This window comes from Mesorhizobium dulcispinae, from assembly GCF_033977345.1.
Lineage (GTDB): Bacteria > Pseudomonadota > Alphaproteobacteria > Rhizobiales > Rhizobiaceae > Mesorhizobium > Mesorhizobium dulcispinae.
Window position 1 is genome coordinate 1 of sequence record NZ_JAVIIY010000006.1, and the last position, 55,940, is coordinate 55,940.

A 55,940-nucleotide genomic window follows, 5' to 3' on the forward strand; every position below is an offset into this window, starting at 1 on the left:
CCGCCGGGACTGCTGGCTGTGATGGGCCTGCAGTCCCGGCCGCCAAACTACCCGATCCTTCTCAAACAATCCTGGGGCGGAGCAAGGAGCGAAGCGACGCGCGCAGACCCCAGGATCCATGCCGCGACTTCGAAGCTTCGCAGCGGTGCAGAATTCTGACCCCGTTGCATCCTCGGCTAAGGTCACGGCATGGATCCTTGGGTCTTCGCTCCGCTTCGCGTCGCTGCGCCCAAGGATGACGAAGCTCGGGAGCTACAGCCAATCTCGAACGTTGGCGATGTCCGTTCGGGCGAATGGTCAATCCGCCGGCAGGAGCTGGCATTTCCAGAGAATCACGCGTGCATACGGGCGCCCTTGGTGATCTTGTCGACCAGCTTCTTTTCGGCGCGCAGCGCGACGCCGACCACCTTGGCATCGTCCGGCGCGAATTCGGCGAAGACGGCGCGGTTTGCCACGTCATGGCCGGTCGCGAACATTTCCTCGACATAGGCGGATGTCGTGACGCCGCGCTCCAGGGCCCGGCGATGGATCGCGGCAAGCGTCGGGCCGTCCGCCGACAGCACGATGACGGGCTGGATCGACAGCGGATTGAAGAGATTGCCGGCGCGATCGCGATAAGGCTCGCCGATGATCTGAGGGAATTGCGCGACGATGCCGCTGGTCAGGAATGCGGTGACGTTGAGCTTCTGCCAGACCGCGAGCTCTTCCTTCAGCACGATTGCAAATTTCGTGTCGAACACCAAAATGTTTCTCCGAGAGGTGGCCCCGCAACGGGCGTGGATGAGGCGATGGCGCACGGTCTAGGCAATGAGGCGCTGGAAGGTCTTGAACGTTCGTGCGCGCAGGACGACCGCATCGTTTCGGCTCCTGGCGGCGCCGGCCTCGAGCGCATCGAGGCGCGCTTCCACGGCAATGCCTTCGACCTGCACCGCCACGACACCTATGCCATCGGGGTGACGCTCGACGGCGTGCAGCGCTTCCACTATCGGGGTGCCGTGCAGCACAGCCTGCCGGGCCAGGTCATCGTGCTGCACCCCGACGAGCTGCATGACGGCGGCGCCGGCACCGCGGACGGCTTGCGCTACCGGATCCTTTATCTGGAGCCGTCGCTGTTGCTCGACTGCCTGAACGGTGCGCCGCTTCCCTTCGTGCGGGATGCCGTGGTGAGCGATCCGGCCTTGCGCGGCACGCTGCTCTCAGCCCTGGCGCCCTTAGACGAGGAGCTCGACGATTTGTTCGTCGCCGATTTCATTGCGCAGCTGGCGCGGCAATTGAAACGCCATGCCGGACAGCCGGCAAAGCCGACGGGAAAGGTCGCGTGGCGGGCTGCAGCGCTCGCCCGTGACTATCTCGAAGAAAACGCCGAACGGCCCGTGCGCTCCGACGAGCTGGAGGCGATCACCGGGCTCGACCGCTACGCGCTGTCACGCCATTTCCGCGCGACCTATTCGACCAGCCCGCATCGCTTCCTTGTGATGCGCCGGCTGCAGCGGGCCCGGCGCATGATCGAAGCCGGAGAGCCTTTAGCCGAAACAGCCGTTGCTGCCGGCTTCAGCGACCAGAGCCATTTCAACCGGCATTTCAAGAAGGCGTTCGGCCTGACGCCCGGACGCTGGGCGACGCTGGTGCGCGGCGTAAGCGCGACGCACAGCGTCGTCACTCAACCGCGAGACGTCCGGTGATAGCGTTGAGGCGCGACGCGCAGCGTCGTCGCCCTTTCCGTTAAGCCGCCGATGCTTGGGTGGTGCGTGAAGCGACGATGCTGCGCATCGCGCTTACGGAACAATGCTGATGCGGTACGTGGAGCGACGACACTGCGCGTCGCGCTTGTGTCGCCAACGTCTCGCGGTTGAGCGACGACGCTGCGCGTCGCGCTTACGCGTCGCGCACGGGACGACGCTGCGCGTCGCCCTTTAATCATCCAGCTCGGCGTCGTCGTCTATGAGGACCAGCTCCTCGTTCGACAGGTTGGCCTCTACGCGGGCCAGCAGCTTGAAGAGGGCCTTCTGGTCCTTCTTATCGAGGCCTTTCAGCGCCTGCTTCTCGGTCTTCTTGACCGACTTCTCGATGGCGCGGATGGTCTCGCGGCCGGTGTCGGTGAGGAAGATGTGGGCCTGGCGGGCATCGGCGTTGGAGGCGCGCTTTTCGAGGAAACCCTGCGCCTGAAGCCTGTTGATGGTCTTGGTGATGGTCGGCGGGCGCACACCGAGCTTGCCGGCGAGATTGCCCGGGGTCTGGCCATCCTCACGGTCGAGCGCCAGCATGATCTGGTCCTGGCCGGCATAGAAGCCGTGCGCCAGAAGCCGCGCCGCGAGCGCTGTTCGCGCCAGCCGCGCGGCCGAATGCAGCCGGCTCATTGTCGCTGTCTTGTCCGCCTTGGCCATGGTCATTCCCTCTTCGGCCGAACCGGCGCGGGCAGCATAGAGGCTGTCCGACGGCTGGCAAATGACGATTTCAAGAGACCGGCTTGCAAAACGCTTTGCCGGCAAGCATTGCGGTGCCCGCGCAGGTGATGCCAGATGTTTATTTCAGTTAGATGACAAACGACTTTTGGCCCGGCGAGATTCACAGCGGAATGGCCGCAAGGCTGAGGCGACGCCCATGCGGCTGCCCCATTTGGCCAAGTTGATCACCGCCATTCCATCCACGGCGCCGGATCCGATCGGGTGACCGGCTGGCCCATTGGTTTGGCGCGTGCAAAAGCGCGACTCACCCCCTATATGAGGCCGACAAAATCCTTTAGGGCACAGATTTTCGAGGCAAGCCATGAGCGATGCACAGACGCAGATCCCCGTAACCGTCCTTACCGGCTATCTCGGCGCGGGCAAGACGACGCTGCTCAACCGCATCCTGTCGGAGAACCACGGCCGGCGTTACGCCGTTATCGTCAACGAGTTCGGCGAGATCGGCATCGATAACGACCTGATCGTGGAATCCGACGAGGAAATCTACGAGATGAACAATGGCTGCGTGTGTTGCACGGTGCGCGGCGATCTTATCCGCGTCGTCGAGGGCCTGATGCGGCGGCCCGGCCGCTTCGACGCCATCGTGGTGGAAACCACAGGCCTCGCCGACCCGGTGCCGGTGGCGCAGACCTTCTTCATGGACGACGACGTGCGCGCCAAGACCAAGCTGGACGCTGTGGTGGCGCTGGTCGACGCCAAGCACCTGCCGCTCCGCCTGAAGGATTCCAAGGAGGCCGAGGACCAGATCGCATTCGCCGACGTGGTGGTGCTGAACAAGACCGATCTCGTCACGTCCGAAGAGCTCGAAAAAGTCGAGGCGACGATCCGCGCCATCAACCCGGCGGCCAGGATCCATCGCACGGAGCGCGCCGGCGTGGCGCTGGGCGAGGTGCTCGACCGCGGCGCCTTCGACCTCTCCCGCGCGCTGGAGAACGACCCCCATTTCCTCGAGGCGCACGACCACGATCACGATCATGATCATGACCACCATGATCATGACCATGACGGGCACGATCACCATCATCACGACCATGCTTCCGATATCCACGACGTGACGGTGAAGTCGGTATCGCTGCGTGGCGGCGAGATGGACCCGAAGAAGTTCTTCCCGTGGATCGAGAAAGTGACCCAGATGGAAGGACCGAACATCCTGCGGCTGAAAGGCATCATCGCGCTGAAGGGCGACGACGACCGCTATGTGCTGCAGGGCGTGCACATGATCCTCGAAGGCGACCACCAGCGCGCCTGGAAGGACGGCGAGAAGCGCGAGAGCCGGCTGGTCTTCATCGGCCGCGAGCTTGACGAAGAGCGGCTCAGGAAGAGCTTCGAAGCCTGCCAGGCGGCTTGATTTCCGGACTTTCAGGCGCTAGCGCTGCCCCTTCTTTCCTTCTCCCCTTGTGGGAGAAGGTGGCCGAGCGAAGCTCGGTCGGATGAGGGGTGTTCCAGCTTGGCGATGACGGCACTCCGGCCAACACCCCTCATCCGTCTTGGCGCTGCGCGCCAATCCACCTTCTCCCCCAAGGGGAGAAGGGGGAGCCACACCTAGCCGCGCCGGCTTAGTGATATCGAATGGATAACCTGTATGCCCACAGTCGCCCCGCTTGATCTCGAAGGCCATTGCGTCGCCGCCGTCTTCCTCAACGACGTGCCGCATTTCGCTTTGGCCGATGGCGCGATCCATCGGCTGGATAATGGGCAGAAGACGGTGCAGGCCAATGACGGCCTGCTCGCCGCGTTCCACGACGCGGCCAACGACCGGCTGATCACCGGCGGCGAGGACGGCAAGGTGTTTGCGGTCAAGCCAGGCGGCGAACTGACGGAACTGGCCAGCGCCGGCAAAAAATGGATCACCAGCGTCGCCGCTGGGCCGCAGGGCGCGATCGCCTATGCCTCCGGCAAGATCGCCTTCGTTCGCTTTGCCGACGGCAGGACCAAGGAATTCGCCCATCCGCGCTCAGTCGAAGGGCTCGCCTTCTCGCCGAAGGGCATGCGCTTCGGCGTCGCCCGCTACAACGGCGCGACGCTGCATTTCCCCACCGCGGAAGGCAAACCTGTAGAGCTCGAATGGGCCGGCGCGCATACCGGCATAACCTTCTCGCCGGACGGCGCCTTCGTCATCACCACCATGCAGGAGAACGCGCTGCATGGCTGGAAGCTTGCCGACGGCAAGCACATGCGCATGAGCGGCTATCCCGGCAAGGTCAAAAGCCTGTCCTGGAGCGTCAAAGGGAAATGGCTGGCGAGTTCCGGCGCGCCGGCGGCGATCGTGTGGCCGTTCGCCAGCAAGGACGGCCCGATGGGCAAGGCGCCGCTGGAGCTCGGCACGCGCGGCAACACGATGGTGACTTGCGTTGCCTGCCATCCGAGCCAGGAGGTCACGGCGATCGGCTACGAGGACGGCATGGTGATCGCGGCGCGTTTCGCCGACGCCAAGGAAGTGCTGCTGCGCCGCCCCGGCAAGGGCGCGATCACCTCGATGATGTGGGACAAGGAAGAGCGCCGCATCGTCTTCGGAAGTGCTGCCGGCGATTGCGGCGTGATCGATATCACTGCGTAAGGCAGTAGGCAGTAGGCGTTAGGCAGTGGGGAAAAGCCCTACTGCCTACTGCCTGACCCAACACCCGCCCCCGCCCCGGCCAATTGCGGTTTTGCAAACTGGTTGGCAGAGTGCCGCGCCAACAGAGGGGTTTTCATGCAGGCATCGGATAGTACAACCAGGTCCATCGGCGGCATCGATGTCGCCCGCATCGCTGAATTGCGTGAGACCGAAGCGAGGACCTTCCGCAAGGCGCGGCCGAAATCCGAGGCGAAGGTCGGCAACGGCATGGCGGGCTTCCTCGGCGGCGTGCCCATGCACTGGATGACCGACTGGCCGACCCCGTTCCCGATCCTGGTCGACGGCGCCAAGGGCGCAACCATCACCGATATCGACGGCAACAGGCTCGACGATTTCTGCCTCGGCGACACCGGCTCGATGCTCGGCCATTCGCCGGCTCCGGTCGCCCGCGCCATCCGCCGGCAAGCGGCACGCGGCCTGACCTACATGCTGCCCAGCGAGGACGCCCTTGCCATCGGCCCGCTCCTCCAGCAGCGCTTCGGCCTGCCCTACTGGCAGATCGCCACCACCGCCACCGACGCCAACCGCTTCGCGCTGCGGGTCGCCCGCGCGGTGACGGGGCGCGAAAAAATCCTGGTCTTCAACGGCTGCTATCACGGCTCGGTCGACGAGACGATGGTGCGGCTGATCGACGGCAAGCCGGTCAACCGGCCGGGGCTGGCCGGCGAGTTCCGCGACCTGACACGGGCAACCAGGATCGTCGAATTCAACGATATCGCGGCATTGGAAGCAGCACTCGGAGAGCGCGACGTCGCCTGCGTCATCACCGAACCGGTGCTGACCAATTCCTGCATGGTGCTGCCGGAGCCCGGCTTCCACGACGCGCTGCGGCGCCTCACCCGCGCTGCCGGCACGCTGCTTTTGATCGACGAGACGCACACCATCTCTACCGGCCCCGGCGGTTATACGCGCAAGTATGGGCTGGAACCCGATCTCTTCGTGCTCGGCAAGCCGGTGGCCGGCGGCGTGCCGGCGAGCATCTGGGGCATGAGCGAGGAGGTCGCCGCCCGCTACGGCGCCTATAACCGGACGAAGGAGCCCGGCTATTCCGGCATGGGCACGACGCTGTCGGCCAATCCGCTGCAATTCGCGGCGATGCGCGCGACGCTGGAAGAAGTGATGACCGAGGAGGCCTATGCCCATATGGACCGGCTGGCGCGCCGCCTCGACGCGGGGCTCTCCGCCGTCATCGACCGATACAAGCTGCCGTGGCATGTCGCGCGGGTCGGCGCCCGCGTCGAGTTTATCTGTGCGCCCGAACCGCTCAGGAATGGCGGCGAGGCGGAAAAAGCGCATGCGCCGGAGCTGGAAGCCGCCATCCATGTCGCGCTGGTCAATCGCGGCGTGCTGATCGCGCCGTTCCACAATATGATGCTGATCTCGCCGGCGACGACCGCGGCCCAGGTGAGCCGGCTGATCACCGCTTTCAGCGCGGTTGGGGCCAGGCTAACGGCGTGAGACAAGCAGTAGGAAGATTGGCGGCCATGGACAATCCGAGCACAGTTGCGACCTCCCCTTCAGGCTCGACGCCCGCCGAGGCGAAAGCCTTTCTCGATGCGCATCCCGAGATCGAGGCGTTCGACATCGTGCTCACCGACGCCAACGGCATCGGCCGCGGCAAGATCGTGCGCCGGCACGAGCTGATGAGCATCTTCGAGGGCGGAAGGCATATGCCGATCTCGATCCTCGGCCTCGACATCACCGGCGAGGATGTCCACGACACCGGGCTGATCTGGGACACAGGCGACGGCGACCTCAGGGCATGGCCGGTCCCTGGCACGCTGGTGCCGCTATACGGCACCAAGCCGCCGCGCGGCCAGGTGCTGATGGCGATGTATCACCTCGACGGCCAGCCGATGTCGTCCGATCCTCGGCTGGTGCTGGCGAGGCAGGTGGAGCTGCTGGCGGCCAGAGGCTTGCATCCGGCGGGCGCCTTCGAGCTGGAATTTTTTCTGCTGTCCAATGAGCGCGACGCCGACGGCAAGGTGCAGGCGGCCCGCGCGGTGCTCGACGGCCGCCGTTCGGCCAAGACCGAGGTTTACTCGGTCGACCATCTGCACGGCATGGAGCCGCTGTTTTCCGACATCTACGCCGCCGCCAAGGCGCAAGGCATTCCGGCCGAGACGGTCATTTCCGAATATGCGCCCGGCCAGTACGAGCTGACGCTCAAATACCGCAAGGATGTGATGCGGGCGGCGGACGACCTGGTCATGCTGAAGCGGCTGGTCAGGGCACAGGCGCGCCGGCATGGCGTCACCGCTTGCTTCATGGCCAAGCCGATCGAAACCTATGCCGGCTCCGGCATGCATTTCCACGTTTCGCTGCAGGACGATGCCGGCCGGAACGTATTCACCGAGGCGGCCGGCGAAAAATGGTCGCCAAAGCTGCTCAACGCGCTCGGCGGCCTGATCCACACCATGGCGGAATCGATGCTGGTGTTCGCGCCGCACGCCAATTCATGGCGACGCTTCGTCTCGCAATCTTACGCCCCGGTGGCGCCGACCTGGGGCGTCAACAACCGTTCGGTGGCGTTGCGCGTGCCGGCGGGCGATGCCAGGAACCGCCGCATCGAGCATCGCCCGTCGGGCGTCGACGCCAACCCTTATCTGGTGGCGGCGACGGTGCTCGCCGGCATCGTCAAGGGCCTCGATGAGGGGCTGGACCCCGGCCCGGAAACGACCGGCAACGGCTATGAGCAGGCTACGGCAGCCTCGACCATGCCGGCCGACTGGCGCGCCGCGATCGAGGCGGCAAAAGCCTCCGCTTTCCTCAAATCGGCGCTCGGCCCCGACCTGCATCGGACTTTCGTGGCGATCAAGCAGGCGGAATATCTGCGCGTCGCGCGCACCGTCAGCGAGCTGGACTACCACCTCTACCTGCACGAGGTGTGAGGATCGGGAACCATCACCAGGCTCGCCCATTTCAAGTTTGAAAGCGGACGAGACAGAACGATGGCAACAACACCGTCAACAACGGCCTTGCGGCGTGAAGCGAGGCGTCCAGTCAGGCGCATCCCTGCACCTGAAGCAGAGCCGGCCGCAGGAGAAGATGCCACCTCCATCGGCGAGGCGCGCGAAGCGGCAAAAGGTTGCCGTCGCTGCCCGCTCTGGCATGACGCAACGCAGACAGTGTTCGGCGAAGGACCGGAAACCGCGGACGTGATCTTCGTCGGCGAACAGCCCGGCGACCAGGAGGATCTGGCCGGCAAGCCCTTTGTCGGGCCGGCGGGCAGAATATTCGACAGCATCCTCGACGATGCCGAGGTCGACCGCCGCAAGGTCTATGTGACCAATGCGGTAAAACACTTCAAATTCGAGCCGCGCGGCAAGCGGCGCATCCATTCCAAGCCGAATGCCGGCGAGATCCAGGCCTGCCGCTGGTGGCTGGACAAGGAACTCGACCTCATCAAGCCGAACCTCGTGGTGGCGCTGGGCGCGACGGCGGCGCAAGCGCTGCTCGGCAGGGCGGTGCCGGTGTTGAAGATGCGTGGCGCGGTGATCGAGCGCGATGGGCTGCGCGTATTCATCACCATCCACCCTTCGCTTATCCTGCGCATCCGGGAGCCGGCGGACAAGGAGGCGGAGAGGGAGCGGTTTTTAAAGGATATGCGGAAGGTGAAGGAGTTGATGGGGTTTGATCCGGACGGAACGCAAAGTAAGATCCGTAGCGTTCCTTCACGCCCCCCTCTGTCCTGCCGGACATCTCCCCCACTTGGGGGGAGATCGGCCGTCGCCACTGCTTTCGCCAATCTCCCATGTCGCACCAATCTCCTGCGCTGCAGGAGTAAGCGAGAGCGCGAAGCTGCCAATCTCCCCCCTTGTGGGGGAGATGTCCGGCAGGACAGAGGGGGGCGCTGTCCCGCCGGCGTCTCAAAGCTTCTCTACCGCAGCAGCGCGAAGGAACCCAAGATCTTCACGACGGAGCTTCGCTCCTGCTTCGCCCTAGGATAACGACCTGCGGGACCGCGCTACCGAACGAGGATCGCCCTCAAATCATTCACATTCGTCCCGGTGGGCCCCGGCACAAACAAATCTCCGACCGAATTGAAGGCCGTCCAGGCATTGTTGCCGGCAAGCATCGCCTTGGCGTCGACGCCCGCCGCGCGCATGCGCGCCACCGTAGAGCCGTCGGCGAATGCGCCGGCATTGTTCTCGGAGCCATCGATGCCGTCGGTATCGGCTGCTAAAGCGTGGATGCCGTTGATGCCATCGATGCCGATGGCAAAGGCGAGCAAAAATTCCGAATTGCGACCGCCTTTCCCCTTGGCCCGCAAAGTCACCGTGGTTTCGCCGCCGGACAGAATCAGCACCGGCTTGGCGAACGGCCGGTCACGGGTTGCCACCTCGCGCGCGAGCGCGGCATGGACGCCGCCGACCTCGCGCGCCTCGCCTTCGATCGAATCCGACAGGATGACGGCCTCGACGCCTTGCCGCTTCGCTTCGGCCGCGGCAGCCTCCAGCGAGACGCCGGCCGAGGCGATCAGATGCACTTCATTGCCGGCAAAGCGCGGATCGTCGGGACGCGGCGCGTCCGCGGCGGACGACTGGATATGTGCCATCACCGAAGCCGGCAGCTTCATGTTGTAGGCGGCAATCGACGCCAGCCCGTCTTCGCGGCTGCCCGTATCCGGAACGGTCGGCCCTGAAGCGACCAGCGCCGGATTGTCGCCGGGGATATCGGACACGACCAGCGACACTACCCGGGCCGGATGAGCGGCGGCGGCCAGCCGCCCGCCCTTGATTGTCGAGACATGCTTGCGGATGGTGTTCATCGCCGCGATCGGCGCGCCGGAGGCGAGCAGCGCCTCGTTGACGGCGATCTCGTCGGCCAAAGTCAGGCCGGCGGCCGGCGACGGCAGCAGCGCCGAGCCGCCGCCCGAAATCAGCGCAACCACCAGGTCGTCCGAGGTCAGGCCCCGCACCTTCTCCAGCAGCCGGCGCGAGGCCTCGAGGCCGGCGGCGTCCGGCACCGGATGCGCCGCCTCGATGATCTCGATGCGCTCGCATCTGGCGCCATAGCCGTAGCGGGTGACGACCAGCCCGTCGATCGGCCCATCCCAGACCTTCTCGAAGGCCGCGGCCATCTGCGCCGAGCCCTTGCCGGCGCCGATGACGACGGTGCGGCCCTTCGGCTTTGCCGGCAAATGATTGCGGATCGTCTTTTGCGGATCGGCGGCGGCGACGGCAGCGTTGAAGATCGCGGTGAGGAAGGTTTTTGGATCGGTCATTTCTCTTCCGGCGGCAACCTGAGCTTGCTTGCATCGATGCCGAGATGCGCACAGAGCGCATCGACCACGACGCCATGGTCCTCGCGCTCCGGCAGACCGGAGACGGCAATGACACCGATCACGCCGGCGCCTTGCACGGTGACGGGGAAGCCGCCGCCGGCGAGCACATAGTCGGCAATGTCCAGCGCCTCGCCAACCTTGAAGGCGCGATCCGGCCGCTGCTGCTCCAACACCATGCGGTAGGTGCTTTTGAGAAAGCGCTTCACGACATTGATCTTGCGCCGCGCCCAGTCGGGATTGGAGGCGTTCGAGCCCGGCATCGCGGCATAAAACAGCGGCCGGTCGAAGGTCCTGATGTCGACGATGATCGGCAGGTTTTCCTTCAGCGCGCGGTCCCTGATCGCCGAGCCGATCTCGAAGGCCACGGCCTCGTCGAAGGCCGGAAAGACCAGCGCGGCTTCCTGTTTCTTGATCAGAGCGATGTCGTCGGCGGCAGCCATATCTCTTTCTCCGAAAATCGCCACCGTCGTTTGTACGACTAAGCCTGCCCGGTCAAGCACTCGTCGCGCTCGCCCCCTCATCCGGCCGCTTCGCGGCCACCTTCTCCCCAAGGGGAGAAGAGACAGGTGCCAGCGTTGGCGCCCTCCCCTCCCTTGGGGGAGAGGTCGGATTGCCCCGAATTGCCCTTCGCAATTCGGCTGGCAATCAGGGTGAGGGGGTTCACGCCGCTATTATCGCGCTCTTCGCCGGCCGGCCCGCCACGTAGACCTCGCGCACGGCGCGATCGTCGCCCAGCGTCTGCAGCAGGAAGAGCTCTTCCGCCAACGTCTCCACCGTTTCCATCCTCAGCCGCATCGCCGGCGTGGCATGGGCGTCGAGCACGACAATGTCGGCATCGGTGCCTTCATCAAGCGTTCCGACCTTGTCGGCGACAGACAGCGCCTCGGCGTTGCCGCGCGTCAATTGCCAGAAGGACTGGAGGGGGTTCAGCTTCTCGCCGTTCAGCGCGATGACCTTGTAGCCTTCGTCCATGGTGCGCAGCATCGAATAATTGGTGCCACCGCCGACATCGGTGGCTGCCGCGATCCTGAGCGGCTTCTCGCGCCGGCGGTAGCGCTGGTAGTCGAACAGGCCGGAGCCGAGGAACAGATTGGAGGTCGGGCAGAACACCGCCACCGAGTTCGACTGCGACAGCGCATCCGCCTCGCGCTCCGACAAATGGATGCAATGGCCGAACAGGCTCTTTTTGCCGAGCAGGCCATAATGCTCATAGACATCGGTGTAGTCGCGCGACCAGGGATAGAGCTCCTGGGTGAAGGCGATCTCGGCGTGGTTTTCCGACAGATGCGTCTGCATGTGGAGGTCTGGATGCTCGCGGCAGAGCGCGCCGGCCATCTCCATCTGCTCGGGCGAGGAGGTGATCGCGAAGCGCGGCGTGATGGCATAGAGCTGGCGGCCCTTGCCGTGCCATTCGGCAATCAGCGCCTTGGTGTCGTCATAGCCGGTCTGCGGCGTGTCGAGCACGCCGTCGGGCGCATTGCGGTCCATCATCACCTTGCCGGCGATGTTGAGCATGTTGCGGTCGTGCGACTCGGCGAAGAAGGCTTCGGCGGAAGATTTGTGCACTGAGCAATAGGCGACGACGGTCGTCGTGCCTTGGCGCACCACCTCGTCCAGGAAGAGCCTGGCGATGCGGCGGCCATGCTGCGCGTCCTGGAACTTCGACTCCTCCGGGAAAGTGTATTTGTTCAGCCAGTCGAGCAGCTCGGCGCCGTAGGAGGCGATGATCTGCATCTGCGGCACATGCACATGGGCGTCGATGAAACCCGGCAGGATGAGATGCGGGCGATGATCGATCGTCTCGACGCCGGCGGCCGCGCGCTTCCGGACCTCGGCATAAGGACCGGCGGCAATGATCTTGCCATTGTCGATCAGCAGCCCGCCATCCTCCTCGTAACGCCAGGCGGAATGGTCGTCGATCGCTTCGGGCCAGCGCAGGAAAGAGAGCGTGCGGCCACGCAGGAGTTTTGATGTCATGCTTACTTTCCGGCGCCTTCGAACCAGGCCACCAAGAGGGCCCGTTCATGGTCGGTGATCTGGGTGACGTTGGCGGGCGGCATGGCATGCGCCCGGCCGGCCTGCAGATAGATCTCGCGGGCATGCTCGGCAATACGCGCGTCGGTGTCGAGCATCACGCCCTTCGGCGCGTGATAGATGCCTTCATAGACCGGCTCCTCGGCATGGCACATCGAGCAGCGGCCGAGCACGGTGTCGCGCACGGCCGGAAAATGCGCCGAGGCCATATAGACCTGGGCGGCAGAGGATGCGGCGGACGTCTTCGGCTCGCCGGTCAGCACCTTCGGCACGGTCGACAGCCAGATGATGATCATGAACAGCACGGCGGCGCCGAGCCAGGTCCAGGTCGGATTGCCCTTGCGCGCATGCACCGTGTTGAAATAGTGCCGGATCAACACGCCGATGATGAAGACCAGCGAGGCGATGACCCAGTTGAACTGCGTGCCGAAGGCCAGCGGATAGTGGTTCGACAGCATCAGGAACAGGACCGGCAAGGTCAGGTAGTTGTTGTGCAGAGAGCGCTGCTTGGCGATCTTGCCGTATTTCGGGTCCGGCTTGCGGCCGGCGATGAGGTCGGCGACGACGATCTTCTGGTTGGGGATGATGACCATGAAGACATTGGCCGACATGATCGTGGCGGTGATGGCGCCAAGATGCAGGAAGGCGGCGCGGCCGGTGAAGAGATGCGTCAATCCCCAGGCGATAAAGACCAGCACGCAGTAGAGCACCAGCATCAGGCCGGTGTCGCTTTTGCCCAGCGGCGAGCGGCAGAGCAGGTCATAGACGATCCAGCCGACGCCGATGGTCGCCAGCGACAGCAGGATGCCGACCGGCACCGAGATGTCGAGCACGTTGGGATCGATCAGGAAGAGGTCGGCGCCGGCATAATAGACCACGCAGAGCATGGCGAAACCCGACAGCCAGGTGGCGTAGGATTCCCATTTGAACCAGGTGAGGTGCTCAGGCATTTCGGCCGGCGCCACCAGATATTTCTGGATGTGGTAGAAGCCGCCGCCATGCACCTGCCACTCCTCGCCGAAGGCGCCGGCAGGCAGGCCCGGACGCTGCCGCAGCCCGAGATCGAGGGCGACGAAATAGAAGGACGAGCCGATCCAGGCGATGCCGGTGATGACATGCAGCCAGCGGACGGCGAAGCTCAGCCAGTCCCAGAAAATCGCGAAATCCATCATTGACGTCGTCCCTGCCGATTGCACGACTTTACGGCCTCGCGCCGAAACGAAAAGAGGCGAGGTGCGCGATGACTTTCAAAAAAAAATGGAAAATACTAGGCTCACTGCACACCGTCGCGTGAGAGCCCCGAAAGCCATATGGCCTATCTCGACAACATCGCCGTCTTCGTCCGCGTCGTGGAGCTCGGCAATCTGTCGGCGGCAGGCCGCGACATGCGCATCTCGCCGGCGGTGGCTTCCAATCGCATCAAGGAGTTGGAGAAGCATCTCGGCGTGCGGCTGTTCAACCGCACCACCAGACAGTTGATGCCGACCGAGCACGGCACGGTGTTCTACACCGGCGCCAAGCAGGTGCTGGACGCGATCACCGAGGCGGAAGCGGCGGTTGCCGCGCTCTCCGGCCAGCCGCGCGGCACGATCAAGGTGACGGCGCCGCTTGGGCTCGGCCGGCGGCTGATCGCCTCGGGCATTCCGGATTTTCACGACAAATACCCTGATATCGAGGTGCGGCTGAGACTCTCCGACCACAATGTCGACATCATGAAGGAAGGCATCGACGTCGCATTCCGGCTCGGCATCATCGAGGATTCGAGCCTTCGGATGCGCGGCATCATGGAATGCGAGCGCGTGCTGGTGGCGGCGCCGAAATATCTGGAAGCGCGCGGTGAGCCGGTCGAGCCGCAGGAGCTGATCGGCAAAAAGCATGACTGCCTGATGCTGCGCTATTCCGGCACGCGAGAATATGTCTGGACGCTGCAAATGCCGGGCGGGCCGCAGAAATTCGAAGTGCACGGACCTTATGACACCGACGACGGCGACGTGCTGACCGGATGGGCGCTTTCGGGACGCGGCATCATCAACAAGCCGCGCTTCGAGGTGGAACCCTTCATCCGCGACCAGCGGCTGAAGGTGATCCTGGCGAAGACGCCGCCGACACCGGTGCAGCTTGCCGCCGTCTATCCGCACAAGAAGCTGCAGGACCCGAAGGTGCGGCTGCTGCTCGACTTCATGGCCGACCGCTGCCAGCGGCTGATCAAGGACATTCTTGCCGGCAAGTAGGGGCCGGCAAGTAGGGGCCGGTAAGTAGCGGCTGGCCGGCAAGTGGCAGCCTGGTGGCCCACTCGATCCCGTTGCCTTGCGCGATGGCGAGCCTAGGTTGGTAGCGACGTCGCTGGCAGCCAATGGGCAGCACAATGCATCTTGCCGTTTCGCTTAACATTGCTTCCGCCCCCGGGCAGGCCAGCCTGGCATTTGCTGAGATCGCCAGCTTGGTGCGGAAAGCCGAGGCGGCCGGTGTCGATATGGTCGTCATCTCCGATGCAGGGGACGAGCGATCAAGCAGCCCTTTCGAGGCGACCACGCTTCTGGCGGCGTTGGCGACGGTGACCGAAAGGATCGGGCTGGTCGCCGGCGCCTCGACGCTGGCGCACCAGCCCTACAATCTGGCGCGCCGTTTCGCCTCGCTCGACATCATCAGCCACGGACGAACCGGCTGGAACGCGACGCTGGCGCAGAACCCGCGCGAGGCGGCGAATTTCAGCCGCCCCGAAGGTCTTTCGGACGATGACTTTCGCCGACGCGCACAGGAATTCATCGGCATCGTGCAGGGCCTATGGCGCGGCTGGGATGCGGACGCTCTGCTGTTCGACAAGGCCGCCGGCCGGTTCCACGATCCGGAAAAGATGCATCTGCTCGACCACAAGGGACAGTTCTTCTCCGTGCGCGGGCCGCTCAACGTCGCCCGCTCGCCGCAGGACACGCCGGTATTGGTCATGTCCGGTCTGGCCGAGGCCGACCTCGATTTCGGCGCCAAAGTCGCCGACGCCGTGCTGATCGAGGCGGAAGGCGCCAAGACCGCCTATGATGATCTCAAGCGCCGCGCGGTTGCCGCCGGACGCGAGCCGGAAACCATGAAAGTGCTGATGACGGTTGGCGTGAACGAGTTTACGGCCGCCGAGTTGGAGGGCTGGTTCGACAGCAAAAGCTGCAACGGTTTCAACTTCGCTTTGCCGGCTGATCTTTCCGTGTTCGATCACGTCGCCAATCGCGTCCTGCCGGAACTTCGCCGGAGCGGCCTGGCCCGATTGGGTTATGACGGGCCGACGCTGCGCAGACATCTCGGGCTTGGCGCTGGAGACGAAAAATGAGCGCGCGCCAGATGAAGCTCGGCCTGTTCCTGTGGGCGACCGGCCACCACATCGCCGCATGGCGCCATCCGGACGCGCATGTGACGGCCGGCATCGACATCGACCACTACATCAGGCTGGCGCGGACGGCCGAAGCAGCGAAGTTCGACATGATCTTCTGCGAGGACGCCGCCGGGCTGCGCGAGGCCAACGTCCAAATCGCCAGCCAGACCTCGCGCTCGATCGGCTTCGAGCCGATCAGCCTGCTTTCGGCGCTTGCGGCCCAGACCGAGCGCATCGGCCTCGTTTCCACCGCGTCGACCAGCTACAACGAGCCCTACGGGCTGGCGCGCATGTTTGCCTCACTCGACAATCTGAGCGGTGGCCGGGCCGGCTGGAATCTCGTCACCTCGGCCAGCCCGATCGAGGCGGCGAATTTCGGCTCGACGGGTTTGAGGCCGCATGCCGACCGCTACGAACGAGCCCGCGAATTTGCTTCCGTCATCACCGGCCTGTGGCGCCGCAGCGGCGCCGGCCATGACGGCCAGAGCTTTTCGGTGCGCGACCCGCTCGACATCCCGCGCTCACCACAGGGCGCGCCGGTGATGGTGCAGGCCGGCGCCTCCGATGACGGCAAGGACCTTGCCGCGCGGACCGCCGATGTCGTGTTCTCAGCAGCGCAGACTTTTGAGGAGGCCAAGGCCTTTTATGACGATCTCAAGGGCCGGCTCGCCGCCTATGGCCGCCAGCCGGATGATGTGAAGATCATGCCCGGCGTGGCGCCGATCGTTGCGGCAACGAAAGCCGAGGCCCAGGCAAAATACGATGCGCTGCAGGAGCTGATTCCAGACGACGTCGGCGTGGCGCTGCTTTCCAGCTATCTCAGCATCTCCGACCTCTGGCGCTATCCGATCGACGGACCGCTGCCCGAGCTGCCGGAGAGCGAAGGCATGAAAAGCCGCCAGGCGCTGGTCATCGAGCAGGCGCGCCGCGACGGTCTCTCGATCCGCGAGCTCGCCCGCTATTTTGCCGGCGCGCGCGGCCATTGGCGTGTCGTCGGCACGGCGGAGCAGATCGCCGACGCGTTGCAAGAGCGGTTCGAAGGCGGAGCTGCCGACGGCTTCAATGTGATGCCGTCCTGGTTTCCGGGCGAGCTCGACGCCTTCGCGACGCTGGTTGTGCCGGAGTTGCAGCGGCGCGGCCTGTTCCGCAAGGACTATGAAGGCCGCACGCTGCGCGATCATCTCGGCCTCAAGCGGCCGGTTTGAGGTGATTCAGTCCATCAGGCGAGCCGTCCCGGATACCCTGATCGAGCTGCCGGGCGCCGGCGGAATATCGGCACGGAGCCGCGAACGTATGCCCATGTCCTCGCCCTGGACGATGTCGATCGCGCCGCCATGCGGCCAGCCGAGATCGCGCAGATAGCCGGCAAACGCCGCGGTCGAGGCGCCCGTCGCCGGATCCTCGTAGACGCCGCCGGAAGCGAACGGATTGCGTGTGTGGAAGAGACGCGGCGTCTCGGCATGGGCGAGCAGGATCGTGACCAGCCCTTCGCGCCGCATCAAGGCCTGGCCCTCCTTGAAATCGTAAGCCATCGCGGCCAGCGCCTCGCGTGAACTCAGCGCCAGCACGAAATGGTCGGAGCCGCCATGGATCAGCGCCGGGGGAATGGCCGGATCGAGGTCACTTGCCTGATAGCCGAACAGCGCCAGCATTTCGGCGACAAGTCCCGGCGATGCCGGCTTGCTGTGCGTCGGCGGGGACTGCAGCGCGGCGACTATGTTGGAGCCGTCGCGAAATCCTTCGACAGTAATCCCGGCCTGATTGAGGGCCAGCGGGAAAATCCCGTCGCCGAATTGCCGAACCAGCCCAGCGCCGAGCGCGATCGTGGCATGACCGCAGAACGGAACTTCGGATTCAGGTGAGAAGTAGCGGACACGCCAGCCACCGCCTTCCGGCGCGGCGAAGGCGGTTTCCGAAAAGCCGACCTCGGCAGCGACACGCTGCATTTCGGCGGCATCAGGCAGGACGTCGCCAATCACCACGCCAGCCGGGTTGCCCCCGGTATTCCCATCCGAAAATGCCGCTATCCGCAATACGTCCATTTCGCTCGCCTCGGGTTTGTCAGGCGCGCAGAAAACACGGTTCAACCCGGTTTGGGAAACGAAGAAAGCGACGAGCAGCTGTGAGCGTCAGTCATATCTGCGCGCTTTGCTGTTAGCGCCAGGCCTCAGCCGGCCATCGCCTTTTCGGGCGCGGCCGATGCCCGGGCCGCATGCGACACCAGCGCCTTCATGATCTCGGCGACGGCGAGCGCGGCAATCACCGGCGGACGCTTGTCTTTCACGGCATTGCCGCCGATCGGCGAGACAAGGCGGTTGAACTCGGCCTCACTGCCTTCGGCCGACTTCAGGAACCAGTTCTTGAAAGTCGCCTTCTTGGTCTTCGAGCCGATCATGCCGACATAGGCGGTGTCGTTTCGCTTTAGCGCCTCGGCGACGATCAAGAAATCGAGCGCATGGTCGTGCGTGAGGATAGCAAAGGCCGAGCCGGCCGGCGCCTCGCGCACCGCCGCCTCGGGCATCGGCATCAGCCGTGACTCGACCGTCTTCGGCATGCCTTCCAGGGCCTCCGCCCGCGTCTCGACGACGACCGCGTGGATGGGCAGGAGTGCGAGCGACGCGGCCAGCGCCTGGCCGACATGACCACCGCCAAAGACATAGACATGGGGGAGATGCGCCTCTTCGGCCTCAGCCTTGCCGATGAGCTCGGCCGCCAGCGCGGCGTCGACAAGCCGGATCAGCACCTCGACGCGCCCACCGCAGCACTGGCCGATTTCAGGCCCGAGCGGGACGTCGAGCGTGGCGCAAACCTCCTCCACGTCAATGCGGGCCTCGCTGGCCGCAGCTCGCGATGCAGCCCTTCCGCCCAGCATCTGCCGCGCCTTGTCGATCGCCATATATTCGAGCTGGCCACCGCCGATGGTGCCGAGAGTCTCTGATGCCGAGACAAGCATGAAGGCGCCGGCCTCGCGCGGGGTCGAGCCTTTTGTGGCCGCGACCTCGACCAGCGCCACCCGGCCGGGTTGGCGGAGAAAGTCCTTCAGGCTTTGCACCTTCGAGTTCATCGTCTCGTTTCCACCCAGGAAACATAGCGTTTTGCGCCACGAATTGCACGTTTTGGCCCGTTCAGGCCGGCTTTGCGGCTTCCCGCTTCAGCCTTTCGATGGCCATCAGCACCCGTTCCGGCGTCGCCGGGGCGTCCAGGCGCGGACAGATCTTGTGGTCGGCAACACTCGCGACCGCGTCGGAGAGCGCATGCAGCACCGACATACCGTGCGGCAGCGGCGGCTCGCCCACCGCCTTGGAGCGATGGATGGTCGGCTCATAGGCCGACGACCAGTCGGTCAGCTTGACGTTGAAGATCTTTGGCCGGTCGGAGGCGAGCGGGATCTTGTAGGTCGACGGCGCATGCGTGCGCAGCCGGCCGCTATTGTCCCACCAGAGCTCTTCCGTCGTCAGCCACCCCATGCCCTGGATGAAGCCGCCCTCGACCTGGCCGAGGTCGATCGCCCGGTTCAGCGATCGACCGGCGTCATGCAGGATGTCGGTGCGCTCGACGACATATTCGCCGGTCAGCGTGTCGACCGAGACTTCCGAGCAGGCCGCGCCATAGGCGTAGTAGTAGAAAGCGTGGCCGCGGCCCTTAGCACGGTCCCAGTGGATCTTCGGCGTCTTGTAGAAGCCGGCCGCCGAGAGCTGGATGCGGTTGATATAGGCCTGCTTGACCAGATCGTTAAAAGCGACTTCCTGATTGCCGACCCGCACCCGGTTGGGCAGGAACACGACCTGGTCGTGCGGCACCTGGTATTTTTCCGCCGCGAAATCGGTCAGCCGCTTGCGGATCTGGCGGGCGGCATTCTGCGCCGCCATGCCGTTGAGGTCGGCGCCGGAGGAGGCGGCCGTCGGCGAGGTGTTCGGCACCTTGGCGGTGGTGGTCGCGGTGATCTTGACTCGGTCGAGGTCGATCTGGAACTCTTCCGCGACGACCTGTGCCACCTTGAGGTGCAGGCCCTGGCCCATCTCGGTGCCGCCATGGTTCATATGCACCGAGCCGTCAGCATAGACATGCACCAGCGCGCCGGCCTGGTTGGCCTCGGTCTTGGTGAAGGAGATGCCGAACTTGACCGGCGTCAGCGCCAGGCCGCGCTTGATGAAGCGGCTATTGTTGTTGAACGCGCTGATCTCACGGCGGCGGCGCACGTAGTTGGCGCTCTCCTCCAGTTCCGCGACGATGCGGTGGATGATGTTGTCTTCGACCTTCTGGTGATAGGGCGTGAAGCAGCGCTCGCCGATGGCGTCCATCGGGTCATAGAAATTGAGCTTGCGGATTTCGAGCGGGTCCTTGCCGACCGCGAAGGCCACTTCGTCGATGACGCGCTCGGCGCCGACCATGCCCTGCGGGCCGCCAAAGCCGCGAAAGGCGGTGTTCGAGACGGTGTTGGTGTAGAGCGGCGCCGACTTCGCATGCACCGCCGGATAGAAATAGGCGTTGTCGCAATGGAACAGCGCGCGGTCGCCGACCGGACCCGACAAGTCGGCGGAAAAACCGCAGCGGAGCGCATAGGTGAAATCGACGCCGAGGATGTTGCCCTCGTCGTCGAAGCCGACCTCGTAGTCGATGGCGAAATCGTGCCGCTTGCCGGTGGCGGTCATGTCCTCGTCGCGGTCGAGCCTGATCTTGACCGCGCACTTCAGCTTCTTGGCGGCAATCGCCGCAATTGCAGCGCTCTGGTTGGCCTGCGTTTCCTTGCCGCCGAAGCCGCCGCCCATCCGGCGCACCTCCACGGTCACGGCGTTGCTCGGCACGCCGAGCGCGTGGGCAACCAGATGCTGCGTCTCGCTCGGCCCCTGCGTCGAGCAATAGACGATCACTTCGTCGTCCTCGCCGGGAATGGCCAGCGAGACCTGGCCTTCGAGATAGAAATGGTCCTGGCCGCCGAGCCACATGCGGTTCTTGATCCGGCGCGGCGCCGCCGCAATGGCCGCGGCCGCATCGCCGCGCTTCAGGATCAGCGGCGTGGTGACCTGCTTGTCCTTGACCGGGTCGAGGTCCCAGATGTCGATCACGGCCGGAAGCTCGTCATACTCGATCCTGGCCAAGCGCGCCGCGCGGCGTGCTTCCTCGCGGGTGTTGGCGATCACGGCGAAGATCGGCTGGCCATAAAACTGCACCTTGCCTTCGGCGAACACCGGATCGTCACGCATGTTGCTCGGCGAGACATCGTTCTCGCCGGGCACGTCGGCATAGGTCAGCACATCGACGACGCCCGGCGCTGAACGCACTGCCGACAGGTCGACGCTCTTTAATGTGCCGTGCGCGACCTTGGCGAGGCCGAGGCCGACATGCAGCGTGCCGGCGGGCTCCGGCATGTCGTCGATATAGACGGCGGTGCCGCTGACGTGCTTGTGCGCGGAATCGTGCCGCTGTTCGGTGGCGACGCCGCCGACGATCTTCTCGGCTTTGAGGTTGGGAGTGGTGGCGTGCTTGTTCATCAGGCCGCCTCGTTGCGTGACACCTGGAACGGCGCCCTGGTGCCGGTGGTTTCAACATAGAAGCGCAGAAGCAGGTTCTTCGCCGCCAGCGCCCGGTATTCGGCGGTCGCCCGCATGTCGGTGATTGGCGTGAAGTCGCTGGCGTATTCGGCCATCGCGGCCTCTACGGTCTCTTCGCTCCAGGCTTTGCCGATCAGCGCCTTTTCGACCGCCGTGGCGCGCTTTGGCGTCGGCGCCATGCCGCCATAGGCGATACGGATATCGGCCACCGTGCCGTCCTTGGCCTGGGTCAGATAGAAGGCACCAAGCGTCGCGGTGATGTCCTCGTCGCGGCGCTTGGTGACCTTGTAGACGGCAAAGTTCGTGCCCTTTGCCGGCACGGGCACATGGACCGCCTCGACGAATTCGCCGGGCTGGCGGTCCTGTTTGCCATAGGCGATGAAGAAAGTTTCGAGCGGGATCGTGCGGCGGGCCTCGCCCTTGCGCAGTGTCAGATGCGCGCCGAGCGCGATCAGCGGCGGCGGCGTGTCGCCGATCGGCGAGCCGTTGGCGATGTTGCCGCCGATGGTGCCCATGTTGCGCACCTGCTCGCCGCCGATGCGATCGACCAGCGGTCCCAGCGCCGGGATGCGCCTCGACAGCGCCTCGAAGGCCTCGGTGTAGGTGACGCCTGCGCCGATGGTGATAATCCCGTCGGTTTCCGACATTGAGCGCAGGCCGTCGAGGCCGCCGATGAAGATCGCCGGCGAAATGTCGCGCATATGCTTGGTGACCCACAGGCCGACATCGGTCGAGCCGGCAACGATGGTTGCGCTAGGCTCCTTCTCGAGCACGGCGGCGAAATCGTCGACGTCAGCCGGCACGATGAGTCGCTGCTTGCCGGAGCCGACCTCGACCCTGGCGCCGTCGCGCAGTGCTTCCAGCCGCGCTGTGATGTCCTTGCGCTCCACCGCCAGCGGATCCTTAGCCGCCTTGCCGTAGCTCGAAATCGCACGCGCGGCGCGCATGATCGCCTCATAGCCGGTGCAGCGGCAGAGATTGCCCTGCAGCGCCTTTTCGATCGCCGCATCGGAAGGGTTGGGTGTCTTCATCCAGAGTGCATAGAGCGACATGATGAAGCCCGGCGTGCAGAAGCCGCATTGCGAGCCGTGGAAATCGACCATCGCCTGCTGCACCGGATGCAGCTTCTCACCGTCGCCGCCCAGGTGCTCGACGGTGACGACATGGGTCCCGTCGAGCGAGCCCATGAAGCGGATGCAGGCGTTGACGCTTTCGTAAACCAGGCCTTCGGCCGCGAGCTTGCCGACCAGCACCGTGCAGGCGCCGCAGTCGCCTTCGGCGCAGCCTTCCTTGGTGCCGCGCAGCGTGCGGTTGAGCCGCAGCCAGTCGAGCAGGGTCGCGTCGGGCGCGATGTCGGCGAGCGCGACGTCGGCGCCGTTAAGGATGAAGCGTATTTCGTTGCGGATGTCTGCCATGTCTCAGCTCCCGCGATAGGTCGAGTAGCCGTAGGGCGAAATCAAGAGCGGCACATGATAATGCCGTTCCTCCGCCATGCCGAAACGGATCGGCACGGTGTCAAGGAAAGCCGGCTGCGGCAGGCTGATACCCTGTCCGCGCAGATAGTCACCGGCGGCGAAGACAAGCTCATATTCACCGGTGCGGAAATCGGCGCCGGCAAGCAGCGGTGCGTCGCAGCGGCCGTCGTCGTTGGTGGTGACGGTCTTCAGATGCGTGCGGGCCTGGCGCTCGATGCGGAAAAGCTCGATCGAGAGGCCCTTTGCCGGCCTGCCGGTGGCAGTATCGAGCACATGGGTCGTCAGACGCCCGCCATCGGCTTTCGACGTTTCTGCCACTGCCGCCTCCCATTCCCGGTACAGTCGAACGTTTTCAGGTCAATTGTGCGCCAATTAAAGGCGATGCATAAGTCCCGGTCGAGCGGAGTGCGGCAAAAAGCACTTTCAAAAATTTTCGGGGGAATGCAACGGCACTCCTTTCGATATCTTCATCTCAACAATTGGGCAGGAGCGACCATGCGTTACGAACGGGACATGCGCGGTTACGGGGCCAACCCACCGGATCCGAAATGGCCCGGTGGCGCGCATGTCGCGGTGCAGTTCGTCGTCAACTACGAGGAAGGCGGCGAAAACTGCGTGCTGCATGGCGACAAGGCCTCCGAAGCCTTCCTGTCCGAGATCGTCGGCGCCGCCCCCTGGGTCGGCCAGCGCCACTGGAACATGGAATCGATTTACGAGTATGGCGCGCGCGCCGGCTTCTGGCGGCTCTACCGGTTGTTCACCGAAGCCGAGGTGCCGGTGACCTGCTACGGCGTCGCCACCGCGCTCGCCCGCTCGCCCGATCAGGTCGCGGCCATGCAGGAGGCGGGCTGGGAGATCGCCTCGCACGGGCTGAAATGGATCGACTATCGCGACCATGACGCGGAGGACGAGCGGCGCGACCTCGAAGAGACGATCAAGCTGCATTACGAGGTGACCGGCGCGCGGCCGACCGGCTGGTACACCGGCCGCACCTCGGTCAACACGGTGCGGCTCGTCGCCGAGGAAGGCGGCTTCGACTACGTCTCCGACACCTATGACGACGAGTTGCCCTACTGGTTCGACCGGGACGGGCTGGAAAAGCCGCAGCTCATCATCCCCTATACGCTCGACGCCAACGACATGCGTTTCGCCACCCCGCAAGGGTTCAACTCGGGCGACCAGTTCTTCGCCTACCTTAAGGACAGTTTCGACACGCTCTATGCCGAGGGCAGAGCCGGGCGGCCGCGCATGATGAATATCGGCCTGCATTGCCGGCTGGTCGGCCGTCCGGGCCGCGTGGCGGCGCTGAAGCGCTTCGTCGACTATGTGAAGTCGCACGACAAGGTGTGGCTGACGCGGCGCATCGACATCGCCAGGCACTGGCGCGAAACGCATCCTTACCGTGCGCCGGCGCTGCGCCCGTCCAGAATGGAGTTCGAGGCCTTCGTGCATGCCTTTGGCGGCGTGTTCGAGCATTCGCCCTGGATCGCCGAGCGCGCCTATGAGTTGGAGCTCGGCCCCGCGCATGACAGCGCCGGCGGCCTCCACAACGCGCTCTGCCGCATCTTCCGCGCGGCGACCGAGGCTGAGCGGCTTTCCGTGCTCAATGCCCATCCCGACCTTGCCGGCAAGCTGGCGGCGGCTAAGCGGCTGACGCCGGAATCGGCCAAGGAACAGGCTTCCGCCGGGCTCGATGCGCTGACCGACAAGGAGCGCGAGCTGTTCTCGAAGCTCAACGCCGCCTACGTCACAACCTTCGGCTTTCCCTTCATCATCGCCGTCAAGGGCAAGACGAAGGAGCAGATCCTGGCGGAGTTCGAGGCACGCATCGGCAACGGCCGCGGCGTCGAATTCGAAACCGCCTGCAAACAGGTCGAGCGCATCGCGCTGCTTCGGCTGCGAGACATGCTTCCACAATAGGCTTTAACACATGGATATGATGAAAATGGCCGAGCGAACCTATTACGCGCCCCAAGGCGGCCATCCCGGCCAGCACGAGCTGCTGACCGGCCGCGCGGTCTTCACCGAAGCCTATGCGGTGATCCCCAAGGGCGTGATGCAGGACATCGTCACCAGCCCGCTGCCGTTCTGGGACAAGACCAGGGCATGGATCATCGCAAGGCCGCTCTCCGGCTTCGCCGAGACCTTTTCGCAATACATCGTCGAGGTTCTGCCCGGCGGCGGCAGCGACCGGCCGGAACTCGACGCCGAAGCCGAGGGCGTGCTGTTCGTGGTCGAGGGCGAACTCACCGTATCGCTTGCCGGCAAGAAGCATGTGCTTCAACCGGGCGGCTTCGGCTTCCTGCCGCCGGGAAGCGGCTGGACGGTGCGCAACGAGAGCGGCGATGCCGTCCGCTTCCACTGGGTCCGCAAGGCCTATGAAGCGGTGGACGGCCTCGATGCGCCGGAAGCCTTCTTCACCAATGAGCAGCAGATCGAGCCGAGCCCGATGCCCGGCACCGAGGGACGCTGGGCCACGACGCGCTTCGTCGACCCCGCCGACATGCGCCACGACATGCATGTCACCATCGTGACGCTGAAACCCGGTGCGGTCATTCCCTTTGCCGAGACCCATGTCATGGAGCACGGGCTCTATGTGCTCGAAGGCAAGGCCGTCTACCGCCTCAACCAGGACTGGGTCGAGGTCGAGGCAGGCGATTTCATGTGGCTGCGCGCCTTTTGCCCGCAGGCCTGCTATGCCGGCGGTCCCGGCAACTTCCGCTACCTGCTCTACAAGGACGTCAACCGGCACGCCAAGCTTGGCGGCGCCCTCGGCGGTCGCTCGCGGTGACCCGCATCGTCGCCCGGCCGCTGACGCGCGAAGCCTTCGCGCCCTTCGGCGATGTCATCGATATGGGCGGCGACAACCGCTATCCGATCAATGGCGGCAAGGCGATGCGCTACCACGACCTCGCCACCGCCGAGGCCACCGGGCCGAATGCCAAGGTGCTGATCTCGATGGTGCGGGGCACGCCCTACGAGATGCCGCTGAAGCTCACCATGGTGGAGCGCCATCCGCTCGGCAGCCAGGCTTTCATTCCGCTGTCGCCGCGCCCGTTCCTGGTCGTCGTCTGTCATGACACCAAGGACGGCCCCGGCGAGCCGTACGCCTTCATCACCGCGCCCGGACAGGGCATCAACTACCGCCGCAATCTCTGGCACGGCGTGCTGACGCCGATCGGCGAGGCGCAGGATTTCCTCATCGTCGACCGCGGCGGCGACGGCTCCAATCTCGAGGAGTGCCATTTCTCGCACCCTTACGAGATCCACCTTCCCTGAGCGCTTAAGATTGCCCCCCATGACCGATGTTTCGCTGATCGACCGCCTGCTCGATGTGATCGAGCACGACATCGTGCCGAAGACCGCCGAAGGCGTCGCGCACGGCAACAAGCTCTTCGGCGCGGCGATCCTCAGGAAAGACGACCGCTCGCTGGTGCTTGCCGAGACCAACAACGAGATGGAAAACCCGCTCTGGCATGGCGAGGTGCATTGCCTGAAGCGCTTCTACGAGATGCCGAAAGCCGAGCGCGTCGACACCAAGGACGCGCTGTTCATCGCCACGCACGAGCCCTGCTCGCTCTGCCTGTCGGCGATCACCTGGACGGGCTTCGACAATTTCTACTACCTCTTCAGCCATGAGGATTCGCGCGACTCTTTCGCCATCCCGCACGACCTCAAAATCCTGAAGGAGGTCTTCACCCTCGACCCTGGCGGCTACAATGCCGAGAACGCTTACTGGAAGAGCTTTTCCATCCGCCGGCTGGTGCGGGCCTTGCCGGAGGCGGAGCGCAAGCGGCTGGAGGCGCGCATCGGCAAGATCGCCGGGCGCTATGACGAGCTGTCAGGCACCTACCAGGCGAGCAAGGCCGAGAACGACATCCCGCTGAACTGACTCGGATCGTCGCTAGCTTACTTTCGCTTTTTTTAGCACCTCGTTTATCCTGGCCTGCCAGCCTTTCCCGGTTGCCTTGAACTTGCGGATAACGTCCTGGTCGAGGCGGATGGACACAATCTGCTTGGGTTTTTCGACGGCCGGCCTGCCGCGAGCGCGCTTTATGCCTTCGAAGAGTTCAGGAAACGCTTGCGCAAACGGCTTGGCTTGCTGCAATTCTTCTTCAGTAGCCTCGGCGTCGTCCGGATCGGCAGCGATTTGCCTTTGAATTTCCGCTTCCTCCTCATCGGTAAGCGGTCGAAGACGCGATTTAGGATTGCTCATAAGCTGACCTTTCCTTTCGGCTGGCCCGGCGTATCGAGATCACCGAAATTGCTTCGGAACCGACCGGCTTGAAAATCACTGCGAGAATGGTCTGCCTGAATTCGCCGATCGCCTTGAGTCGGCCGGCTTTCGCAGGAAGAACGGTCGAAGTCGCAAAAAACACGATGTCGAGATCGGCAAAGTCGAGACCCCGGTTATCGAGGTTCGTCACGCGCTTCGGCTCATCCCAAACGATTTTCAGGCGAGATCATCCAGTACGTCCGCGTCGGGCCGGCGAATAAACGTAATACATAAATTAATGCGGCAGCGCAAGTTGAAAGTCGAATGATCGGCCGGTCCCGGCAACGGGACAGGTCGCATAATTCGCTGCGCCAGGTCGCTAATAGTGATTGAAAGTCATCTCCGGGCAGGGCGTTATGTGGCCCATGAAAACCGTCACTGAGTTCCCCCGCAAGGTCGTCGAATTTCCCGACATGGGCATCGTCATGCCGGATGGCTGCCGGCTGTCGGCGCGCATTTGGATGCCGGAGGACGCCGCCGACAATCCGGTGCCCGCGATCCTCGAGCATTTGCCCTACCGCAAGCGTGACGGCACGATCTTCCGCGATCAGCTGACTCATCCCTATTTCGCCGGCCACGGCTATGCCTCGATCCGCGTCGACATGCGCGGCAACGGCGATTCCGAAGGGCTGATGGACGACGAATATTCCGAGCAGGAATTGCAGGACGCCTGCGACGTCATCGCCTGGGCGGCTGCGCAGCCCTGGTGCAACGGCAATGTCGGCATGATGGGCATCTCCTGGGGCGGCTTCAACTGCCTGCAGGTGGCTGCAAAGCAGCCGCCGGCGCTGAAGGCGGTGATCAGCCTGTGCTCGACCGTCGACCGCTATGCCGACGACATCCACTATAAGGGCGGCTGCCTGCTCCTGGAAAATTTCGGCTGGGCCTCGACGATGCTCTCCTATTCGTCGCGGCCGCCGGATCCGCTGATCGCCGGTGGCAACCGCTGGCGCGATCTGTGGCTCAGCCGGCTGGAGAACCAGCCTTTCCTTGCGGCGCTCTGGCTCAACCACCAGCATCGCGACACCTATTGGAAGCGCGGCTCGATCTGCGAGGATTTTTCCGCGGTCAAGGCGTCGGTACTGTCGATCGGCGGCTGGCATGACGGCTACCGCAACACGATCTCCAATCTCGTCGCCGATATCCAGTCGCCGGTGAAGGGCATTGTCGGCCCGTGGATCCACAAATACCCGCATTACGCCGGTCCCAATCCAGCCATCGGCTTCCTGCAGGAGGCGCTGCGCTGGTGGGACCGCTGGCTGAAGGGCACGGCGACCGGCGTCGAGGACGATCCGGACTACCGCGCCTATGTCATGGACAGCGTGCGGCCTGCGCGCTGGCATCCGGAGCGGCCAGGCCGCTGGATTGCAGAACAGCAATGGCCCTCGTCCAACATCAAGCTTGAGACGGTCGAACTCATTCAGGGAGGCGCCAGGCCGGCGATCGTCGCTTCACCGCAAAACTGCGGGTTTGCCGGCGGCGAATATTTTCCTTTCACCTTCGGTCCCGAACTGCCGGGCGACCAGCGTCCCGACGACGCGCTTTCGGTGTGCTTCGACCAGCCCGAACTCGAGGAGGCGATCGACATCGTCGGCGCGCCGGAACTTGAGATCAGGGTTGCCTCGGACCGTCGCCAGGCCAACATCGCGGTACGTCTCTGCGACGTGCATCCCGACGGCGCCTCGGAGCTGATCTCCTATGGCGTGCTCAATCTCACGCATCGCAACTCGCATGAATTCCCGGAAGCGCTGGTGCCGAGCGAGACGGTTTCGGCGCGCGTCGTGCTCGACCAGTGCGCCTACCGGGTGCCCGCCGGCCACCGGCTGCGGATTGCCGTCTCCACTGCCTACTGGCCGATGATCTGGCCGTCGCCGGAGCCGGTGACGCTTGAGCTGTCGGCGGCGACGCTCAAGCTTCCGCGTCGCCCGCTGGCGACAGGCGATGAGGTCTCGTTTTCCCAACCGGAAGGTGCCGCCCCCTGGGCGACCGAGACGATCAGGCCCGCCAATTCCGAACGGCATATCGACCGCAACGAGAAGACCGGCGTCGTCACGCTTTCCATCACGGACGATTTCGGCGCGGTGCGGGACCTTGCGCATGGGCTCGTCCATGGCAGCATCGCCAGGGAGACCTGGGCTATCCACCCGGACGATCCGCTGTCGGCCGCCGGCAGCACGCACTGGACGCAGACCTTCTCACGAAATGAATGGTCGGTGAGGACCGAAACTTTTGCCGACATGCGCTGCGACGCGCAAAATTTCATCGTCAGTGCCAGAATCGAGGCCTATGAGGGCGAGAAACTGGTGTTCGAACGGGACTTCGAACAGGCGATACCACGCGCCCTCGTCTGAGCGCTGGCAACATTGGTCCAAATGCGACGCGCCATTTACGCCACGGCATGTCGCATTCGGTCTTGCTTACAGCTTTCCGTTGCGGTCATTATCTCCTCCAATAAGCAGAAACGACCATAAGGTCGGACCATCAGAGTGAGGAACCCACAATGACCAACGAACTCGACTATCTCAGCCGTCGCGTTGCCGCCGGCAAGCTCAGCCGCCGCGACTTCCTTGGCCGTGCCGCCGCGCTCGGCGTCACCGCGCCCTTCGCCAATTCGCTGCTTTCGAGCGCTGCCCGCGCCGCCGGCCCAGTCAAGGGCGGCACGCTGAAGGCCGGCCTGGTCGGTGGTGAATCCACCAACAGCCTCGATCCGGCGCTGATGATGACGCAGGTGCCTTTCGCCTTCGGCAAGTGCTGGGGCGAAATGATCGTCGAGCTGTCGCCCGACGGCAAGCTCGAGAACCGCATCGCCGAGGAGATCGGCGCTTCGGATGATGCGAAGACCTGGACGCTGAAGATCCGCGACGGCATCGAATTCCACAACGGCAAGACGGTGACCGCCGAGGACGTCGCCGCAACGCTCGAACGTCACTCGGACGAGAAGTCGAAGTCCGGCGCGCTCGGCTACATGAAGGGCATCGAGACCATCAAGGCCAGCGGCAAGGAAGTGGTGCTGACGCTCAAGGAGCCGAACGCCGACCTGCCCTATCTGCTCAGCGACTACCACCTGATCGTCCAGCCGAACGGCGGCAAGGACAAGCCCGATGCCGGCATCGGCGCCGGCCCCTACAAGGTCAAGGTCAACGAGCCCGGCGTGCGCCATGTCGGTGAGCGCTTCGCCAATTACTGGCAGGGCGACAAGATGGGCCATGCCGACCAGATCGAAGTCGTCGTCATCAATGACGCGACGGCGCGCACGGCGGCCCTGCAGGGCGGCCAGGTCAACATGATCAACCGCGTCGAGCCGAAGATCGTCGACCTGATCAAGCGTGTGCCGGGCGTCACCATCCGCAACCACTCCGGTCCCGGCCATTACGTGTTCATCATGCATTGCAACACGGCGCCGTTCGACAACAACGACCTTAGGATGGCGTTGAAGCTGGCGATCGACCGCGAGGAGATGCTGAACAAGGTGCTGCGCGGCTACGGCTCGCTCGGCAACGACTTCCCGATCAACGCCTCCTACCCGCTGTTCACCGAGATCGAGCAGCGCAAGTATGATCCCGACAAGGCCAAGTTCCATTACAAGAAGTCAGGCCATGACGGTTCCATCCTGCTCAGGACCTCCGATGTCGCCTTCCCCGGCGCCGTCGACGCCGCGCAGCTCTACCAGCAGAGCGCTGCAAAGGCCGGCATCAAGCTCGAGATCAAGCGCGAGCCGGGCGACGGTTACTGGAACGAGGTCTGGAACAAGCAGCCCTTCTGCGCCTCCTACTGGGGCGGACGCTCGACCCAGGACCAGATGTACTCGACCGCCTACCTGTCGTCGGCCGACTGGAACGACACGCGTTTCAAGCGCCCGGACTTCGACAAGATGGTGCTTGCCGCCCGCGCCGAGCTCGACGAGGCCAAGCGCAAGGCGATCTACCACCACATGGCTGTCATGGTGCGCGACGAGGGCGGCCTGATCCTGCCGATGTTCAATCAGTTCATCGACGCAACCGGTCCCAAGGTCGCTGGCTGGGTGGACGATCCGCATCAGGAGCTTTCGAACGGCTACGCCCTGGCGAAGTGCTGGCTGGAAGCCTGAGCTCGGCCTTGCGGAGATGTCCTCACCCATCGTGAAACTGGTGGCCCAGCGCATTGCGCTGGGCATCCTCCTTTTGCTGGCCGTTTCGGTCCTGATCTTCGCCGGCACCCAGATCCTGCCCGGCGACGTCGCGCAAGCCATACTCGGACAGTCGGCGACGCCGGAGTCGCTTGCCAATCTGCGCGAGCAGCTCGGGCTCAACCAGCCCGCCTATATCCGCTATTTCCACTGGCTGGGCGGCGTGCTGACCGGCGATCTCGGCACGGCCATGTCGAGCGGGCAGGACATCGCGACATCGATCAAGGAACGGCTGTGGAACACATTGTTCCTGGCCTTCTGGGCGGCAATCGTGGCCATTCCGCTGGCGATCATTCTCGGCCTGATCGCGGTGCGCTACCGCAACGGCTGGGTCGACAAGCTGATCTCCGGCGTGGCGCTCGCCTCGACCTCCTTTCCGGAGTTTTTCATCGGCTATCTGCTGGTCTTTTACTTCGCGGTCCAGCATCAATGGTTCCCCGCCATCTCGACGGTCTATGAGGGAATGTCTTTGGGCGAACGCCTGCAGGCTATCGCGCTGCCGGCGGCGGCGCTTACGCTGGTGGTGCTTGCCCATATGATGCGCATGACGCGCGCGGCAATCCTCAACGTCATGCAGTCGGCTTATGTCGAGACGGCGGAGCTCAAAGGCCTTTCCGCCTTCGCGGTGATCCGCAAGCACGCTTTCCCGAACGCCATCGCGCCGATCATCAACGTCGTGATGCTGAACCTTGCCTATCTCGTGGTCGGCGTCGTCGTGGTCGAGGTGATCTTCGTCTATCCGGGCATGGGGCAGTATCTCGTCGACCATGTCACCAAGCGCGACGTTCCTGTCGTGCAGGCAGTCGGACTGATCTTCGCCGCGGTCTACATCAGCCTCAACATCATCGCGGACATTGCGGCGATCGTCGCCAATCCGCGGCTCAGGCATCCGAAGTAAGGGGGGCGGCATGCTCGCTATCAGACGCATCCCCATCGCATCGCTGATCGGCCTGGTGCTGACGACTTTGTTTGTGCTGATGGCCGTGTTCGCGCCCTTGATCGCGCCGCACGGCAATGCCGAGATCGTCGGCGATGTCTGGGAGCCGATGTCGTCGGCCCATTGGCTGGGCACCGACAATCTCGGCCGGGATCTGTTGTCCCGCATGATCTACGGCGCGCGCATAACGCTGTTCATCGCGGTGCTGGCGACCGCGCTGTCCTTCTCGCTCGGCGCCATCCTGGGCTTCTCGGCGGCGGTGTTCGGCGGCTGGTACGACACGATCCTGTCGCGTCTCGTAGACCTCTTGATGTCGATTCCGACACTGATCATGGGCCTGGTCGTGCTGTCGGTGCTGCCGTCGAACCTGGTGACGCTGATCCTGGTGATGGGCATCCTCGACTCGACCCGTGTCTATCGCCTGTCGCGCGCGGTCGCCGTCGACATCAACGTCATGGACTATGTCGAGGCCGCCAAGCTGCGCGGCGAAGGCAGCGGCTGGATCATCTTCCGCGAGATCCTGCCCAATGCGCTTTCGCCGCTGGTCTCGGAGCTTGGCCTGCGTTTCATCTACGCCGTGCTTTTCCTGTCGACGCTCTCCTTCCTCGGCCTTGGCGTGCAGCCGCCGGACGCGGACTGGGGCGGCATGGTGAAGGAAAACAAGGACGGCATCGTCTTCGGCATTCCGGCGGCGCTGATCCCGGCAGCGGCGATCGCGGCACTGGCGATCTCGGTCAACCTGGTCGCCGACTGGGTGCTCAACCGCACGACCAGCCTGAAGGGAGGGCGCGGGTGATGGCTGACAGCAAAGCAAATTCCGGCCGGCTCCTCGACATCCGCAACCTGCGCATCGAGGCGACCGTCTATCCGCCCGGCGAGGCGCCGAGGACCATCACGCTTGTCCACGATGTCTCGCTGACACTCGAAAAGGGCAAAGTGCTCGGCCTGATCGGCGAATCCGGCGCCGGCAAGTCGACCATTGGCCTGTCCTCCATGGGCTATGGCCGCGGCGGCGTGCGCATCACCGGCGGCGAGGTCATCCTCAACGGCCGCGACATCCTGAAGGGCGGCAAGGATGGCTTGCGCAAGCTGCGCGGCCGCGAGGTGTGCTATGTCGCCCAGTCGGCGGCGGCGGCCTTCAATCCAGCGCATCGGCTCATGGACCAGGTGGTCGAGGCGGCTTTGCTGCACGGCACCGCGACCCGGGCCGAGGCCGAGAAACGCGCCGTCGCCCTGTTCAAGAAGCTCAGCCTGCCCAATCCCGAAACCATCGGCGAGCGTTTCCCGCACCAGGTCTCCGGCGGCCAGCTGCAGCGCGTGATGACGGCGATGGCGCTCTGCTCGGAGCCTGACCTGATCGTCTTCGACGAGCCGACCACGGCGCTCGACGTGACGACCCAGATCGACGTGCTGGCGGCGATCAAGGACGCCATCCGCGACACGCATGTCGCGGCTTTGTACATCACCCACGACCTTGCCGTTGTCGCGCAGGTGTCGGACGAGATCATGGTGCTGCGGCACGGCCGGCTGGTCGAATGGGGTGGCACGCGCCAGATCATCAAGGAGCCGCGCCAGGAATACACCAACGCGCTGGTCTCGGTGCATGAGATCGAGCATCAGGAACAGCAGCCGGGCACGGCGCCGATGCTTTCGGTGAAGAACGTGACGGCCGCCTATGGCGGCGGCGCCGTCAAGGTGCTGAAGAACGTCTCGGTCGACATCTATCCGGGCCAGACGCTTGCCGTGGTCGGGGAATCCGGCTCCGGCAAATCGACGCTGGCGCGCGCCATCACCGGCCTGTTGCCGCCCGAGCAGGGAAGCGTCGTCTTCGACGGCCGCACGCTCGGCAACAGGCTTTCCGACCGGCCGAAGGAGGACCTGCGCCAGCTGCAGATGATCTACCAGATGGCCGACGTGGCGATGAATCCGCGCCAGACGGTGGGCACGATCATCGGCAGGCCGCTGGAATTCTATTTCGGCATGAAGGGCCGCGAGCGCGACAAGCGCGTCGCCGAGCTGCTCGACGAGATCGAGATGGGCAAGGGCTTCATCGACCGCTACCCGGCCGAGCTTTCCGGCGGGCAGAAGCAGCGCGTCTGCATCGCCCGTTCGCTCGCCGCCAAGCCGAAGCTCATCATCTGCGACGAGGTGACGTCGGCGCTCGATCCATTGGTCGCGCACGGCATCCTCAAGCTCCTGCTCAACCTGCAGCAGGTCGAGAAGGTGGCTTACCTCTTCATCACCCACGACCTCGCGACGGTGAAGTCGATCGCCGATTCGATCGCGGTGATGTATCGCGGCGAGGTGGTGCGCTACGGCGCCAAGAGCAAGGTGCTGACACCGCCCTTCGACGCCTACACCGACCTTCTGTTGTCCTCCGTCCCCGAAATGGAGATCGGCTGGCTGGAGAAGGCCATCTCCGGCCGGCGCATGGAGAGCGCCGGCAACTAAAGCGCGTCGCGCCGAAATGGATTCAGTCGACGCGCTTTAGGTCTTTGTTCTATGCATGTCGTTGTCCCAAAGCCGCTGCACACTTTTGGGCGACATGCATTCAACTGGCTTCCTCTTCTCAGCGTTTCTGGGCCTTGGCCGGATCGGCCAAGCCCTCGATGCTGATCTCTCCCGCAAGACCGCATGGAATTGCCCGTGGCGCTCAAATCCAAACTGCTGCTCATCATTCTCGACGGCGTGCCTTACCGGAACTGGCGCCGGCTGATGGGCAATCTCGAAGGCTGGGCGCAGTCGGGGGAAGCGCAAGTATGGAAGATGCGCTCCGTGCTGCCGTCGACCTCCGCCTGCTGCTACGCCTCGATCCACACCGGGGTCACGCCGCAGGTGCACGGCATCCTTTCCAACGAGAACCGGTTCAGGGTCGAGCAGCCGGATATCTTCTCCGAGGTCAGCAAGGCAGGCGGCAAGACCGGCGCGGTGACCCACTCCTACTGGTCGGAATTCTTCCGCAGCTTTCCGTTCGACCTGGTCGAGGACATGGAATTTGACGAGCCCGGCGGACCGATCACGCATGGCCGCTTCCACACCATGACCGGCTACAATCTCAAGAACCAGATGACGCCAAGCGACGTCGACCTGTTTGCGACGCTGACGATGCTCGCCAGGCGCCACGGCATCGACTACGGCATCCTCCACACCTGCACGCTGGACTCGATGGGCCATCGCTTCGGCCATGACTGCCACGAGATGGACCATGCCTGCTACGCGATGGACGGCATGCTCGCCGCCTTCCTGCCCCAATGGCGCCAAGCCGGCTATGAAGTCATCGTCACCGCCGATCACGGCCAGACCAACCGCGGCCATCACGGCGGCCACGATGACGAGATGCAGGATTTCGCGCTTTACTATTTCGGGCCGTCCAAGGGTCCCGAGGCCAACACGCTGCTCGACCAGCTGCAACTCGCGCCGACGGTGCTGAGCCGGCTCGGCGTGGAAATACCGGCGACGATGAAGGCGAAGGTGTTTTTGGAGTGAAGCGCCCTCTTCTCCCCTTGTGGGAGAAGGTGGATCGGCGCGCAGCGCCGAGACGGATGAGGGGTGTTGGACGGAGTGAGAGGTTGGCGTTCCCTGGAACACCCCTCATCCGTCGCCTTCGGCGACACCTTCTTCCACAAGGGGAGAAGGAGAGGCGCTGCCTACTGGCAACATCCCCGCTCTTCGGTTAGCCTCCAAAAATCCTTGGCGGAGGTGAACCTTTTTGGCCCGACCAGCGACAGAGCCACGAGGAGCCAGGCGGCTCGACCGGCCATGAACGCGGCGACCGAAACCGATCGCGCGCTTGTAGACCGGGTCGCGAAGGGCGACCGGGCTGCCGTGCGGCTCCTGTTCATGCGTCACCACGCGCGGATCTACCGCTTCGTGGCGCGCCAGACGGGATCGGAAATGATGGCCGACGATATCACCAATGAGGTCTTTCTCGAGCTGTGGCGGCAGGCGCCGGGCTTCGAAGGCCGCTCGGAGGTCTCGACCTGGCTGCTCGGCATCGCGCGCTTCAAGGCGCTGTCCTTGCTGCGCAAGAAGAAGGAAGACTGGATCGACGACGATGACGCGGCGCAGGTGCCCGACAGCGCCGACACGCCGGAGGTCGTCACCATGAAGGAGGACAAAGCCGCCGCCTTGCGCCGCTTCGTCGATGCCTTGCCGGAAGAACACCGCACGGTAGTCGACCTTGCCTATTACCATGGCCAGTCGGTGACCGAGATCGGCGAGGTGCTCAACATCCCAGTCGCGACGGTCAAGACAAGGATGTTCTACGCCCGCAAGAAACTCGGCGAGGCGCTGAAGGCCGCCGGTTACGACAGGGGGTGGCCATGAGCGCCGCTGAAAAGATGTCGCGCCGCGACGAGATGGAGACGCTGCTGCCGTTCTACCTGAACGGCTCGCTGGAAGGCGCGGAACTGGAGGCCGTCGAGGAATGGCTGGCCTCCGATCCGGCGGCGATGGCAGCGCTTGGCGAGGCGGAGGCCGAATTCTCCGGCACCGCCGCCGCCAACGAGGCGATCCGGCCGCCGGCCGACGCGCTCTCCCGCTTCGCCAGGGCGCTCGACGCGGAGGCCGGTCCGGTGCGCGCGCCTGCCGGCCAATCATGGCTGGCGAAGGTGTTCGGCCGGGTGACGGCCATGCCCGCGGGCGTCGCCTGGGCGGCGGCCGCGGCGCTGCTTGCGCTGGTCGTCGCGCAGTCCTTCGAGCAGCCCGGCGGCAAGGGCAACGACTTCGAGATCGCCGGCGCCGAGGACGACCTTGCGAAGCTGCCCTTTGCCCTGGTGAAGTTCAAGCCGGATGCCAGGATGTCGGACATCGCTGCCTTCCTTGGCCAGAACGGGCTGAAAATCGCCGGAGGGCCGAGCGCCGACGGCGTCTTCCATCTGACCATCCCGGCCAGCACGGCGGCCGACTACGACAAGCTCGTCGGCCTTATTGCCGCCCAGCCTTTCGCGGAGGCTGTGGTGCAGGGAAGGAAACCGGTCGATGGCGGCTAGAGCGGTCATTCTTCACGCGGCAATCCTCGCGACGGCATTTGTCGCCGCCCCTGCCTTTGCGCAAACCAACGACCCGGACCTGACACAGAAAGAGGTCGACTGCCTCAATCGCACGACGGCGGCCGGAGCCGATTGCGACAAGGAGGGCGGCACCACCGATGGGGGCGGCAAGTCCGGCGCAGGCAGCGCTGCCGGCAGCGCCGTGTTCCTGCCGGCGCTGATCGTCGACCTGTTCCCGAACCCGCCGGCGCAGCCCACGCCGCCGGCGCGAACACCGCCGAACGGAACGTCGCCTCCAAATGGCCCGACGAACCCGCCGACACCCTCGCCAAGCGGCCCCATCACACCTCCTACCGGCCTCAATCTCGCCGCGCCGCCGCGCGCGGTCAGCGGCGAGTTCGTCCCCGACGAGGTGCTGGTGACGGTGACCGGCGATGCCGGCGCGGTGCAGCAGATCGCCAACGCCTTCGGGCTGCAGGTGCGCTCGCAGCGCCAGTCGCGGCTGCTCGGCTCGACGCTGGTGCGCTTCGGCATTCCCGACGGGCGCCCGGTCGGCGTGGTGCTGGCGCAGCTTGCCGCCGACGGCCGCACCCAGCGCCGCGAGCCCAACCACATCTATTCGCTGCAGCAGGCAGCAGGCATCGTTAACTATGCCTTCGAGCGCATCGCGCTCGATTCAAAACAGGCGAGCGGCGAGAATGTGCGCGTCGCCGTCATCGACACCGGCATCGACGACACCAACCCGGCGCTGAAGGGTGCGATCGCCGACCAGTTCGACGCCATGCCGAACGTGCCGATCGAAAAGCGCGACCACGGCACCTCGGTCGACGGCCTGATCGCCGGCGTCGGCCAGCTGGAAGGCATGGCGCCGGGCGCGAAAATCTACCACGCGCGAGCCTTTGAAGGCGGCAAGTCCACCATGGACGTCATCCTGTCGGCGCTCGACTGGGCGGCGGAACAGGATGTGCGCATCATCAATATGAGCTTCGTCGGCCCGAAGAACGACCTGCTCGGCACCGCCTGCCGCAATGCCCGCGCGCTTGGCATGGTTCTGGTGGCGGCCGCCGGCAACAATGGTCCCAAGGCGCCCTACGGCTATCCGGCGGCCTTCGACGGCGTCATCGCGGTGACGGCCACCGACGCCAAGGACGGGCTGATGCCGCAGGCCAATCGCGGTCCTTACGTCTTCATCTCGGCGCCGGGCGTCGAAATGGTGGCGCCGAGCGGCGCCGGCTCGGATGTGGTGACCGGCACCTCGTTTGCCGCCGCGATCGTGTCCGGCGCCATCGCCAACCTGATCCATGCCACGCCCGGCCGGTCGGCCGACGACATCGAGAAGGCGCTGGCGGCAACCGCCAAGGATCTCGGCCCCAAGGGACGGGACAATGATTTCGGCTATGGGTTGCTGGACATCAAGGCGGCTGGGGCCGCGAAGGAGTAGGCGTCAGGTCACACCGGCACCCCCGCAACCGATCCCCTGACCCACCAGATCGACCGGCCAGACCTCGCCTCTCGCCCCCTCCTCCAATCCCGAGATCCTCGCCGCCGGCCGCTCGGCGACGTGCGCCGGCGAGGCGGATCGCCGGCGTATCGCTGCCGCACGCGGTGCTTGCTGACATTGTTATTGCCGCGGCTATTTCAGCAGGTCCGGCTGTGCCCTTACGATGTGATCCCACAGCGGCTGGCACTGGAACCAACCGATGAACGGAGTTCCGTTCACAGCGCGAGCGGCGCGGGCGTTGGAGCTGTCGATCTGGAGCGGCTTGCAGACCGACTCGGCAAGAAATTGTGCCTGGCAGCAGCGCTCCATCGCGACGAACCACCAGACTGCCTCCTCGACCGTCTGGCCGACGGTTAGCAGACCGTGGTTGCGCAGAATCGCAGCCTTGTGCGGACCGAGGCAGCGCGCGAGTTCGACACCTTCGCTCGCCTCGGTAATGAGCACTCGTGCATCGTCGAAGAAAATGTGGTCCTCGTAAAAGGCGCAGGCATCCTGTGTAATCGGATCGAGCAGTCGGCCGACCGCAGACCAGGCCTTGCCATAGATAGAATGAGCGTGCGCCGCGGCGACAACCTCCGGGCGAGCCTCGTGAATTGCCGCGTGGATGGCGAAGGCAGAGACATTGAGCGGGCCTTCGCCCTCGACCACGTTGCCCTCGCGGTCAACCCGAATCAGGTCGCGGGCCCTGATTTGCCCAAAATGCATGCCGAAGGGATTGACCCAGAACGTGTCGGTGAACTCCGGATCGCGCGCCGTGATGTGGCCTGCGACACCTTCGCTGAAACCGAACGCGGCGAAGATGCGGAAAGCGCCGGCAAGGCGTTGTTTGCGGTGCTGCCGCTCATCGATAGGGCTAGCAAAGCTCGGGACGGCGATACGCCTGAAGACCGGATCATAGGCGTCCTTCTTGGCCTGTTCGAGATCAGAGCGGGGCGCCGATTTAACAGGTGCAGTCATTGTCTCCTCCTTTCGCAATTTGAACAACGTTGACGCAATCGGCGGGCTACGTCCTTAAGCTCTGGCTAATAGTTACAAAAAGTCCCGGTGCGGCTATAAAATTCGTCGTATGCAAGGATGTCGTTTCGTCTTCGGTCCTTTCGTCCTCAACGCTGAGACAGGGACCCTGCACCGGCAAAAGATTCCGATACCCGTCGGCTATCGTGCGCTGCTCCTGCTTGAGGCGCTTGTAGAGCGGCCTGGCGAGGTGCTTACCAAATCCGAGCTGATCAACGCGGCGTGGCAGGGGACGGCGGTAGAGGAGGGTAACCTGTCGGTGCAGATCGCATCGCTCAGAAAACTTCTCGGTCCCACCGCCGGCGGGGAGGACTGGATAGTGACAGTCCCTCGGGTCGGCTATCGCTTCACCGGGGAGATCGAGAGACTGGATGGCCCCACACATCACCGCGAGGCGGTCGAGCCTGGTCCTTCCATTGCCGTCCTTCCGTTCGCCAATCTCAGCGACGACGTCCATCAGCAATATTTCGGCGACGGTCTTGCGGAAGACCTCATCACGCGTCTTGCGCGCTTGCGCTGGCTGTTTGTCTCCGCCCGCAACTCATCCTTCTCACATGGTGGCAAGGCGGTGGACGTGAAGCATGTCGGGCACGAGCTTGGCGTCCGCTATGTGCTCGACGGGAGCGTTCGCCGCTCCGGACAGCATTTGAGGATAACTGCCAGGGCGAGCGACACCCACAACGGGCGCCAGATATGGGCCGAACGCTATGATCTTGAGATAGTGGACTTCTTTGCACTCCAGGACCAGATAGTGCAGAGCGTGATCGGCGCGATCGAGCCAAGGCTCTATGCGGCCGAGCACGAACGTTTCCAAAGCCGCGCGCCTGGCAGCCTTGACGCCTGGGGTTTCGCGATGAAAGCCATGCCTTACGTCTGGACATGGGGATCCGCGCAGGAGCTCGAACTCGCCGAGCGGCTGCTGACCAAGGCCACAGACATCGACCCCGACTATCCCCGTGCCAACTGCCTGCTCGCATGGGCGCTGGCAGCGCGGGTGATGCTCGGACTGGCCGAGCCTGCGGAGGCGCTTCCGATCGCCCGCGATATGGCCCAACGGGCAATCCGCGGCGACCCGGAAGACCCCTGGACGCACTTCGCCTCAGGTTTTGTGCACATGGCATCGCGTCATTTCGACCAGGCTGTGGCAGCACTGACCGAGGCGATTGTCCTCAATCCGAGCTTTGCCTTCGCTCATGTGATCCTGGGATGCACCTATGGCTATGGCGGCATGCCTGACGATGGTCTGCATCACCTCGCTATCGCAGAGCGCCTTAGCCCGCGAGACTTTACGCAGGCCGCAAACTTGTCGACGGCGGGGCTGTGCCATTTCGTGGCCAAACGCTTCGCCCAGGCCGCGGAATACGAACGCCGAGCGGTGGAGCTTCGGCCCCATTTCGGGACCGCATGGCGTACACTCGCTGCGTCCGCAGGCATGGCGGGCGATCGTGCGCTCGCCGGCCAAGCTCTCTCGCAGGCTCTGCGGCTGCACCCCTCGCTTTCCGTCGAGTGGGTCGAGAAATATCACCCGATCGTACATGAACGGGACAGAGCCCTCTACATCGAGGGACTACGCGTCGCAGGGCTGAGATAGCTCCAAAGGCTGCGCGTATGACCCCCTAGCCGGGCGCGCCGGCGACCGATCCCCTGATCACCAGATCGACCGGCCAGACCTCGCCGCGCGCGCCCTCTTCCAACCCCGATATTCGGGCCGCCAGCCGCTCGGCGACGCGCGCGCCGGCGAGGCGGATCGAGGACCGCGTCGTCGACAGCGGCACCGGGAAATTCTCCGGCCGCAGCCAGGGGAAGACGTCGTCATGGGCGACCAGCGACAGGTCGCCAGGAATGGTCAGGCCGAGGTCGCGCACGGCGCGCACGACGCCCAGCGCCATGATCAGACTGGAGCAGACGATCGCCGTCGGCGCCTCGCTCTCTTCGAGCAGGCGGCGGGCGGCGCGGTAGCCGTTCTCCTCGGTCATGGTCACGGAACAGATGTGGCGCTCGCCAAGCGTAAGCCCGCTCGCGGCCAGCGCCCGGCGCATGCCGCGCTCGCGGTGGATGGCGAAGGTCTCGCGGTCGTCGCCGTTGATCAGCGCCAGCCGCTTGTGGCCGAGCTGGACGAGAAGCCGCGCCGCTTCGTGGAAGGCGCCCTCATTGTCGATGTCGAGATAGGGATAATCGAAATCGAAACCCTCGCTGCGGCCGTGGACGATGAAGGGAATGCCCAGCGTGCTGACCAAGGCCAGCCGCCGGTCGGCGGGGCGCGGCGAGGAGATGTAGACGGCGTCGACCTGCCGGTTGGCGACAATACGCCGGTAGGTGGTCTCCTGGTCGTCGGCATCGGCCGGCGACAGCACGAGGTCGAGCTCGTGCGAGCGGGCATAATCGCCGAGACCGGAAAGGAACTCGACGAAATGCGGGTCGATGTCGACGGCATTGCCAGTCGGCAGCACATAGCCGATCATGCCGGACTTGCCGGTGGCGAGGCGTCGCGCGCTGGGGTTCGGCCGGTAGCCATGGCGCTTGGCGGCATCCATCACCCGCCGCCGCGTCTCCTCATTAACCTCCGGATAGCCGTTCAGCGCCCGGCTCACCGTGGTCTGCGACAGCGACAGCATGTGCGAGAGTTGTTTGAGGTTCATCGGAGGCCTCCAGCCTCAAAGCGCTTTCAATTTTAATCGATCCGATGATGGCTGGTGATATCGCCAGCCGGAACGACCTTAGTGGCGGCTCAAGAGAGTTTGAAGCAAAAATTGCTGCTGCAGCGCCAAAAAAGCATGCTGCAGCGCACTTTCTGGGCCGATTGGCAAAAATCTAAATCGATTAGTATCGCAAACCCCCTTGACTTTGCGTCAATTCAATGGCGAGATCAAAAAAGCCAAAGCGCTTTGGAAGGCTCATCGGAAGGTTGCGGTTGCCTTCTCGCTGAGTCACAGTTCCGCGGGCGTCGGCGGACGAGATGGAGGTTTCGTCCGAACTGTCTTGACCACTGGGAGGAATTGCGATGAAGAAAATGCTTCTCTTGGGCGCCGCGTTCGCCGCGCTCGCTGTCAGCCTGCCGGCGCAAGCCGAACTGAAGTTCAAGCCGGGCGAGGACCCGCGCTTCCACTGGGCGAACTACGACGAGCTCAAGAAAGTCGACCTCAAGGGCGAGACGCTGACCATCTTCGGGCCGTGGCGCGGCGAGGACGAAGGTCTGGTGCGCACCGTTCTGGAATACTTCCAGGAGGCCACCGGCGCCGAGATCAAATACTCTTCCTCGGAGAATTACGAACAGCAGATCGTCATCGACACCCAGGCCGGCAGCCCGCCCAACATCGCCGTGCTGCCGCAGCCCGGCCTGATCCAGGACCTCGCTTCCAAGGGCCTGCTGACGCCTCTCGGCGACGACACCGCCAAATGGATCAAGGACAATTACGGCGCCGGCCAGTCCTGGGTGGACCTTGGCACCTTCAAGGACAAGGACGGCAAGCCGGGCTTCTTCGCCTTCCCTTACAAGGCCGACGTGAAGTCGCTGGTCTGGTACTCGCCGGACAATTTCGAGGAAGCCGGCTACAAGGTGCCGAAGACGCAGGAAGAGCTCGCCGACCTTGAGAAGAAGATCATCGCCGACGGCGGCACACCCTGGTGCATCGGGCTCGGCTCCGGCGGCGCCACCGGCTGGCCGGCGACCGACTGGGTCGAGGACATCATGCTGCGCACCCAGAAGCCGGACGTCTACGACAAGTGGGTGAAGAACGAGATTCCGTTCAACGACCCGGCCGTGGTCAACGCCATCGACATCTTCGGCAAGATCGCCACCGACGACAAGATGGTCGACGGCGGCGCGAAGGCAGTGGCAGCGACCGATTTCCGCGACAGCCCGAAGGGTCTCTTCTCGGTGCCGCCGAAATGCTACATGCACAAGCAGGCATCCTTCATCCCGACCTTCTTCCCTGAGGGCAAGAAGCTCGGCCAGGACGCCGACTTCTTCTACTATCCGCCCTACGCCTCCAAGCCCGAGCTTGGCACGCCGGTGCTCGGCGCCGGCACGCTGGCCATGATCACCAAGGACTCCAAGGCCGCGCGCGCTTTCATCGAATTCTTGAAGATGCCGCTGGCGCATGAGATCTGGATGGCCCAGGGCGGCTTCGTGACGCCGTTCAAGGCGGTAAACAAGGAGGCCTATGCCAGCGACGCGTTGAAGAAGCAGGGCGATATCCTGGCCAATGCCTCGACCTTCCGCTTCGACGGCTCGGACCTGATGCCTGGCAAGATCGGCGCGGGTTCCTTCTGGACCGGCATGATCGACCTGGTCGGCGGCAAGTCCGCGCAGGACGTCGCCGCCGACATCCAGAAGAGCTGGGATGCCATCAAGTAAGCCGCCTGTGGCGGCTCAGGTCAGACCTTCCTGATCCTCCTACTGGATCCGGGCCACGGCCCGGATCCGACCGGCGGCGCACGCCGGAAGCCTTCGCGTCTCGATTGTTCCGAATAGCGAAATCGGTGCATCCGATCGCCAGTGTTGCCTGGCCGATCATGCGCAGGGAGAGGGACCCATGGCGGCTCAGATTTTCTCGGCCATATTCGTCATCATCATCGGCGTCGGCGGCTGTGTCGCCTATTTCTGGGGCGCCAACAAACTGCTCGACATGATCTTCCCCTCACGCGGCGTCTCCGGCGCCGCCGCCGTCGACAATCTGCGCCGGCAGGGGCTGGTGCGGCCTTGGTTGTTCGTCGGCCCGGCGATGATCATCCTCACCATCTACCTGATTTATCCGGTCATCGAGACGCTGAGGCTGTCCTTTCTCGACCGCGGCGGCGCGAATTTCGTCGGTCTTGCCAATTACGAATGGGCGTTCGGCGACCATGATTTCCGCAACTCGATCCTGAACAATATTCTCTGGCTGGCGGTGGTGCCGGCGGCCTGCACCTTCCTCGGGCTGATCATCGCCGTGCTCACCGACAAGATCTGGTGGGGCACGATCGCCAAGAGCCTGATCTTCCTGCCGCTGGCGATCTCCTTCGTCGGCGCCAGCGTGATCTGGAAGTTCATCTACGAGTATCGCGGCGAGGGCCAGGTCCAGATCGGCCTGCTCAACGCCATCATCCAGTATTTCGGCGGCCAGCCGCAGGTGTGGATATCGCTGCCCTTCTGGAACAATTTCTTCCTGATGGTGATCCTGATCTGGATCCAGACCGGCTTTGCCATGGTGATCCTGTCTTCGGCCCTGCGCGGCATTCCGGAAGAGACGCTGGAAGCCGCGGTCATCGACGGCGCCAACCCGTTCCAGATCTTCTGGAAGATCATGGTGCCGCAGATCTGGGGCACCATCGCGGTCGTCTGGACCACCATCACCATCCTGGTGCTGAAGGTGTTCGACATCGTGCTGACGATGACCAACGGCCAGTGGAACAGCCAGGTGCTCGCCAACCTGATGTTCGACTGGATGTTCCGCGGCGGCGGCGACTTCGGCCGCGGCGCGACGATTGCCATCATCATCATGATCGCGGTCATTCCCATCATGGTCTGGAACATCCGCCAGGCCAACAAAGAGACGGGAGGGCACTGAGATGACCGCCAAGACCGGAAAGTCCTTTGCCAGCCGTTTCGGAGTCCACATCGCTGTGCTCGTCTTCGTGGCGATCTGGACCATTCCCACGCTCGGCATCCTCGTCTCGTCGCTGCGCGACAAGGACCAGATCATCGCCTCGGGCTGGTGGAATTCCTTCGCCAGTTCCAGCCAGACCGAGGCCGGACGGCTGCCGGCCGCTTCGGCGCAGGCGCAGAAGGACGGCAAATACGTCATCGAGGGCAACATCTTCGGCGACGGGGCCAAGCGCGAGATCAGCGCCTTCGGCGTCAAGGCGGCGGCGCCGACACAATACAAGGCCGGCACGCCGGCCGATCTCGGCGATGGCGTGACCCTGCAAATGAACGCCGACGGCAGCTTCGTGCTTGCCTCGCCGAAGGCCTTCGAGGGCGAGCGCGGCCAACGCGTCTACTACGCCTCCTCCGCACCGCCGAAATTCACCACCGAGAACTACGATTCCGTGCTGTTCTCCGAGGGCATCGGCCGCTCGTTCATGAACTCGCTGACGGTCACCATCCCCTCGACCGTGATCCCGATCCTGATCGCGGCCTTCGCCGCCTATGCGCTTGCCTGGATGCGCTTTCCAGGTCGGGCGCTGCTGATCGCGATGATCATCGGCCTGCTGGTGGTGCCGCTGCAGATGTCGCTGATCCCGCTGCTCAAGCTCTACAACGGCGTCGGCTCTTTCTTCGGCGTGCCGTCCAAGACCTATCTCGGCATCTGGCTGGCGCATACAGGCTTCGGCCTGCCCTTCGCCATCTACCTGCTCAGGAGCTACATTGCCGGCCTGCCGCGCGAGATCATGGAGTCGGCCCGCATCGACGGCGCCAGCGACTTCGAGATCTTCGTCAAGATCGTGCTGCCGCTGTCCTTCCCGGTGCTTGCCTCCTTCGCCATCTTCCAGTTCCTGTGGGTATGGAACGATCTCCTGGTGGCGATGGTTTTCCTCGGCACGGCACCTGATCAGATCGTGCTGACGGCCAAGCTCAACGCGCTGCTCGGCTCGCGCGGCGGCAATTGGGAGATCCTGACGACATCGGCCTTCGTGACCATCATCGTGCCGCTGATCGTCTTCTTCTCGCTGCAGCGCTATTTCGTCCGCGGGCTGCTTGCCGGCTCGGTGAAAGGAGGTTGAGACAATGCAATCGGCTTTGAAGGCGACTTCGAGACCAGACCCCGCGGTCGACCGCGACTGGTGGCGGGGCGCGGTGATCTACCAGATCTATCCGCGTTCCTATCAGGACTCGAATGGCGACGGCATCGGCGACCTGAAAGGCATTGTGCGGCGCCTGCCCTACATCGCCTCGCTCGGCGTCGACGCGATCTGGATCTCGCCCTTCTTCAAATCGCCGATGAAGGATTTCGGCTACGACGTGTCGGACTATTGCGACGTCGATCCGATGTTCGGCACGTTGGCCGATTTCGACGCGCTGGTGGCGGAAGCCCATCGGCTGGGCCTCAAGGTGATGATCGACGAGGTGCTGTCGCACACCGCCGACATCCACCCCTGGTTCAAGGAAAGCCGCTCCAGCAGGACCAATCCGAAGGCGGACTGGTATGTCTGGGCGGACGCCAAGCCCGACGGCACGCCGCCCAACAACTGGCTGTCGATCTTCGGCGGCTCGGCCTGGCAGTGGGACACCAGCCGCCAGCAATATTACATGCATAATTTCCTGGCCGAGCAGCCCGATCTCAACTTCCACAACAAGCAAGTGCAGGACGCGCTGCTCGACGTCACCCGCTTCTGGCTGGAGCGCGGCGTCGACGGGTTTCGGCTCGACACCATCAACTTCTACTTCCACAGCCAGGGGCTGGAGGACAATCCGCCGCTGCCGCCGGAAGAGCGCAACGACCAGACGGCGCCGGCGGTCAACCCTTACAACTACCAGGACCACATCTACGACAAGAGCCGGCCGGAGAATCTCGGCTTCCTCGAGCGCTTCCGCGCACTCCTCGACGAATATCCGGCGCAGGCCGCCGTCGGCGAGGTCGGCGACTCGCAGCGCGGGCTGGAAGTGGTGGCCGCCTACACCGCCGACGGCAAGCGCGTGCATATGTGCTATTCCTTCGATTTCCTGGCGCCGGAAAAGATCAGCGCCGCCAAGGTGCGCGCGGTGCTGGAGGCGTTCGGCAAGGTCGCCAGCGACGGCTGGTCCTGCTGGGCCTTCTCCAATCATGACGTGATGCGCGTGGCCTCGCGCTGGGCCGCCAACGAGGCCGATCCGGCCGCCTATCTCAAGGTGATCTCGGCACTGTTGATGTCGTTGCGCGGCTCGGTCTGCATCTACCAGGGCGAGGAGCTGGGCCTCGGCGAGGCCGAACTCAAGTTCGAGGACCTGCAGGACCCCTATGGCATCCGTTTCTGGCCGGAATTCAAGGGCCGCGACGGCTGCCGCACGCCGATGGTGTGGGAGGCGGCGGCCAAGAATGGCGGCTTCTCGACCGCCAAGCCCTGGCTGCCGGTGCCGGGCAAGCATCTCTCGCAAGCGGTGAACGTGCAGCAGGGCGATGCGAGCTCGCTGCTCGAGCACTACCGGCGCTTCCTCGCCTTCCGGCGCCAGCATCCGGCGCTGGGCAAGGGCGACATCGACTTCATCGAAAGCGACGGCGACACCGTCGCCTTCACGCGACGCGAAGGCAACGAGCGCATCGCCTGCATCTTCAACCTCGGCAGCAAGCCGGCCGAAGTCGATCTCGGCAAAGGCTCGCTGCAGCCCTTGCCGGGACATGGCTTTTCGGGACAAGCTGGCACCGGGCCCATCCGCCTCGGCGGGTATGGCGCCTGGTTCGGGCGGATCGACTGAGTTTGCAACGGACAATCACTGGGAGGAGGAAACCATGGCCGATGTCACGCTGGACCAGGTGAAGAAATCATACGGCAACCTCAACATTCTGCACGGCATCGACCTCGACATCAAATCGGGCGAGTTCATCGTCTTTGTCGGACCGTCGGGCTGCGGCAAGTCGACCTTGCTGAGGTCGATCGCCGGCCTGGAGGAGATCACGTCGGGCGTGCTCAAGATCGACGGCGAGGTGGTGAACGATGTGCCGCCGTCGAAGCGGGGCATCGCGATGGTGTTCCAGTCCTACGCGCTCTATCCGCATATGACGGTCTACGACAACATGGCTTTCTCGATGAAGATCGGCAAGGAAAGCAAGGCCGAGATCGACAAGCGGGTGCGCCAGGCGGCCGAAATCCTGCAGCTCACCAAATATCTCGACCGGCTGCCCAAGGCGATGTCGGGTGGCCAGCGCCAGCGCGTCGCCATCGGCCGCGCCATCGTGCGCAATCCGAAGGTGTTCCTGTTCGACGAGCCGCTGTCGAACCTCGATGCGGCGCTGCGCGTCGCCACCCGCATCGAGATCGCCAAGCTGAAGGAGCAGATGCCGAACACGACGATGATCTACGTCACCCACGACCAGGTCGAGGCGATGACGCTGGCGGACCGCATCGTGGTGCTGAAGGAAGGCGTTGTCGAGCAGGTCGGCACGCCGATGGAGCTCTACAAGCGGCCGGGCAATCTGTTCGTCGCCCAGTTCATCGGCTCGCCGGCCATGAACATCCTGCCGGCGAAGATCGAGAAGGCCGGCAACCCGACCGTGGTCAGCCATGTCGGCGACCGCAAGGCGACCGTGCCGATCGCGACGCCAGCCTCGGCCAACGGCGCCGCGGTGAGCTTCGGCGTGCGGCCGGAGGATCTCGCGATCGCGACCGGTGCGGATTATCTATTCGAAGGCAAGGTGGATTATATCGAGCAGCTCGGCGAGGTTCAGCTCGTCTATGTCGATATCGGGCGCGCCGACCTGCCGCTGGTGGCCAAGCTGCCCGGAAATGTCGAGGTCAAGCGCGGCGAGACCTTGCGGCTGAACGCCGGCGCCGGCGACCTGCACATCTTCGACGCGGACGGCCATTCCTTCACGCTGCATCGCGAGGCGGCGAAGGCCGCCTGACGCCGAGTTACGCCGTTTCGGCCAAAAAGCAGAAGATAGTCCGGCTAAAAGAAAAAGCGGCGGGCCATGCCCGCCGCTCTCTTTCGTCAACTGCTTCAGGCTGTTAGAGCAATTCCAGGAAAAGTGTGTAACGGTTTTCCGTCCGGAATTGCGTAAAAACAAATAGTTAGAGCAGTTCAGCGTTTCTGTGAAACGATGAATTGCTCTAGTTGTTGCCGAAGAGGTTGCGGTCGCTGCCCTGCGGGGCCGACTTCTGAACGTCATTCGACGAGTTCAGCAGCTTGTAGGCCGTCGAGTCGGTGCGGACCGACGAGGTGCGGGTCGTGTCTACGGCGGGGGGCGGCTGGTTGACGCCGCTGTTGCCATAGTTGTCACTGCTCGCGAAAGCTGCGCCGGAGAGGGCCAGAACGGCCGCGGCGGCAAGAACGATCTTCTTCATTTCAATTACTCCTGAATTCTTATTCTGATGCATGCCGTTCCCAAAACCGCTGCGCACTTTTGGGCGACATGCATTGGGAGGCGGCGGGCACGCCCGCCGTCCGTCTCCTGTCAGCCACGGCCCCTCATTTCCAGATCATGGCCGGCTTCGGCTGTTAGTTGTTGCCGAAGAGGTTGCGGTCGGCGCCCTGGGTGACGGGCTTCTGAGCGGCGGCTTCCGACTGGCGGGTCGAAGCCGTGTAGGAAGTGTCGACCGCGGCAGCCGGCTGATTGGCGCCGTTGGAACCGTAGTTGTCGCTCGCGGCGAAGGCGCTGCCGGAAATGGCCAGAAGGGCGGCGGCAGTAAAAACAATCTTTTTCATTTTTGGCACTCCAGTATCCTTTTTCCGTCCGTCTAGCGGCGTGTCTTGGGAATGAAAATCGCGTCGTTCGGACAGGCCCGATGTGGGTAAGCCGGCTGCCGGATGCCAATCACGAAGTTGTTCCGGCTGGACCATGAATCCACATCTTGAAATTGTTATAAGCATGCCTATCAACTATCTTTTTCGTTGCTAAATCAATATTTTGCGCGATCACGGCGCTTGGCTCACCAACTGTATCCGAGCGCCAATGTTCACCCCGTCCTGCACGCACCGTCAACAGAAACGAACCGTTCGGTTCGATTTTAGAACCTCCTAATAGTCACTTTTCGATACTGTTAACTATCTTGAGGCCGATCCGGATCCGATTCGGGGGCATTGCCGGCCGAGGCGCATACGCGGACCGACCCGCGTTGAATTCCGGGTTGAACCGGCTACGCCCCTTCTTGGAATTGCTTCAAACCCCGTAACGCTCTGTGCGAATGAGCCCTGCCGGAACGCCCGCCCCGATCAGGGCTTCAGCGGCGGCCGATACGAAGGCGTTCGAGCCACAGACATAGGCGAGCCGGGGCGCCTTCGGCAGCCGCGTCATCGCCTGCATCATCATTCGGGCATCGACGCGCCGGGAATAGTCGGAGGGGCGCCGTGCTTGCTCGCGCGTCAGCGTCAGCACCAGATCGAAGCCGTCGCGGCGGTCGTCGAGGCCGATCAACTCGTCGCGGAAGATCACCTCGTCCCAGACCCGCGCCGAAAACACCAGCGCGATCGGCGCGGCCGATTTTTGCAAGGTGCGGTGGCGCACCATCGCCATCAGGGGCACGACGCCGGAGCCGCCGCCAACCAGCAGGATCGGCCCGCCGTCGCTCGCCTCCCATATGAAATGGCCGCCAAGCGGTCCGCGCAATTCGATCTCGTCGCCGATCTCCGCCACATCGTGGAAGAAAGGCGAAACCTCACCGTCGTCGAGCCGCTCGATCGCAAGCTCGATGCCGGCGCCCGGCGCAGAGGCGATAGAATAGGAACGGCGCGCCTGATAGCCGTCCGGCGCCGTCAGCCTGACGTCGACATGCTGCCCGGCCAGATGGGTAAACGGCCGCGACGGCTGGAACCAGAAGCTGGTGACGCGCGGCGTGCACTTTTCGATGCGGGTGATCGTGGCCGTCTGCCAGGGCGACTGTGGCTGCGGCTCGGCGCTCACGGATGGCTCCTCACGGATCGCCCCTTACGGATCACTTGAATAGCGCTGCTCACGCCATGGGTCGCCATACATGTGATAACCGCGCAGTTCCCAGAACCCCGGCTCATCGCGTTCGATGAACTGCAGGCCGTTCACCCATTTGGCCGACTTCCAGAAATAGAGATGCGGCACCAGAAGCCGCGCCGGTCCGCCGTGGTCGGGAGTGATCGGCTTGCCCTCGTAAAGCAGCGCCACCATTGCCTTGCCGGTGACAAGGTCGTTGGTCGGCACATTGGTGGAATAGCCGTCGAAGGAATGCGCCAGTGTGAAGGCGCTCGGCGGCTCGATGCCGGCGTCCGCCAGGATGTCGTCGATCAGCACGCCCTGCCACGGCGTGTTGAATTTGGTCCAAGCCGTTACGCAATGGATGTCGCGGGTCATCTTGTTCTGCGGCAGGGCGTTGAACTCGGCCCAGTTCCATTTCTTGATCGGCCGCGGCCCGTGCTTGAGCGTGAAGGACCAGTCCTCGGTGCGCAGGCGCGGCGTAGGCCCCGCCGAGAGAACCGGAAAACCCTGTTCCAGATACTGTCCCGGCGGGATGCGCGCGTCTGTATCGGAAGGAGGGCGCCGTCCGGAAAAGAAGCCGCGGGTGACCATCGAGACGCCTCCAGTGACCAGGCCGCTTGCCGGCTGACGGCAGTGTTCTCGAAGACGTCCCCGCGGGCAACCGAAATCTTGCCGGCAGAGCCCGCCGGAGATGCCGGCAGGCTCCATGGAGCAATTCCAGGAAAAGTGTGTAACGGTTTTCCGTCCGGAATTGCGTGAAAACAAAGAGATAGAGCGGTTCGGCGTTTCCGTGAAACGCTGAACCGCTCTGGAAGTTTTTCAGCCGGCGGCGAAAGGCACGGCGACGAATATCTGCGTGTCGCCGCGATCGACCAGCAGCAGCACCGACTTCCTGCCGGACTTGCCGGCCTCGGCGATCGCCTGGTTCGCTTGCCTTGCGCTCTTCACCGGCGTGCGGTCGACGGCGACGATGACATCGCCGGGCTCGATGCCGGCGGCGGAGGCCGCCTTGTCCGGGTTCACACGTTCGACCACGGCGCCGCGCTGGTTGTCGGCCAGGTTGAGCTGCTCGCGGATGTCGGGCGTGAGGTCCGTCAGGCCAAGGCCGAGCGACGGCACGCGCAGGCCCTCACCGGCCGATGGCTTGCCGCCTTCGTCATTCGAGGCGGTCTTCTGGTCGTCGGCGTTGCGACCGACATCGGCCGAAATCTGCATCGCCTTGCCGTTGCGCCAGACATTCAGCGTTTCCTTGTTGCCGGGCGCGACCTCGGCGACGGCGCGCGACAGGTCCTTGGGATCCTTGATCTCCTGGCCCGCGAAGCCGGTGATGACGTCGCCTGTCTCGATGCCCGCCTTGGCCGCCGGCGACCCGTCGGTGACTTGGGCGACCAGCGCGCCGCCCGGATGATCGAGGCCAATGGCGCTGGCGACATCCGGCGTGACCGGCTGGATCTGAACGCCGAGATAGCCGTACTCGATGTCGCCGCCCTTCATCAGCTTGGCGACGACCTTTTGGGCCTGGTTCGACGGGATGGCGAAGCCGACGCCGACGCTGCCGCCGTTCGGCGAATAGATCGCGGTGTCTATGCCTATGACATTGCCGTTGACGTCAACCAGCGGACCGCCGGAATTGCCGTGGTTGATCGGCGCATCGATCTGGATGAAATCGTCGAACGGCCCGCTGTGCAGGTCGCGGCCGCGCGCCGAGACGATGCCGGCGGTTACCGTGGTGCCGATGCCGAACGGGTTGCCGATCGCCAGCACCTGGTCACCGGTCATCAGCTTGTCGGAATCGCCCCATTTGACGGTGGCCAGCGGCTTGCTCGCCTTGACCTTCAGCACCGCCAGATCGTTCTTGGCGTCATGGCCGACGAGCTTGGCGGGAAGCTCGGTGCCGTCGTCGAGCGTCACCTTGATCGAGGTCGCGCCGTCGATGACGTGATTGTTGGTGACGATGGTGCCATCGGAACCGACGATGAAGCCGGAGCCCAAAGCCTCCTGCCGCGGCGATTGCTGCTGCGGCGGCGTCTTGGGCATCGGGATGCCCTGGTCACCGAAGAACTGCTGGAAATACTGGTCGAAGGGCGAATTGCCGTCGAAGGGCGAGCCGTCGCCCGGCGCGCCGGGCTGCGCTTTCATCACGGTCGTCACGGTCACGACCGCCGGCTTGGCGGTGGCGACAACAGGTGCGAACGAGCCGTTCGGGGCGGTAATGCCGGCGACGGGCGTCTGTGTCGTGGCGACCACGTTGCTCAGGCCGGCATTGCCGGCGTTTTGCGCAAAGGAAACCACGACAGGAGAGATGATCAGCGCAGCGCCCAACAGGGCCGCGACGCGATGTCTGCGAAGAATGCTTAATGGTGACATGGTCGTTTCTGTCCGGGCGAGAGTTGATCCGGCGCCGCGGGTTCTCAAGGGACGCGCCCGTCGGCGTGTCGACGACCGGGATTGCCTGTCTCGCCATGCATGGCAGCCGGCCGGATCGACAGCCACGCATCTAGTGCGCCGAATGGTCCGAATTAGGGTTTTTGGACGACCTTACGAAGATTTAATTCAGAGGGCGCTCACGAACCGCTCTCGGCGGCGCAGGTAGGAGAACGCGATTTCGCACATCCTCGCGCGGCCGAAAATTGGGCCATGGCCGCCATGGCCGATGCGTATCGGCAGGTCGAGCAGGCGCTGCATGGTGCGGCAATAGGCAGCACGGTCCGAATCCGGCAGGTCATCGATCAGCATGCCGTCATAGATGGCGTCGCCGGCGAAGAACAGGCCGTCGGCCTCGTCGAGCAACGCGATCGAATCCGGCGAATGTCCCGGCAGATGCAGCACGCGGAATTTCCGGTCGCCGAGATCGACGATGTCGCCCTCATCGAGCGGGCGCGCCAGCGGCGCCGACGGGATCCGATAGTCCGCCGCCTTCCAGCCGGGCGCCGGCAGCTTTGATACCGCGCCGTCGAGATTGTGGAACATGTAGGCGTAGGTGACGGCATCATCCATGCCGTCGAACCGCACCGCACTTGCCTTCGGCCCCATGCGCAATGGGAATTCATGCAGCGAGCCGACATGGTCGAGATGGATATGGGTGGCGACGACGATGAGCGGCTTGCCTGCCGGCGTGTCGATCTCGGGCGCCAGCGGGCAGATGCCCATGCCGGTATCGACAAGCAGGTCGGCATCGCGACCCTTGAGATGCCAGATGTTGGCGCGCACGAAATCATGCACGAAGGGTTCGGTCAGCATCGTCGTCTGGGCGTCGACAACGGCCTTGCCGAACCAGTCGCCCACCACGAGGTCAGCCATCAGACGAAGGGCTTCCCGACCTTGTATTTCTCCGGCACCAGGCGCTTCAGATAGGCCATGCCGGCCTCGGAGAGCTGGTTGACGTCGGGCTGCATGAAATCGTCCGGCATATGACGCGTCTTGCCGGCGACGGCCTTGAGCGGCACCTTCTTCAGCACGGTCTTTGCGCCGTCATATTGCAGCGCCACCGAGCCGCCACCCTCTTCGGCGACGGTAACGGCGAAGGCGCCGGCATCGAAAGCCTCCTTGGCGTCGACGGCGCTGATCGCGCCGACATAGCCGCGCGGCATGTAGCCCAGCGCATCGACCCGCGCGCGCTTGCCCGGCAGACCCTCGGCTAAAGCCCGTTCGAGCGCCGCCGGCAGGTCGCTGCCCGACAATTTGACGTTGCCGTGCTGGTCGCGCTCGAGCTTTTCCGGCGGCACTAGGCTCTCGACCAGCGCCTTGCCGTCGGCGGTGCTGACGCCCTCGGAAACGGCGACGATGCAGCGCTTGTGGCGGTCGAGCGTCTTGCGGACATCGTCGATGAAACGCTCGGCGGAGAAGGCGCGCTCCGGCACATAGACGAGATGCGGACCGCTCTCCGGATCAAGCTGCCAGGCGGCCGCGGCGGCGGTCAGGAAGCCGGCATGCCGGCCCATGACGATGCCGACATAAATGCCGGGCAGCGCGCGGAAATCGAGGTCGACGGAGAGGAAGGCGCCGGCGACGAATTCGGCCGCCGAGATGAAGCCCGGCGTGTGGTCATTCTCCTCGAGGTCGTTGTCGATGGTCTTCGGCGCATGCACGAAGGCGATGCTGCCGCCGGCGGCGTCGGTGAGGATCTGCTGCGTGCCGGAGGTGTCGTTGCCGCCGATATAGATGAAGGCATCGGCGCCGGCCTTCTTCAGGCCATTGAGGATGACCTCGCAATAGGCGGCGTCAGGCTTGTCGCGGGTCGAGCCGAGGGCGGCGCTCGGCGTGCCGGCGATCAGCCGCAGCCTGTCCTCCGGGATGGCGGAAAGGTCGACATAATTGCCGTCGCGGATGCCGCGCACGCCATGGATCGAGCCCAGCACCTTGGCGCCGGGATGGCGTTTGCGGATCTCCAGCGTGGCGCCGACGACCGTCTGGTTGATGACGGCGGTCGGGCCGCCGCCCTGCGCGATGACGAAAGTTCCGGCCATGCTCTTCTTCTCCCAAGGCGAAGGGTTTCAGGGCACCTTCGCCTGTCTTGCGGCATCGCGCAACGGAAGAAACGGGAGCATGATCCCGAAAATGGCGGCCGCGTGGACCGCCCGAAAAAATCAGACGACGACGACCGGGTTCTTCTTCGAGACCCGGTTGTAGAGGTCGATGATGTCCTGGTTGATCAGGCGCACGCAGCCCGACGACATCGCCTGGCCGATGCTCCACCATTCCGGC

At 64.3% G+C, this 55,940-nt stretch carries 52 protein-coding genes (1 of these 52 running past the window's edge); 29 read left to right on the forward strand and 23 right to left on the reverse strand.

The window, feature by feature from the left end:
• Nucleotides 1–332 precede the first annotated feature (332 nt).
• Nucleotides 333–740, reverse strand: a complete 408-nt coding sequence (locus tag RFN30_RS14760) for a DUF2000 family protein (RefSeq protein WP_320262822.1) — start codon at nucleotides 738–740, stop codon at nucleotides 333–335.
• Between the two features lie 48 nt (nucleotides 741–788).
• Between RFN30_RS14760 and RFN30_RS14765 the strand changes: the two genes are divergently transcribed.
• A complete protein-coding gene (locus RFN30_RS14765) occupies nucleotides 789–1,682 on the forward strand; it encodes an AraC family transcriptional regulator (protein ID WP_320262823.1) in 894 nt (297 codons plus the stop codon).
• A gap of 231 nt (nucleotides 1,683–1,913) precedes the next feature.
• Here the strand turns inward: RFN30_RS14765 and RFN30_RS14770 are convergent, their stop codons facing one another.
• A complete protein-coding gene (locus tag RFN30_RS14770; RefSeq protein ID WP_320262824.1) occupies nucleotides 1,914–2,384 on the reverse strand; it encodes a MarR family winged helix-turn-helix transcriptional regulator in 471 nt (156 codons plus the stop codon).
• A 382-nt stretch (nucleotides 2,385–2,766) separates the two neighbouring features.
• On the opposite strand from RFN30_RS14770, the gene RFN30_RS14775 reads away from it, so the two are divergent.
• From RFN30_RS14775 to RFN30_RS14795, 5 genes are all read left to right on the forward strand, one after another.
• Nucleotides 2,767–3,813 carry a CobW family GTP-binding protein gene (locus RFN30_RS14775; protein WP_320262825.1) on the forward strand — a complete coding sequence of 349 codons (1,047 nt, stop codon included), beginning with the start codon at nucleotides 2,767–2,769 and terminating at the stop codon, nucleotides 3,811–3,813.
• Nucleotides 3,814–4,047: 234 nt separating this feature from the next.
• Nucleotides 4,048–5,022: a WD40 repeat domain-containing protein gene (locus tag RFN30_RS14780; RefSeq protein WP_320262826.1), complete on the forward strand. Its 975-nt coding sequence runs from the start codon at nucleotides 4,048–4,050 to the stop codon at nucleotides 5,020–5,022.
• Nucleotides 5,023–5,157: 135 nt separating this feature from the next.
• Nucleotides 5,158–6,540, forward strand: a complete 1,383-nt coding sequence (locus RFN30_RS14785; protein WP_320262827.1) for an aspartate aminotransferase family protein — start codon at nucleotides 5,158–5,160, stop codon at nucleotides 6,538–6,540.
• A 26-nt stretch (nucleotides 6,541–6,566) separates the two neighbouring features.
• Complete coding sequence (locus RFN30_RS14790) at nucleotides 6,567–7,973, forward strand: glutamine synthetase family protein (RefSeq protein ID WP_320262828.1); 1,407 nt, start codon at nucleotides 6,567–6,569, stop codon at nucleotides 7,971–7,973.
• Nucleotides 7,974–8,033: 60 nt separating this feature from the next.
• Nucleotides 8,034–9,032, forward strand: a complete 999-nt coding sequence (locus tag RFN30_RS14795; protein ID WP_320262829.1) for a UdgX family uracil-DNA binding protein — start codon at nucleotides 8,034–8,036, stop codon at nucleotides 9,030–9,032.
• Nucleotides 9,033–9,049: 17 nt separating this feature from the next.
• On the opposite strand, the gene RFN30_RS14800 is transcribed toward RFN30_RS14795, so the two are convergent.
• From RFN30_RS14800 to RFN30_RS14815, 4 genes are all read right to left on the reverse strand, one after another.
• Nucleotides 9,050–10,309 carry a glycerate kinase type-2 family protein gene (locus tag RFN30_RS14800; RefSeq protein WP_320262830.1) on the reverse strand — a complete coding sequence of 420 codons (1,260 nt, stop codon included), beginning with the start codon at nucleotides 10,307–10,309 and terminating at the stop codon, nucleotides 9,050–9,052.
• The gene (locus RFN30_RS14805) at nucleotides 10,306–10,809 is read right to left on the reverse strand and encodes a heme-degrading domain-containing protein (protein WP_320262831.1); all 504 of its coding nucleotides are present in this window, start codon (nucleotides 10,807–10,809) and stop codon (nucleotides 10,306–10,308) included. The genes RFN30_RS14800 and RFN30_RS14805 overlap by 4 nt, the downstream gene beginning before the upstream one ends.
• 220 nt (nucleotides 10,810–11,029) lie before the next feature.
• Complete coding sequence (gene guaD / locus RFN30_RS14810) at nucleotides 11,030–12,346, reverse strand: guanine deaminase (RefSeq protein ID WP_320262832.1); 1,317 nt, start codon at nucleotides 12,344–12,346, stop codon at nucleotides 11,030–11,032.
• 2 nt (nucleotides 12,347–12,348) lie between these two features.
• Entirely contained in the window at nucleotides 12,349–13,575 is a 1,227-nt protein-coding gene (locus tag RFN30_RS14815) for a urate hydroxylase PuuD (RefSeq protein ID WP_320262833.1), read from the reverse strand.
• Between the two features lie 138 nt (nucleotides 13,576–13,713).
• Between RFN30_RS14815 and RFN30_RS14820 the strand changes: the two genes are divergently transcribed.
• From RFN30_RS14820 to RFN30_RS14830, 3 genes are all read left to right on the forward strand, one after another.
• On the forward strand, nucleotides 13,714–14,634 hold the full coding sequence (locus RFN30_RS14820) for a LysR family transcriptional regulator (RefSeq protein ID WP_320262834.1): 921 nt from the start codon (nucleotides 13,714–13,716) through the stop codon (nucleotides 14,632–14,634).
• 134 nt (nucleotides 14,635–14,768) lie between these two features.
• A complete protein-coding gene (locus RFN30_RS14825; RefSeq protein ID WP_320262835.1) occupies nucleotides 14,769–15,722 on the forward strand; it encodes an LLM class flavin-dependent oxidoreductase in 954 nt (317 codons plus the stop codon).
• Nucleotides 15,719–16,969, forward strand: a complete 1,251-nt coding sequence (locus tag RFN30_RS14830) for an LLM class flavin-dependent oxidoreductase (protein ID WP_320262836.1) — start codon at nucleotides 15,719–15,721, stop codon at nucleotides 16,967–16,969. The genes RFN30_RS14825 and RFN30_RS14830 overlap by 4 nt, the downstream gene beginning before the upstream one ends.
• Before the next feature lie 6 nt (nucleotides 16,970–16,975).
• Here the strand turns inward: RFN30_RS14830 and RFN30_RS14835 are convergent, their stop codons facing one another.
• From RFN30_RS14835 to uraH, 5 genes are all read right to left on the reverse strand, one after another.
• The gene (locus RFN30_RS14835) at nucleotides 16,976–17,806 is read right to left on the reverse strand and encodes a PhzF family phenazine biosynthesis protein (RefSeq protein ID WP_320262837.1); all 831 of its coding nucleotides are present in this window, start codon (nucleotides 17,804–17,806) and stop codon (nucleotides 16,976–16,978) included.
• A gap of 125 nt (nucleotides 17,807–17,931) precedes the next feature.
• Nucleotides 17,932–18,828, reverse strand: a complete 897-nt coding sequence (gene xdhC, locus RFN30_RS14840; protein WP_320262838.1) for a xanthine dehydrogenase accessory protein XdhC — start codon at nucleotides 18,826–18,828, stop codon at nucleotides 17,932–17,934.
• A 61-nt stretch (nucleotides 18,829–18,889) separates the two neighbouring features.
• A complete protein-coding gene (gene xdhB / locus RFN30_RS14845) occupies nucleotides 18,890–21,256 on the reverse strand; it encodes a xanthine dehydrogenase molybdopterin binding subunit (RefSeq protein WP_320262839.1) in 2,367 nt (788 codons plus the stop codon).
• The gene (xdhA, locus tag RFN30_RS14850) at nucleotides 21,256–22,731 is read right to left on the reverse strand and encodes a xanthine dehydrogenase small subunit (protein WP_320262840.1); all 1,476 of its coding nucleotides are present in this window, start codon (nucleotides 22,729–22,731) and stop codon (nucleotides 21,256–21,258) included. Before xdhA ends, xdhB begins: the two co-directional genes overlap by 1 nt.
• Nucleotides 22,732–22,734: 3 nt before the next feature.
• Nucleotides 22,735–23,109, reverse strand: a complete 375-nt coding sequence (gene uraH / locus RFN30_RS14855; protein WP_292114888.1) for a hydroxyisourate hydrolase — start codon at nucleotides 23,107–23,109, stop codon at nucleotides 22,735–22,737.
• A 177-nt stretch (nucleotides 23,110–23,286) separates the two neighbouring features.
• Here uraH and puuE point away from each other — a divergent pair, with 177 nt between their 5' ends.
• The 4 genes from puuE to RFN30_RS14875 are packed head-to-tail and all read left to right on the forward strand — an operon-like array spanning nucleotide 23,287 to nucleotide 26,683.
• The gene (gene puuE / locus RFN30_RS14860; RefSeq protein WP_320262841.1) at nucleotides 23,287–24,711 is read left to right on the forward strand and encodes an allantoinase PuuE; all 1,425 of its coding nucleotides are present in this window, start codon (nucleotides 23,287–23,289) and stop codon (nucleotides 24,709–24,711) included.
• Nucleotides 24,712–24,721: 10 nt separating this feature from the next.
• Nucleotides 24,722–25,582: a bifunctional allantoicase/(S)-ureidoglycine aminohydrolase gene (locus RFN30_RS14865; RefSeq protein WP_320262842.1), complete on the forward strand. Its 861-nt coding sequence runs from the start codon at nucleotides 24,722–24,724 to the stop codon at nucleotides 25,580–25,582.
• A complete protein-coding gene (locus RFN30_RS14870; RefSeq protein ID WP_320262843.1) occupies nucleotides 25,579–26,070 on the forward strand; it encodes an ureidoglycolate lyase in 492 nt (163 codons plus the stop codon). Before RFN30_RS14865 ends, RFN30_RS14870 begins: the two co-directional genes overlap by 4 nt.
• 19 nt (nucleotides 26,071–26,089) lie before the next feature.
• Nucleotides 26,090–26,683: a nucleoside deaminase gene (locus RFN30_RS14875; RefSeq protein WP_320262844.1), complete on the forward strand. Its 594-nt coding sequence runs from the start codon at nucleotides 26,090–26,092 to the stop codon at nucleotides 26,681–26,683.
• A 12-nt stretch (nucleotides 26,684–26,695) separates the two neighbouring features.
• Here RFN30_RS14875 and RFN30_RS14880 read toward each other — a convergent pair whose 3' ends face one another.
• Complete coding sequence (locus RFN30_RS14880) at nucleotides 26,696–27,007, reverse strand: BrnA antitoxin family protein (protein ID WP_320262845.1); 312 nt, start codon at nucleotides 27,005–27,007, stop codon at nucleotides 26,696–26,698.
• A complete protein-coding gene (locus RFN30_RS14885) occupies nucleotides 26,994–27,248 on the reverse strand; it encodes a BrnT family toxin (RefSeq protein WP_320263135.1) in 255 nt (84 codons plus the stop codon). The genes RFN30_RS14880 and RFN30_RS14885 overlap by 14 nt, the downstream gene beginning before the upstream one ends.
• A 184-nt stretch (nucleotides 27,249–27,432) precedes the next feature.
• Between RFN30_RS14885 and RFN30_RS14890 the strand changes: the two genes are divergently transcribed.
• From RFN30_RS14890 to RFN30_RS14930, 9 genes are all read left to right on the forward strand, one after another.
• Nucleotides 27,433–29,418, forward strand: a complete 1,986-nt coding sequence (locus tag RFN30_RS14890) for a CocE/NonD family hydrolase (protein WP_320262846.1) — start codon at nucleotides 27,433–27,435, stop codon at nucleotides 29,416–29,418.
• 149 nt (nucleotides 29,419–29,567) lie between these two features.
• Nucleotides 29,568–31,154 (forward strand): ABC transporter substrate-binding protein, encoded by a 1,587-nt coding sequence (locus RFN30_RS14895; RefSeq protein ID WP_320262847.1) that lies wholly within the window; start codon nucleotides 29,568–29,570, stop codon nucleotides 31,152–31,154.
• A 16-nt stretch (nucleotides 31,155–31,170) separates the two neighbouring features.
• Nucleotides 31,171–32,130, forward strand: coding sequence for an ABC transporter permease (locus RFN30_RS14900; protein ID WP_320262848.1), 960 nt, complete (start codon nucleotides 31,171–31,173; stop codon nucleotides 32,128–32,130).
• A 10-nt stretch (nucleotides 32,131–32,140) separates the two neighbouring features.
• The gene (locus RFN30_RS14905) at nucleotides 32,141–32,965 is read left to right on the forward strand and encodes an ABC transporter permease (RefSeq protein ID WP_320262849.1); all 825 of its coding nucleotides are present in this window, start codon (nucleotides 32,141–32,143) and stop codon (nucleotides 32,963–32,965) included.
• Entirely contained in the window at nucleotides 32,965–34,620 is a 1,656-nt protein-coding gene (locus tag RFN30_RS14910) for an ABC transporter ATP-binding protein (protein ID WP_320262850.1), read from the forward strand. The genes RFN30_RS14905 and RFN30_RS14910 overlap by 1 nt, the downstream gene beginning before the upstream one ends.
• A 195-nt stretch (nucleotides 34,621–34,815) precedes the next feature.
• Nucleotides 34,816–35,655, forward strand: a complete 840-nt coding sequence (locus tag RFN30_RS14915) for an alkaline phosphatase family protein (RefSeq protein WP_320262851.1) — start codon at nucleotides 34,816–34,818, stop codon at nucleotides 35,653–35,655.
• A gap of 273 nt (nucleotides 35,656–35,928) precedes the next feature.
• Nucleotides 35,929–36,495, forward strand: coding sequence for a sigma-70 family RNA polymerase sigma factor (locus RFN30_RS14920; protein WP_320262852.1), 567 nt, complete (start codon nucleotides 35,929–35,931; stop codon nucleotides 36,493–36,495).
• On the forward strand, nucleotides 36,492–37,160 hold the full coding sequence (locus RFN30_RS14925; protein ID WP_320262853.1) for an anti-sigma factor: 669 nt from the start codon (nucleotides 36,492–36,494) through the stop codon (nucleotides 37,158–37,160). The genes RFN30_RS14920 and RFN30_RS14925 overlap by 4 nt, the downstream gene beginning before the upstream one ends.
• Nucleotides 37,150–38,601, forward strand: a complete 1,452-nt coding sequence (locus RFN30_RS14930; protein ID WP_320262854.1) for a S8 family serine peptidase — start codon at nucleotides 37,150–37,152, stop codon at nucleotides 38,599–38,601. The genes RFN30_RS14925 and RFN30_RS14930 overlap by 11 nt, the downstream gene beginning before the upstream one ends.
• Nucleotides 38,602–38,793: 192 nt before the next feature.
• Here RFN30_RS14930 and RFN30_RS14935 read toward each other — a convergent pair whose 3' ends face one another.
• Entirely contained in the window at nucleotides 38,794–39,618 is an 825-nt protein-coding gene (locus RFN30_RS14935) for a class II aldolase/adducin family protein (protein WP_320262855.1), read from the reverse strand.
• Nucleotides 39,619–39,727: 109 nt separating this feature from the next.
• On the opposite strand from RFN30_RS14935, the gene RFN30_RS14940 reads away from it, so the two are divergent.
• Nucleotides 39,728–41,266, forward strand: coding sequence for a winged helix-turn-helix domain-containing tetratricopeptide repeat protein (locus RFN30_RS14940; protein WP_320262856.1), 1,539 nt, complete (start codon nucleotides 39,728–39,730; stop codon nucleotides 41,264–41,266).
• Nucleotides 41,267–41,291: 25 nt separating this feature from the next.
• On the opposite strand, the gene RFN30_RS14945 is transcribed toward RFN30_RS14940, so the two are convergent.
• On the reverse strand, nucleotides 41,292–42,314 hold the full coding sequence (locus RFN30_RS14945; RefSeq protein ID WP_320262857.1) for a substrate-binding domain-containing protein: 1,023 nt from the start codon (nucleotides 42,312–42,314) through the stop codon (nucleotides 41,292–41,294).
• Nucleotides 42,315–42,361: 47 nt separating this feature from the next.
• Here RFN30_RS14945 and RFN30_RS14950 point away from each other — a divergent pair, with 47 nt between their 5' ends.
• The 6 genes from RFN30_RS14950 to RFN30_RS14975 all read left to right on the forward strand — a co-directional run bounded on the left by RFN30_RS14950 (nucleotide 42,362) and on the right by RFN30_RS14975 (nucleotide 49,196).
• Nucleotides 42,362–42,490: a hypothetical protein gene (locus RFN30_RS14950; RefSeq protein WP_320262858.1), complete on the forward strand. Its 129-nt coding sequence runs from the start codon at nucleotides 42,362–42,364 to the stop codon at nucleotides 42,488–42,490.
• A gap of 186 nt (nucleotides 42,491–42,676) precedes the next feature.
• Entirely contained in the window at nucleotides 42,677–44,032 is a 1,356-nt protein-coding gene (locus RFN30_RS14955) for an ABC transporter substrate-binding protein (RefSeq protein ID WP_320262859.1), read from the forward strand.
• 178 nt (nucleotides 44,033–44,210) lie between these two features.
• Complete coding sequence (locus RFN30_RS14960; protein ID WP_320262860.1) at nucleotides 44,211–45,224, forward strand: carbohydrate ABC transporter permease; 1,014 nt, start codon at nucleotides 44,211–44,213, stop codon at nucleotides 45,222–45,224.
• Between the two features lies 1 nt (nucleotide 45,225).
• The gene (locus tag RFN30_RS14965; protein WP_320262861.1) at nucleotides 45,226–46,380 is read left to right on the forward strand and encodes a carbohydrate ABC transporter permease; all 1,155 of its coding nucleotides are present in this window, start codon (nucleotides 45,226–45,228) and stop codon (nucleotides 46,378–46,380) included.
• Between the two features lie 4 nt (nucleotides 46,381–46,384).
• On the forward strand, nucleotides 46,385–48,049 hold the full coding sequence (bglA, locus tag RFN30_RS14970; protein WP_320262862.1) for a beta-galactosidase BglA: 1,665 nt from the start codon (nucleotides 46,385–46,387) through the stop codon (nucleotides 48,047–48,049).
• Nucleotides 48,050–48,083: 34 nt separating this feature from the next.
• Nucleotides 48,084–49,196: an ABC transporter ATP-binding protein gene (locus tag RFN30_RS14975; protein ID WP_320262863.1), complete on the forward strand. Its 1,113-nt coding sequence runs from the start codon at nucleotides 48,084–48,086 to the stop codon at nucleotides 49,194–49,196.
• Nucleotides 49,197–49,401: 205 nt separating this feature from the next.
• Here the strand turns inward: RFN30_RS14975 and RFN30_RS14980 are convergent, their stop codons facing one another.
• The 8 genes from RFN30_RS14980 to RFN30_RS15015 all read right to left on the reverse strand — a co-directional run.
• Nucleotides 49,402–49,635, reverse strand: a complete 234-nt coding sequence (locus RFN30_RS14980) for a DUF680 domain-containing protein (protein WP_320262864.1) — start codon at nucleotides 49,633–49,635, stop codon at nucleotides 49,402–49,404.
• Between the two features lie 154 nt (nucleotides 49,636–49,789).
• Nucleotides 49,790–49,996 carry a DUF680 domain-containing protein gene (locus RFN30_RS14985; protein ID WP_320262865.1) on the reverse strand — a complete coding sequence of 69 codons (207 nt, stop codon included), beginning with the start codon at nucleotides 49,994–49,996 and terminating at the stop codon, nucleotides 49,790–49,792.
• A gap of 454 nt (nucleotides 49,997–50,450) precedes the next feature.
• Nucleotides 50,451–51,191 carry a ferredoxin reductase gene (locus RFN30_RS14990; RefSeq protein ID WP_320262866.1) on the reverse strand — a complete coding sequence of 247 codons (741 nt, stop codon included), beginning with the start codon at nucleotides 51,189–51,191 and terminating at the stop codon, nucleotides 50,451–50,453.
• Nucleotides 51,192–51,215: 24 nt separating this feature from the next.
• Nucleotides 51,216–51,827: a sulfite oxidase-like oxidoreductase gene (locus RFN30_RS14995; RefSeq protein ID WP_320262867.1), complete on the reverse strand. Its 612-nt coding sequence runs from the start codon at nucleotides 51,825–51,827 to the stop codon at nucleotides 51,216–51,218.
• Between the two features lie 228 nt (nucleotides 51,828–52,055).
• Nucleotides 52,056–53,603 carry a DegQ family serine endoprotease gene (locus RFN30_RS15000; protein ID WP_320262868.1) on the reverse strand — a complete coding sequence of 516 codons (1,548 nt, stop codon included), beginning with the start codon at nucleotides 53,601–53,603 and terminating at the stop codon, nucleotides 52,056–52,058.
• Nucleotides 53,604–53,789: 186 nt separating this feature from the next.
• Nucleotides 53,790–54,536: an MBL fold metallo-hydrolase gene (locus RFN30_RS15005; RefSeq protein ID WP_320262869.1), complete on the reverse strand. Its 747-nt coding sequence runs from the start codon at nucleotides 54,534–54,536 to the stop codon at nucleotides 53,790–53,792.
• The gene (locus RFN30_RS15010) at nucleotides 54,536–55,702 is read right to left on the reverse strand and encodes a diphosphate--fructose-6-phosphate 1-phosphotransferase (protein WP_320262870.1); all 1,167 of its coding nucleotides are present in this window, start codon (nucleotides 55,700–55,702) and stop codon (nucleotides 54,536–54,538) included. Before RFN30_RS15010 ends, RFN30_RS15005 begins: the two co-directional genes overlap by 1 nt.
• A 120-nt stretch (nucleotides 55,703–55,822) precedes the next feature.
• On the reverse strand, nucleotides 55,823–55,940 hold the final stretch of the coding sequence (locus RFN30_RS15015) for a L,D-transpeptidase (protein WP_320263136.1). The gene runs 572 nt beyond the window's last position; only the last 118 of its 690 coding nucleotides appear in the window; its start codon lies off the right edge, out of view — the gene reads right to left on this strand; it ends in the stop codon at nucleotides 55,823–55,825.

What these genes read in the sequence shown, in the direction of transcription:
- RFN30_RS14890 (WP_320262846.1), top strand. Translation starts at nt 27,433, where the DNA reads ATGAAAACCGTCACTGAGTTCCCCCGCAAGGTCGTCGAATTTCCCGAC.
- RFN30_RS14985 (WP_320262865.1), bottom strand. Translation starts at nt 49,996, where the DNA reads ATGAAAAAGATTGTTTTTACTGCCGCCGCCCTTCTGGCCATTTCCGGC.
- RFN30_RS14835 (WP_320262837.1), bottom strand. Translation starts at nt 17,806, where the DNA reads ATGGACGTATTGCGGATAGCGGCATTTTCGGATGGGAATACCGGGGGC.
- RFN30_RS14820 (WP_320262834.1), top strand. Translation starts at nt 13,714, where the DNA reads ATGGCCTATCTCGACAACATCGCCGTCTTCGTCCGCGTCGTGGAGCTC.
- xdhA (WP_320262840.1), bottom strand. Translation starts at nt 22,731, where the DNA reads ATGGCAGACATCCGCAACGAAATACGCTTCATCCTTAACGGCGCCGAC.
- RFN30_RS15005 (WP_320262869.1), bottom strand. Translation starts at nt 54,536, where the DNA reads ATGGCTGACCTCGTGGTGGGCGACTGGTTCGGCAAGGCCGTTGTCGAC.
- RFN30_RS14785 (WP_320262827.1), top strand. Translation starts at nt 5,158, where the DNA reads ATGCAGGCATCGGATAGTACAACCAGGTCCATCGGCGGCATCGATGTC.
- RFN30_RS14805 (WP_320262831.1), bottom strand. Translation starts at nt 10,809, where the DNA reads ATGGCTGCCGCCGACGACATCGCTCTGATCAAGAAACAGGAAGCCGCG.
- RFN30_RS14790 (WP_320262828.1), top strand. Translation starts at nt 6,567, where the DNA reads ATGGACAATCCGAGCACAGTTGCGACCTCCCCTTCAGGCTCGACGCCC.
- RFN30_RS14950 (WP_320262858.1), top strand. Translation starts at nt 42,362, where the DNA reads ATGGCTGGTGATATCGCCAGCCGGAACGACCTTAGTGGCGGCTCAAGA.
- RFN30_RS15010 (WP_320262870.1), bottom strand. Translation starts at nt 55,702, where the DNA reads ATGGCCGGAACTTTCGTCATCGCGCAGGGCGGCGGCCCGACCGCCGTC.
- RFN30_RS14960 (WP_320262860.1), top strand. Translation starts at nt 44,211, where the DNA reads ATGGCGGCTCAGATTTTCTCGGCCATATTCGTCATCATCATCGGCGTC.
- RFN30_RS14945 (WP_320262857.1), bottom strand. Translation starts at nt 42,314, where the DNA reads ATGAACCTCAAACAACTCTCGCACATGCTGTCGCTGTCGCAGACCACG.
- RFN30_RS14975 (WP_320262863.1), top strand. Translation starts at nt 48,084, where the DNA reads ATGGCCGATGTCACGCTGGACCAGGTGAAGAAATCATACGGCAACCTC.
- RFN30_RS14825 (WP_320262835.1), top strand. Translation starts at nt 14,769, where the DNA reads ATGCATCTTGCCGTTTCGCTTAACATTGCTTCCGCCCCCGGGCAGGCC.
- RFN30_RS14980 (WP_320262864.1), bottom strand. Translation starts at nt 49,635, where the DNA reads ATGAAGAAGATCGTTCTTGCCGCCGCGGCCGTTCTGGCCCTCTCCGGC.
- RFN30_RS14765 (WP_320262823.1), top strand. Translation starts at nt 789, where the DNA reads ATGGCGCACGGTCTAGGCAATGAGGCGCTGGAAGGTCTTGAACGTTCG.
- RFN30_RS14920 (WP_320262852.1), top strand. Translation starts at nt 35,929, where the DNA reads ATGAACGCGGCGACCGAAACCGATCGCGCGCTTGTAGACCGGGTCGCG.
- RFN30_RS14815 (WP_320262833.1), bottom strand. Translation starts at nt 13,575, where the DNA reads ATGATGGATTTCGCGATTTTCTGGGACTGGCTGAGCTTCGCCGTCCGC.
- RFN30_RS14875 (WP_320262844.1), top strand. Translation starts at nt 26,090, where the DNA reads ATGACCGATGTTTCGCTGATCGACCGCCTGCTCGATGTGATCGAGCAC.
- RFN30_RS14905 (WP_320262849.1), top strand. Translation starts at nt 32,141, where the DNA reads ATGCTCGCTATCAGACGCATCCCCATCGCATCGCTGATCGGCCTGGTG.
- RFN30_RS14995 (WP_320262867.1), bottom strand. Translation starts at nt 51,827, where the DNA reads ATGGTCACCCGCGGCTTCTTTTCCGGACGGCGCCCTCCTTCCGATACA.
- RFN30_RS14800 (WP_320262830.1), bottom strand. Translation starts at nt 10,309, where the DNA reads ATGACCGATCCAAAAACCTTCCTCACCGCGATCTTCAACGCTGCCGTC.
- RFN30_RS14935 (WP_320262855.1), bottom strand. Translation starts at nt 39,618, where the DNA reads ATGACTGCACCTGTTAAATCGGCGCCCCGCTCTGATCTCGAACAGGCC.
- xdhC (WP_320262838.1), bottom strand. Translation starts at nt 18,828, where the DNA reads ATGAACTCGAAGGTGCAAAGCCTGAAGGACTTTCTCCGCCAACCCGGC.
- RFN30_RS14965 (WP_320262861.1), top strand. Translation starts at nt 45,226, where the DNA reads ATGACCGCCAAGACCGGAAAGTCCTTTGCCAGCCGTTTCGGAGTCCAC.
- RFN30_RS14775 (WP_320262825.1), top strand. Translation starts at nt 2,767, where the DNA reads ATGAGCGATGCACAGACGCAGATCCCCGTAACCGTCCTTACCGGCTAT.
- RFN30_RS14770 (WP_320262824.1), bottom strand. Translation starts at nt 2,384, where the DNA reads ATGGCCAAGGCGGACAAGACAGCGACAATGAGCCGGCTGCATTCGGCC.
- RFN30_RS14895 (WP_320262847.1), top strand. Translation starts at nt 29,568, where the DNA reads ATGACCAACGAACTCGACTATCTCAGCCGTCGCGTTGCCGCCGGCAAG.
- RFN30_RS14795 (WP_320262829.1), top strand. Translation starts at nt 8,034, where the DNA reads ATGGCAACAACACCGTCAACAACGGCCTTGCGGCGTGAAGCGAGGCGT.
- RFN30_RS14880 (WP_320262845.1), bottom strand. Translation starts at nt 27,007, where the DNA reads ATGAGCAATCCTAAATCGCGTCTTCGACCGCTTACCGATGAGGAGGAA.
- xdhB (WP_320262839.1), bottom strand. Translation starts at nt 21,256, where the DNA reads ATGAACAAGCACGCCACCACTCCCAACCTCAAAGCCGAGAAGATCGTC.
- RFN30_RS14830 (WP_320262836.1), top strand. Translation starts at nt 15,719, where the DNA reads ATGAGCGCGCGCCAGATGAAGCTCGGCCTGTTCCTGTGGGCGACCGGC.
- RFN30_RS14910 (WP_320262850.1), top strand. Translation starts at nt 32,965, where the DNA reads ATGGCTGACAGCAAAGCAAATTCCGGCCGGCTCCTCGACATCCGCAAC.
- RFN30_RS14900 (WP_320262848.1), top strand. Translation starts at nt 31,171, where the DNA reads ATGTCCTCACCCATCGTGAAACTGGTGGCCCAGCGCATTGCGCTGGGC.
- RFN30_RS14865 (WP_320262842.1), top strand. Translation starts at nt 24,722, where the DNA reads ATGGATATGATGAAAATGGCCGAGCGAACCTATTACGCGCCCCAAGGC.
- RFN30_RS14940 (WP_320262856.1), top strand. Translation starts at nt 39,728, where the DNA reads ATGCAAGGATGTCGTTTCGTCTTCGGTCCTTTCGTCCTCAACGCTGAG.
- RFN30_RS15000 (WP_320262868.1), bottom strand. Translation starts at nt 53,603, where the DNA reads ATGTCACCATTAAGCATTCTTCGCAGACATCGCGTCGCGGCCCTGTTG.
- bglA (WP_320262862.1), top strand. Translation starts at nt 46,385, where the DNA reads ATGCAATCGGCTTTGAAGGCGACTTCGAGACCAGACCCCGCGGTCGAC.
- guaD (WP_320262832.1), bottom strand. Translation starts at nt 12,346, where the DNA reads ATGACATCAAAACTCCTGCGTGGCCGCACGCTCTCTTTCCTGCGCTGG.
- puuE (WP_320262841.1), top strand. Translation starts at nt 23,287, where the DNA reads ATGCGTTACGAACGGGACATGCGCGGTTACGGGGCCAACCCACCGGAT.
- RFN30_RS14925 (WP_320262853.1), top strand. Translation starts at nt 36,492, where the DNA reads ATGAGCGCCGCTGAAAAGATGTCGCGCCGCGACGAGATGGAGACGCTG.
- RFN30_RS14955 (WP_320262859.1), top strand. Translation starts at nt 42,677, where the DNA reads ATGAAGAAAATGCTTCTCTTGGGCGCCGCGTTCGCCGCGCTCGCTGTC.
- RFN30_RS14930 (WP_320262854.1), top strand. Translation starts at nt 37,150, where the DNA reads ATGGCGGCTAGAGCGGTCATTCTTCACGCGGCAATCCTCGCGACGGCA.
- RFN30_RS14780 (WP_320262826.1), top strand. Translation starts at nt 4,048, where the DNA reads ATGCCCACAGTCGCCCCGCTTGATCTCGAAGGCCATTGCGTCGCCGCC.